Below are 56,032 nucleotides of genomic sequence, written 5' to 3' on the forward strand. Positions count from 1 at the left end.
TTCGAAGGGTACGTTCCCGGGACGATCGTCTCCCCGCGCGGCGAGGGTGGATTCGGATACGACCCGATCTTCGAACACGACGGAACGACGTTCGCCGAGATGGATACTGAACGCAAGAACGCCGTCTCACACCGCGGTCGGGCGCTCGCGAAGTTCGCCGAGTGGTTCGCGGACCGGTAGTTCCAGGCGATCGTCGATCGGCTGTCCCGCCCCGGGTTTATCACTGATGACGACTCAGCCCGCGACGTGCCAGTCACGGTGGCCTCGACGTGTCTGCGGGTGTGCGACACGCCGCGTCGGAGGTCGTCGGAACGCGGCCGCGAGAATCCTCGATCGATCCGCCGATGAGTGATCCTCGTTCACGCCGTCGACCGGAACGGGCCGCGCGTGTCGCCTGCACGCTATCGATCCCGAAACACCGGTTCGATCGTGCCGTCGTTCACGATCGAGGATCGCGATCCGGACCCGGATACGTTTCTCCGATGACTGTCTGATAGAGCCGTTCGGCGTCGAACACGCTCGTAAACGCACGGGGTTCGCGGACGCTCACCGGCACTCGATCGCGGAGCGCGGCACCGGCAGCGGCGCTCGTGAGTCGGGGATCGAACGAGAGCACGTGCATCGCCCCGCCGCGATATGCTGACGCCAGAGCGGGATGATCCCCGGCTGGGTGTCTCACCTGTTCGGACCGGTCGCGGATGAGTTCCCCCCAGGCGTCCGCCAGTTCATCCCCTGCCAGTTCCGCGATCACCCACTCTGCATCCTCCAGCAGCGGTTCGCTCGCGATGAGGGTTAGCCACGAGTGGCCACGGATCACATCGAGTGCCTCGCGTGCCTCCCCTCCACACAGGAGATCGGCCGCGAGCACATCGGCGTCCGCGACCACTCGAGACGGCGTTGGATCGGGGGTCGACAATTCCGAAGAGGCGGCTCCCGAGTCGAAGCGGTCGCGACGATCGTCGTCTCGAGACCGACGTCGTTCGAGCGCGTCTCTCACCATCGAACGGTCGACGTTCGCCGACCGGCCGCACTCGAACAGGGTTCCCCAGTTCACGTTCGACCGAAGACGCCCGACCTACATCCGATTTGTGGACTCGTCGTTCGTCCTGCCACTGGGATCACTCGCCGGTGATCCTCGATCGCACCTCATCGATCGAGTCCGTCGAGGCGAGGAGGGCGATGCGGTCGTGTGCCTCGATTCTCGTTCCCGGAAGGGGGATCGTTAATGCCTCGCCCTCGTGACCGTGTGCATAGATCCGTCCCTTGTCCTCGAGATCGATCCCGTTGACGCGTTCGCCGACCGTGGGCGCCGTCTCGGGGATCGTGAGGACGAATAGCTGGAGATCCTCGGTTAGTTCATCGAGAACGTTAAAATCACCCTCCAGAAGCGCCGTCTTCGCACCGGCGGCACCGAATCGCTCCGGATATATCACCGCGTCGGCGTCCGCCTTGTAGCGATCGTACACCTCGGGATCGAGGTCCTCGCTCAGGCGCATCACGGTTCGACAGCCGTGTGCGGCGCCGATTCGACAGATGGTGTGGTTCGTCTCGATGGATCCGGTGAATCCACCGACGGCGTCGGTGGAGGCGATCCTCGCCTCCTCGAGTACCGACTGGCTGCCTCCATCCCCTTTGATCACGGTGAATCCTCGATTTCGGGCTTTATGAACCTTCTCGGAGTCGTTGTCGACGACGATGACGTCGTGGCCCTCCGCCGCGAGTATCCGTGCGGTTCGTGATCCGACGCGACCGAATCCCACGACAATAATCCTCATAAACCTGCATACGCCGACGGTGTTCAAAAATCTATGTGAAGATGTACCACGATGGTGCCCCGAAAGCACGACGGGATGCCGTTCCCGTTGCTGGATCGTCAGCGCCTGCGTCGGACGATCTCAGCCCGAACTGCGTTCCGTTTAACGAGCAGAAATCCGGAAAAGATGAGCAGAAAGCCCGCTACCGTCGTCGACGTGATCGTCTCCGAGAGAAACGCCCAGCCCGAAAGTGCGGCGAAGACCGGTGCGACATACGAGACCAGATTGATCTCGATCGGTCCGAGTCGATCGAGGAGATCGAAGTAGATGAGAAATCCGAGCGCACTGGCGACGATCGAGAGGTACGACAGCGCGAGGATTCCCTCCAGGACCCATGCGACGTCCGCGAGTGACTCACCCCGTGCGATCGCGACGGTGTGCATGATTCCTGCACCGAGGATCATCGACCACGACTCCATCGTCTCGATCGGCAGATCGGCGTCGATCGTTCGCGTCAGGACGGTCCCCAACGCGAAGGAAGCGGCCGCGAGGAACACGAGCAGTTTTGCACCGGTCCCCTCACCCATGAGGTTGTTCGGCTCCGGACGTGTGAGGACCACGACGCCGAAGAGACCGACCAACAGTCCGACGGTTCCAAGCGGCGTGAGTCGCTCGTTCGGAAGGAAGGCCCGAGCGAAGACGGTCGTCAACACGGGCGAGAGGCTGACGAGAACGGCGGCGATCGCGCTCGTCACGTGTGGGTCCGACTCGCCCATGAACAGAAACACGTGGTACGCCGAGATGAGCAACACGGCGCCGATCACCACGAGCGACCATTCGCCGCGCGTCCGCGGTATCGGATCCTCGACGGCGAAGACGCCGTATCCAAACATCACGACCGCCGCGACGTCGTACCGCAAGGCGGCGAAAAGCACCGGCGGAAAGTACGCGAGACCGGCGTTGATCGCCATGAATGCCGATCCCCAGACGGCAGCGAGGACGAGGAACGAAAGGAGGTCTCGGTGACGGCTCACACCGGTTCTCACCACCGGGTGAGCCTTACCCTTTCGACACACGACGTGGGATCGGGAGGGGCCGCCATACTTCTCCACTCCCGATCGCGTGCACGGTGATCGAGTCGTTCACACGGTTACGAAATCACGCCAGCTCCTGATCCCGGAAGGCGCGAATCACGTCCTGGCGAGCGATGATTCCCACGACCTTGCCGTCGTCGTCGACGACCGGGATCCGGTTGACGTCCGGATCGCCGACCAGATGATCGAGGACCTCCTCGACGTCCGTCTCCGGCGTTACGGTGAGGACGTCCCTCGTCATCACCTCCGAGATCGACCGTCCCGATTCCCGAACGAAATCGATTCCCGTCTCGATCTCGCTCCACGGGACGTCGATCTGGTAGGTCAGCGTGTCGACGAACGGCGGGAGACCGATCGGGATCCACAGCGTCTCCTCTTCGGGCTCGAACAGATCGACGAGGTCGGATTCGGTGACTATCCCGAGGATGACCCCATCCTCGTCGACGACCGGAAATCCCGAGAAGTCGACGCGGGCGAACCGTTTGAGGACGTGGGAGACGTCGTCGTCCGGCGAGACGGTTTTGACATCTTCGACCATCAGATCGCGAGCCTGCATGCCGTATCGATCGGTCGCAGGGGAAGTAAGTCTTCGGCGGATCCCACCGCTCAAGCGCCTCGAGACGCTACTTCGATCCATGTCCGACGACTACGTGAGTCAACTCGCGAGCAGCCGGGCGGAAAAAGACGAGTTTTTCGCCGAGCATCCCCAGTCGCCGATCCCGCCGGAGGACCGCGACTCGTTCGACGGACTCCGGTATTTCGATCCCGATCCGGAGTATCGCGTCGAGGCAACGGTTACGGTCCACGACGACCCCGAGCCAGTCGAAATGGAGACGACCGCTGGGCCGAACGTTCGCTACCTCCGTGTGATGAGTTTCGATTTCGAATTGGACGGCGAGACGCAGACGCTGTGTGCCTATCGTCAGGAGACCGAAGAGGATGCGGCGCTTTTCGTTCCATTTCGAGATAAGACGACCGGACAGGAGAGTTACCGTCACGGCCGATATATCGAACTGGAACCCGAAACGGAACTCTCCGACGGCGATCAGGTAGGTATCGACTTCAATCTCGCGTACAATCCGTTCTGTGCCTACAGCGAGACCTTCTCGTGTCCGCTCCCACCCGAGGAGAACTGGCTCGATACCACCATTCGTGCCGGGGAGCGCTCGCTCGACGGCTGAGCCATCCCCGGTGGGATGTCGAGTCCGCTTTCGGTTGCACTCTTTGCTCGATCAACTCTCCGACCGCGGTTTGGCACACTCGTCTCTGTTGTGACCGTGTCCGGCGTATTGGTGATGACGACCGGCGTAGAAGGATCGTGTCCGGCGTAGAGGGATCGCGACTGGCGTATTAGTCGTGATCGTGATCGTGATCGTGATCGTGATCGTGATCGTGGTCGTGGTCGTGGTCGTGGTCGTGGTCGTGATCGTGTCCGGCGTCCTGCCCGCTCGACTCGCCGCCGTCGCCAGCAACGGCGGCCCCCTTGCCGTCGATCATGTCCATGTTTTTGAGGTTGTCCCGCTCCTCGAAGTCGTCGACGGCGTCCATCACGTCGGTCTGCGTCAACGTCGTCCGTTCCTCGGTGAGCGCTTGCAGAACCGCTTCCCGGAGGACCATCCGGAGATCGGATCCGGTGAGTCCGGCCGTTCGCTCGGCGACCTCCTTGGGGTCGAAATCGGCGATGTCCATCTCCCGGGTGACGATCCGGAGGATGTCCGCCCGCATCCCGCGATCGGGTTTCGGGAAGTTGATGATCTCATCGAACCGCCGCCAGGCGGCGGCGTCGAGCTGGTCCGGATGGTTCGTCGCGCCGATAAGGAGCACCTCGTCGCGGATCAGCGAGATGTCGTCGATCGACTTCAGAAGCGTGTTGACCGCCCGTTTGAGCGCGGCGTGTTCGTCCGACCGACGCGTCTTGGCGACCGAGTCGAACTCGTCGATAAAGAGGATACACGGCGAAAGCCGCTTTGCGACCTCGAAGGTCTTCTCGACGTTCTTGGCGGTCTCGCCGAGGTACTGGCTCGTGATCATCGACAGCTTCACTTCGACGAAGGGCAGCCCGAGTTCGTGTGCAAGCGCCCGTGAAATAGTCGTCTTACCGGTTCCCGGCGGTCCAACGAACAGGAGCTTTCCGATCTCCCGGAGACCAATGCTGGCGAGATACTCGCGGTGTTCGATCGCCTTGACGATCTTCTGTACTTCGCCTTCCTGATCGGCGGTCAACACGAGGTCGTGGAGCGTTGTCTCGATCTCCTCGGGGGCTCGAACGCTGACGAGATCGAGCATCTCGGCGTCCTCCTCCTCGTCGAAGTACTCCTCCAACAGCGCGTCGATCCAGACGCGGTCCGCGTGTATTGGGCGCGTGTTCTCCCGTGCCTCCTCGTGGGTGACTGACGTTTCGAGGTCATTGCGGTCCTCGATGGCTGCCGCCAGGGTCGGGTTCGTCTCCATGCGGTCCGTCTCCGCCCGCTCGTGGATCCACTCGATCGCCATCTCCGGTTGGGTAAGTGATATCTCTCCGGAGAAGTCAGTTCGCTGGGTAAACAGGAGGTCCGAGACCGCCTCCCAGGGACGCTCGACGCCCGTGGCGGTCCGAACGTTCTCGTCGGTCGCCTTGATCGGGCGTTCGATACCGCCCGGGCTGTCTTCGCCCGGACGATCACTCCAGAAGACCTCGCGGAATCGCGGCGGCAGATCGTTCTCCTCGAGGTCCCGGTCTTCCGTGTACAGGTGCGTCGTCAACACGAATTCGACCACGTCGAGGGCCGGGTCACTCATCCCGAACGAGTTGGAGTGGACGGCGTTTAAGCGCATCGAACCACGCCGACGCCGGGGCGCAGATTCGGCGATCGCTATCCCGAGAGGTCGCGTTTCGCTTGCCGTGCCCGTTCGGACGTCTCCGTGTCACCGTCGACGTTCGCGAGCGTCTCTATCGCCTCCATCGTTCGGATCGAGTCGTCGAGGAACGACCGGATGTCGCCGGTGTATGCGTAGACCATGTAGTCGTCGGTCATCACGTCGACGATCTCGTTTGGTCCGAGTCCCTCCGCGCGAAGTTCCAGGAGATACTGCGTAAACTTCCGTTCGGGACAGCCACAGTAGGGATTCTGATCGCAACTACAGCCGAGGAAATCCTCGGCGAAATCGAGTACTCGATCACGGGTCGCCGAGTCGAGATCGGCGATCCCATCGCCGGTGAAGACGAGATCGAGGGTCGCCCCGGAGAAGGCACCTCTCGGGACGTTCGCCTCCAGTTGTGAGGCGATCTGCCGGTGGTTCTTCAGGTAGATCTTGTCGGTGATGGCCACGGTTGATTGTGATAGGCGCCGATCGAGTAAAAGGGCCGTGGTGACCTTCCTTCGTGTGCGGAAACAGCACATGGTGCCACGGAGTCGTAACGTATATCCGTAACACCGGGATAGATATCACCGCGTGTCCGGGTTAGGGTAGTGGACTATCCTTCAGCCTTGTGGAGGCTGAGACGCGGGTTCAATTCTCGCACCCGGACCTCCAACCCTCCTCACAACGATGGGGTTCGACGATGGAGGCACTTCTACCGAGAGACAAGCCGAGTTCCCCGAGGTCGAGTGGGCCGGTTGCGCCGCTTCAATGCCACGGGTTTTCCGTGTGGCGCTCGTCGTTGACATATGGCGATAGCTACTGGCGATTCTGTTACGCTCGAGTACACGGGCCGACTGGACGACGAAGAGACAGTCTTTGATACCTCGCGGGCATCCGTCGCCGAAGAGGCGGGACTGGCTGACGCACAACCCGACAGGGAATACGACCCACTCACGGTCGAGGTCGGTGCAGAACAGGTCATCGAAGGAATGGATGACGGACTGGTCGGCTTGGAACCCGGAGAGACGACGACACTCACCATCCCGCCCGAGAAGGCGTACGGTGAGTGGACCGAAGAGCGCATCCAGGAGTTCGAGACTGAGGAACTTCGAGGCATGCTCGGCGGTCAGACTCCGGAGGAGGGCGCATACCTCGAGGCTCAGAATGGCCAACAGGGCGAAGTCATTCACGTCGACGAAGACGTCATTCGGGTGGACTTCAACCCCGAGCTCGCGGGAGAAACGCTGGTGTTCGATATCGAGATCGTCGACGTCAACTAAACTCGGCGAGGAGTGCCGTCGCTGGTGATTCTTGGATGAGGGGGTCGCATCGAGATGGCGAGTGACGAGAAGCCGATTCGGGGCATTCTGCGACCCATTCCGGTCTCGTTTCACGTCGGAGAAGTGTTCGATTAGCAGTGTCGCCCCGATCGACGATGGAGTGGCATCGTGAGGGGGATTCGAGCCGGAACTTCTGTTAGTCGACATAAATCCTGCCAGTAGGACTATATGTTCTCCACGCTAATTGGTAGCATATGGCTGATTCAGCATCGCAAATGCTCACTGACTGGTACAGAGAGCGGATCGGAACCCCCAGGACCGACGACGAGGTCCGCGGATATTGGCTGTTCGCTCTCGGCGTGATCCTCACGCTTTTGGGCGTGATCGTGTACACCTACAGCAACTCGGTCGACTCGGCGACGATGACGTACACGTATCGACAGTACGGAGTCGTACTCAGCGGAATCGGTGCCCCGCTCATCATGCTCGGATCCATCATTCGGTTCCCGATCCGGCGGACCGCGACGAGGATCGCGTCCGTCGGCGTGGTGTTGTGTGTGGTCGCCGTGGTGTGGTTCGTCGCGGTCTATCCCGACGGTTGGCAGCCGGGCGTCGGCCGGGTTGACGTGATGGGGTTCTATGCGCTCGGAGTCGTGCTCATCGGGGTGGCGGGAGCGATCGTTCCGATGGTCACCGATCCGATCTACGAGGAGCACGCGATGCTTCAGGAATCCGCCGACGCGACGTCCGCGGAACTGGAGGACACCCAAACGCGCGTTCGGGAACTCCAGGAGGAACTCACTGCAACCGAGGCGAATCTGGAAACACTACAGGCGAGTCAGGCGCGATTCGAACTCTATGAGGACGCGGCCGACGAGTGGCGCTGGCGACTCCGCCATCGAAACGGCAACGTCATCGCTGACTCCGGGCAAGGATACGCCTCCCGTCAGAAGTGTCACCAGGGCATGCACAGCGTCATGCGAAATGCCCTCGGTGCGGGTGTATTGCGGATCGAATCGGAGCGCGAAGCGGACACGGAACCGGAGCCGGAGGATGCCGACGATCCGGATCTCGCCGTTCCATCCGTGTCCGTCGAAAGCCAGGCGACCTTCGAACTGTATGCGGATTCGGCCGACGAGTGGCGCTGGCGACTCCGCCACGACAACGGGAACGTGATCGGGGATTCGGGTGAAGGATACGCCTCCCGCCCGAATGCGGTTCGAGCGATGAATCGCGTGCGATCTCATGTCGCCACTGCCGACTATCTGCAAATCGATCCTGCGGCCTTCGAGTTGTACCGGGATACGGCGGGCAAGTACCGCTGGAGACTGCTCCACGAGAACGGGTCCATCCTGGCCGATTCGGGGCAGGGGTACGCCTCCCGAGCGAAGGCGAGCCAGGGTGTCGAAAGCGTGCGTTCGAACATTGCCGATGCTGAAACGGAGGTGGTCGAGGAGTGAGCACAACCCGACCCCAAACCCTTCGAACGTCTCAAACGCCTCGAACACCTCCAACTCCTCGGCTCCTTCGAACACCTCCCTCGGCGAGAACAGTTATGTCACTCGACGTTGATTTTCCGGGTGAATCATGAGCGCAACCTTTGAGATCTACGAGGATGCGGCGGGCGAATGGCGCTGGCGGCTCGTTCACGACAACGGCAACATCATCGCTGACTCCGGTGAAGGATACGCCTCGAAAGGTGGCGTCGAGGACGCGATCGAACGTGCCCAGGAGTACGCTCCGGATGCGGACGTCCTCGATATCGGGGACGCTGCCTTCGAGATCTACGAGGATGCGGCGGGCGACTGGCGCTGGCGATTGCGCCATCGAAACGGCAATATTCTCGCCGACTCCGGACAGGGGTACACCTCGCGGTCGAACGCTCTCGACGCGGTCAACGGCGTCAAACGCAACGCGCCCGACGCCGACGAGACGGAGATGGAGGGGTAGTTTCCACGTCGGAACGGTCGACGACCCGCGCGCGTCGACCGCCGGTTCGGAGTCTTGAACCGTCTCCGGAATCGATCCCCGATGATGGATCGTTCAGCCGACCCGTCGGAGGATCCGCGGATCCTTCTTGCCGGAACCGCGGACTGGCTCGATGAGTTCGCGGAGACGGCCGAAACGCGCATCGATGCACAGACGCAGGTCGTCTCGACGGTTTCGGAGATACGTGCGGCTTGCGGGGACCGATCGATCGACTGCCTGCTCACGACGAACCGGCTCTCGAACGCGACCGGGATGGAACTGCTTCGAGCGATTCGCGCGGACGATTCGACGCTTCCCGTCGTTTTTGCTCCCGCGGATGGGTCCGAGGCGCTCGCGAGCGAGGCCGTCGCGGCGGGCATCTCCGAGTACGTTCCCATTTCGGATCCTCACGAGGATGCCTTTCAGGAGCTTCTGGATCGAGTCGAAGCGAGCGTCCATTCGGCCCGTTCCGCCCGGAAAATCCGGGATCGGGCCGAACAGTTCGACGCGATCTTCGAGGACGAACGGACCGCGACGTGGGTTCTCGATCCGGACGGGACGCTTCTCCGAGCGAATCGAACCGCCCGCGAACTGGCCGCTTCGGACGAGACCGACGTCTCTCCAGGACGGCCGTTCCGATCGCTTCCCCCGTGGTCACACGACGAGCAGCTTCGCTCGGACGTCCGGCGTATCGTCGAGCGCGCACGGGATGGTAGTTTCGCTACTGCGGTCCTTACGGGCGTCCCCGGTGGGGACGATACGCACGTGGTTGAACTCTCGGCACGGCCCGTCGAGACCGACCACGGAACGACCGCCTCGATCCTCATCGAGGGGGTCGACGTCACCGAGCGCGTCGAACTCGAACGGGATCTCCGTCGCTCCGAGCGGCTCCACAGGGTCACACTCAACAACATGACCGATACCGTCCTCATCACCGATGAGGCCGGCGAGTACACGTACGTCTGTCCGAACGTCCACTTCATCTTCGGGTACACCGCCGCGGAGATCCGGGAGCTCGGAACGATCGACGAACTCCTCGGCGAGGATCTCTTCGACCGCGAAGAGCTCGCCGAGACGGGCATGTTGAAGAACATCGAGTGTACCGCGACGGACAGGGCGGGACGTGAACACACCCTCCTGGTCAACGTTCGGGAGGTGTCGATTCAGGGCGGGACGCTGTTGTACAGCTGTCGTGACGTGACCAAACGCAAACAGCGCGAGGAGGCGCTTGCGACGCTTCAGGGGACGGCTCGTGAGTTCCTGTATGCGGAGTCCCATCCGGAGATCGCGACCCACGTCGTCGACGACGTTCCGGCAGTTCTCGATCTCGATGCGAGCGCTGTTTATCTGTTCGGTCGGGACGACAACCGGCTTCGGCCGGTAGCCGTCTCCCCCGGAATGGAACGGGTAACCGGTACCCTTCCGGAGATACCCGTCGATGCCGATGGTCCCGTCACACACAGCTTCCTCGAGGACGAATCGCTCTTTTTCGAGGACGTTCACGCCGCCGACATCGCCACCGACCCGACGACGGAGCTGGGAAGTGCTGCCTACATCCCGCTTGGCGACCACGGCGTCTTCGTCGTCGGGTCGACTGACGTCAATTCCTTCGACGACGCTCGTCGGGAACTCGCCGATCTGCTCGCTGCGACCGCCGAGGCGGCCCTCGATCGCGTGAGTCGGGAGAGTCAGCTTCGCGAGCAGGACCGCTCCCTCCAGCGGCGAAACGAGGATCTCCGGGCAGTAAATCGGATCAACGAGACGATCCGAAGCATCGATCGGGCGCTCGTACAGGCCGAAACTCGGGAGGAGATCGATCATACGGTTTGTGAGTTGCTCACCGCCGAGGATCGCTTCCGATTCGCCTGGATCGGCGACGTCGATCCGGCCACGGAGACGGTCGTTCCACGTGCGTGGGCCGGCCATGAGCGCGGGTATCTCGACGATCGACGGATCGACGTCCGCGTCGACGACACCGAACCGGCCGGCCGAACCGCGGCGACGCGGGAAGTGACGACCGTCGCGAACGTGGCGGAGCGCCTTCGCGAGGAGGAGTGGCGTACGGGCGCGCTCGCGTGTGATTTCCTCTCGGTGGTGAGCGTCCCGCTGGTCTACAATGACGTCTCCTACGGCGTCTTGACCGTCTACGCCGACGCGCGCAACGCTTTCGATGAAACCTCCCGTGAGGTGCTTGCGGAACTCGCCGAGACGATCGCCTCCGCTACGAGCGCGATCGAACGGCGGAACGCCCTCGTCACGTCCTCTGTAGTCCGTCTCGAATTCGAACTGACGGACTCGACGTTCGTGCTCTCCCGACTCGCCGAGGAGTCTTCGTGTACGATAGCCTACCACGGCGGCGTTCAACAGACTGCGGAGGGGAGCGACGTCTTCATCACGGTCGAGGATGTCCCCGTCGATCGGGTTGAGACGGCCGCGATGGATCTACTCGCAGTCGAGTCCGTCGACCGAATAACCGTCGACGGCGTCGGTGGTGTTCTCCGGCTTCGGCTTTCTCGACCATTTCCGGCGCTCGAACTCGCGGATCACGGCGCCGTCCTGCATGCGGTGTCGGCGACGCCGGAATCGACCACGATATCCATCGAGATCGCGGGGAACGCCGACGTACGACACGTCTCCGATCTCGTCGCTGACCTCTTTGGCGAGAGTACACTCCGGTCGAAACGGACGATCGATCGATCTCCTGGGCACCTCCGATCCCGGGTATTCGACCGGTTGACCGACCGCCAACTCGAGGTCGTTCGGACGGCCTACTATAGCGGATTCTTCGAATCGCCGCGTGAAAACACCGGGGAGGACGTCGCCGAGATGCTCGACATATCCGCGACCGCGTTCTACCGGCACGTTCGCGCCGCCGATCGAACGTTGTTCGGGGTTCTCTTCGATGAGATCGATCCCACGCTCGTGTCGCGATCGTAAGGTGATTCAAGCGCAGTTGTAACGCGGGCGGCGACGAATCGCCCCAATGTTCACTATTCAACCCCCAAATCCCGATGGGGTTGAAAGAGTAACCACCTGGTATTTCCTTATACACTTTGTATCCCTTGGTAGATCGTCACCGCCGCGGCAACGGGGTGGCGACTACCAGCCCATGATCGACGTTGATCACCACGACGAGCAGGATCGAACCTACGAGTGCTTCGAGTGTGGCGAGGTGGTCGTCGCCGAGGAACCACCCTCGAACTGTCCGAATTGTGGCGGATCGCTTCGCAACCGACGCATTCCCATGGAATAATTAGCGGTTCGGCTCCACCTTTGCTGCTCGGCTGCCAAGCGACCGTTGAACGACCGCATCCGGCGGTCCGCTCGATTGAATGACGTTGAACGCCGTCATCAGGTCGGTTCGTGAGATCAGTCCCACGAGCTCATCCGACTCATCGATTACCGGCAGTCGACCGATGTCGTTTCGCTGCATCTCTTGCATCGCTTCCATTGCGTCCGTGTCCGGGGTTACTGTCACGAGATCGCGTTCCATCACGTCCTCGACGAGGTAGGCGTCGCGTTCGACCTCCTCGATCCCGCGAGCGTCCGAGAGCGTCACCATTCCCACGAGCGACCCGTTCTGTATCACGGGATAGCCCGTGTGTCGCTCGTGGAACATCCGATCGATGAGTTCCGCGATCGTCGTATCCTTCGTGACGACCTCGAGTTCCGAACGCGGCGTCATCACGTCCGCGACCGTAACGTCCTGGAAGGCGGCCGCGAGCGTGGTCTGTTGGGCCTCCCCGGAGGCCGCGATGTAGATGAAAAGCGCCAGGAAGATGAGAAACCAGTTCGCGAACAGTCCCACGACCGCGAGCATGAACGCGAACACCTTGCCGATCGAAGCGGCTCGCTGGGTCGCAGTGGCGTGCGGCATGTTTCGTGCCAGGAGCGCACGCAGCACCCGGCCGCCGTCCATCGGGAACGCCGGAAGCATGTTGAACACTGCGAGTATGATGTTTAACAGGGCGAGATAGCCGAACACGAACCGGACGGCTGAGACGCCACCCGCGATCCCGAATGCGCCCTGTGTTAGCCCTCCCGTCGCCACCACGACGAGATAACAGCTGGCGCCGACGATCACGGAGACGATCGGTCCCGCGATCGCGATCCAGAATTCGTGTCGCCAGTCCTCCGGGATCTCCGTGAAGTTGGCGAGGCCGCCGAGCAGCCAGAGCGTGATCGAATCGATCTCGTAGCCGTACCGCATCGCTACGAGCGAGTGACCGAACTCGTGCAGGAGTACGCCCACGAACAGGCCAATGGCGGACGCAAATCCGAGGATCCACGGTAGATATCCACCTTCCAGTTGCGTTGCGTCGATCGTCGCGGGTAGCGCTTCGCCTATCACTTCGGCGATCACGGCGACGTCTCGCCCGATCAGGAAGGCGAAAAGCGGTAGAATCAACAGAAACGTCCAATTGAGTCGGATCGGTATTCCGAACGCACTCCCGATCTTGATCCCTCGCATACGCCATTGTTCGACGCCATCACTTAAAAGCATGGAGGCCACACCGATCCGCATGAGCGATCGATCCCCCACGATCAAACGCGCCGACGAGATCGACTACGAGATCGTCGAGGCTGCCGATGGCCTCGGCCGAGGCGTCTTGATCGACGAAACCGACGGTGCGCCGAACTTCGCGATGCGCCGATTCATTCTCGAACCGGATGCGACGGTCCCCCTCCACACCAACGCGGTTGAGCACGTCCAGTACGTGCTGGCCGGCGAGTACACGGTCACGATCGACGGAGAGGACCGACCCGTCTCCCACGGCGACTCGCTTTTCATTCCTGCGGGGACCGAACACGCCTACCACAACGACGGCCCCGAACGCGGCGCGTTCATCTGCGTCGTTCCCCACGGCGACGACGAGATCCAACTCGTCGAGTGAGCGGCCGCTCCTCCCGGTCGAACGGCTTCACGGAGTCGAAGAGATAGAACGGTCGGACGGTCGAACGATCGGATGGTGGAACGATCGGACGGCCGACCGATCACGTATCCGATCGAGCCAAACCCGCAGTCCGGGCGGATCGCCCCGAATCAGTCGTCTGCAGGGGCCGCGCCGCTACCGGATTGGTGCTGCCGTTTGGTCCACGAGAGCTTGCCGCCGGCCGCGAGGATCTCGAGTTCGCGGTCGGAGGCATCAAGCGTCGCGGTGAACTCCCAGTCGTCGTTCACGCGGGCGGTGAACTCTTCCTGGCCGTCGCGCACCGCGGCGTCAACGTCATCGAGGATCTCGATATTGTCACCCTGGTCGATCCGCTCGTAGGTTTCCGCGTCGATCTCGAGCGGGACGATCCCGAAGTTGAACAGGTTCGCCTTGTGGATGCGCGCGAAGCTCTGTGCGAAGACGGTCTCGATGCCGAGATACATCGGGCAAAGCGCCGCGTGCTCGCGCGAGGAGCCCTGTCCGTAGTTTTCGCCGGCCACGAGGACGCCCTCTCCGGCTTCCTTCGCCCGGGTCGCGAACGTCTCGTCGACGCGCGAGAGAGTGAACTCCGAGAGCTTCTCGATGTTCGAGCGGAACTTCAGGATGTCCGCCGTCGCGGGGATGATGTGGTCGGTCGTGATGTTGTCCTCCATCTTGAGCAGTGCCTCGCCGCTGATGTCGGAGTCGATTCCCTCGCGGATGGGGACGTCGCCGATGTTCGGGCCCTTGATGAGTTCGTCGTCGATCGCCTCCTCGGGGTTGATGATGTCGGGGTCGTCTTTACCCATTCCCTCGGAGTAGCTGTCGCCCATCTCGAGACCGGGGGCCTCCATGTCGCCGAGATCGGCGGCCAGATCGCGCGGGTCGACGATCTCGCCGGCTATCGCGGCCGCGGTCGCGACCTCGGGCGAACAGAGGTATACCGAGTCGTCCTCGATACCCGAGCGGCCCTCGAAGTTGCGGTTGAAGGTGCGAAGCGAGACGGAATCGGAGGCGGGAACGTGGCCGATACCGATACAGGCGCCACAGGTCGACTCCGAGAAGTTTACACCGGCGGCCATCAGTTCGGCCGTCCATCCCTCACGGGCCAACATCTCGGAGGCCTGCTTGGATCCGGGTGCGACGATCATCTCGGTGTGTTTGGCGACTTCGCGGTCCTCCAGCATCTTGGCGCTGGGGAGGATGTCCTCGTAGGCGCCGTTCGTACAGGAGCCGATGATGACCTGCTCGACTTCGGTGCCGGCGACTTCGTCGACGGGCACGACCTTGTCGGGCATGGACGGACACGCGATGAGGGGCTCGAGTTCGTCGAGGTTGACGGTGATCTCCTCGGCGTACTCGGCGTCCTCGTCGGGCTGGAGATCGACGTACTCGTCCTCGCGACCCTGACGGGCGAGCCAGTCTCGCGTCTCCTCGTCGGTTGGGAAGATCGATGAGGTCGCGCCGAGTTCGGTGCCGAGGTTCGTGATCGTCGTTCGCTCGGGGATCGTGAGCGACTCGACGCCCGGACCGGTGTACTCGAAGATCTTGCCCACGCCGCCCTTGACGGTCAACTCGCCGAGCAGGTGGAGCGCGATGTCCTTCGCCGTCGCCCACTCGGGCAGTTCGCCCTCGAGGTGGACGTTGACGATCTCGGGCATCTCGACGTAGTAGGGGCCGCCGCCCATCGCGACGGCGATATCGAGCCCGCCGGCGCCGATCGCCAACTGCCCGAGCCCGCCGGGGGTCGGGGTGTGGGAGTCCGATCCCAGCAGCGTCTTGCCGGGCGCCGCGAAGTTCTCCTTGTGGACCTGGTGACAGATACCGTTCCCGGGCCGGGAGAAGTACGCGCCGTAGGTTCCTGCCGCGGAACGCAGGAAGCGGTGGTCATCGGTGTTCTTAAAGTCGAACTGATAGGTCTGGTGGTCACAGTACTGGGCGGCCAGTTCCGTCTGGACCTCCTCCATCTCCAGCGCCTCGAACTGGAGCCAGACCATCGTTCCCGTCGTATCCTGGGTAAGAACCTGGTCGATCTCGATGCCGATCTCCTCGCCGGGCGTTAGCTCCCCGTCGACGAGATGATCATCGAGGATCTTCTCTGCAATCGTTTGTCCCATATCACCAAAAACACGACTCGCCTCGGATATAAATCCCGCGAGTCTTTTTTCAACAGTATCCGTGTCGGACCGGCGTCTATCGGCAACTTTGATGGGAAATCGACCGTGTTGACAGTTCCCACGCCCGGATACGGGCGCTCTCGATTATGGTCCATCGACGCATCACTCGCCGACGCAGGACTCGTCGACGCGCCACGTCGCTCCCCGATCGGGTCCATACGATTTATCAGCGAACAAGACGAATTTTGAGGCTTAACCCCGTGGTTTATTCACCGGACGGATCCGATCAGTCCGTATGTTCGAATCCGGGGCGTACGTCGCACGGCAACTCGAGGCGGCCGGTGCCGACCTCGATGCGGAGCAGGTACAGCCGAACGGGGTCGATCTGACCGTCGGCGCGATCTACGAACAGACCGACCCGGGGCGGATCGGACGCGACGGGAAGACGATCGGCAAGCGGGAACCGGTTCCGGGAGAGGTCCGGTTTCGCCTCCAACCCGGTTACTACGTCGTCGAATACGGCGACCCGGTCCGGATTCCCGAGGAACACGTCGGATTCGTCTATCCACGCTCGTCGTTGCTTCGAAACTCCTGTATGCTCAATACGGCCGTCTGGGACGCCGGCTACGAGGGTGTCGGTGAGGGGCTCCTCCAGGTCGGCCATCCGATCACGATCGAACGCGACGCGCGGATCGCCCAACTCGTTCTCACCGAGGCCCGCCACGAAGGGACCTACGACGGTGATTACCAGGGTGAGGGACTGTAGGGCCATCCGCACGACACGGCGTCTCGTGGCGTTGTCACTGCACCTTGTCGGTCGCCGAAAAAGCGGGCCGGGAGGGATTCGAACCGAATGGTGACGTGCTCGCTCACTGCGTTCGCTGCGCGCGACTCCCTGGGTTCGAATCTCTCATCGCGCTGTCACTACACCTTGTCGGTCGCCGAAAAAGCGGGCCGGGAGGGATTCGAACCGAATGGTGACGTGCTCGCTCACTGCGTTCGCTGCGCGCGACTCCCTGGGTTCGAATCTCTTATCGCGCTGTCACTACACCTTGTCGGTCGCCGAAAAAGCGGGCCGGGAGGGATTCGAACCACGAGGACATCGCTCCGCTCGTCCTCTGGGCCGCGAATCCTCCCTCCTCGTCCGGCTCACTTCGTTCGCAAGAACACGGGCCGGGAGGGATTCGAACCCCCGACCGTCCGGTTAAAAGCCGGACGCTCTCCCTAACTGAGCTACCGGCCCGCGATGATTCCTAACGCCAGGGCACGCATAAGCGTTTACAAAGTCGCCGGCCGGCGACCGATGTTCTCGATCGCACCCGGTTTGCGGAACGCTCCGTGGGACCCCTCCTTGACTCGGACGCGACGTTTTAAGTTGGACGGTGCCTCCGTGTCAGTATGCTCGATGAGTTGCTCGGCCGGGCCGAACTGAAAGCGCGGATCGAGGAGCTGGAGGAGAAGAACCACCATCTCGAGCGGCAACTGGAGGCTGAACAGGGACGGCGAGCGGAGGCAGTCGCCGACAAACAGGACGCCGAGGAGCGTGTCAACCAGCTTGAAGACCGGATCACGGAACTCGAGGACCGGGTCGAACGGGCGACCGGCGAGGAGACGACCCGTGACTTTCGACGCGTGAGCGACGCCCGCGGCGCGCGAACCCGCGACCTGCTCGGGTGGCTGACGGCGATCGAAACCGGGGACGAAGGTGCTCTCACCGCCACGATTCCGAACGGGGATTCGGTTCCGGAGGCCGTCGCGGACCACTTCGGTGAGAACGTCCCGCTCGTCCGCCGGGCTGCTCCGGCGATCGTTCTCGCGGACGATAGCGGAATCGTCAGCGCCGCCTTGCGTCCCCCGATCGAGCCCGAGGAGGCGTCCGCTCGGTGGGACGACGCCTTCGACCTGCCGTTGGACCAGTTCCTCCCGACCGGGCGGCTCGGATTCGCGCTCGTTCGATCGGACGTCTTCGCGGTCGGGGTCTACGCGGACGTGTCGAGTGACGACGACGCGGCGGCGATCGAACGCGTCTCCTTCGAGGGATTCGAAAGCGACGTGAAGGGGGCTCATTCGAAGGGCGGATTCTCACAGGCGCGCTTTGAACGTCGTCGCGACGAGCAGATCGCAGAGCACGTCGATGCAGTCCAAGAGACCCTCGCCCCCATCGCTGAGAACGTCGATCGCCTCGTCGTCGTCGGCGAGCGGACCGTCCTCGGCGAAGTTCGTGATCTCGCGGACGTGACAGACGTCTCCGATTCGACTGGCGCTCCCGAGGCGGCCCTTGCCGACGCGTTCGATGACTTCTGGACGACGCGCGTGTACGCCCTCTGATCGTGATGTGGTCGTCCGTGAGGCGGCCTTTCCTCGCCAGGAGTACGGAGGGGCAACGAAGGCGGATGGACATGTGGTCGATCCGGACGATAACTCCTAAGTTCTGCTCCCCCGCTTCTTCGGTATGAACGTCGACATCGGCAACGCGCTCGGAACGACGCCGGGCGTGACGACGAAGATCCTCGATCGGCTTGACGATCGTGTCGCGGACGCACACGAGACGATAACCGATGGCATGGCGACCGACGAGTTCGGCTATGCGGCGCTGAACCTTCCCGAGACCGCGGATCCGGACGCGATCCGGTCCGCGATCGCCCGGTATGACGATCCGGAGGCGGTTCTCACGGTCGGGATCGGCGGCAGCGCCCTCGGAGCCGCAACGCTCGCGAATGCGCTCGAATCGGAGGTCGATGCGTACTTTCTCGACAACGTCGATCCCGACGACACGAAGCGGTTACTCGCCGATCTACCGCTCTCGGAGACCGTTCTCAACGTGGTTTCGAAGTCCGGGACGACCGCGGAGACCCTCGCGAACTTCCTCGTCGTTCGGGAGGCGATGGACCGGGCCGGCGTCGACTGGACCGACCGGACCTTCGTCACGACCGGTCCCGAGGGGAACCTCCGTCAACTCGCCGACCGACATGATCTGCCCGCGCTGGACGTGCCGGCTGGCGTTCCGGGACGATTCTCGGTGCTCTCGACGGTCGGGCTCGCCATTGCCGCGCTCCAGGGCCACGATATCGAGGCGATCCTGCGCGGCGGTGCAGACGGACGGGAGAGCCTTGCCGGATCGCTGTATGAGTCGCCAGCGTACGCACACGGGGGGATCTCGTACGCGCTCGCCGAACGCGGTGCGTCCACGAACGCGATGATGCCGTACGCGGAGTCGCTTGAGACCTTCGCCGAGTGGTTCGCCCAGTTGTGGGCCGAAAGCCTCGGCAAGGACGGGGTGGGCCAAACGCCCGTCCGCGCGCTTGGTGCGACCGATCAGCACTCCCAGTTGCAACTCTACCGGGCGGGTCCCCGGGAGAAATTCGTGACGCTCGTTCGTCCGCGCGAGCGCGCCGACGTTGGAATTCCGGAAACGGACTTGGAAGGGCTCGCGTATCTCGGCGGGTCATCGCTCGGTGAGTTGCTCGACGCCGAGTTCGAGGCGACCGAGGCGAGCCTGGCGGCCGCCGACCGGCCCAACGTCCGGATCGAGATCGACCGCGTCGATGAGCGTTCACTCGGTGAACTCCTGTACGGTATGGAGGCCGCCTGCGTTCTTTACGGCGAACTCGCGAACGTGGAGACGTTCACTCAGCCCGCCGTCGAGTGGGGGAAAAAGGCCGCACGTGGGCTGTTGGGCGGCGGCGAGTTCGAGGAGGCCGATGCCGTCTCCGACAAACGGACCCTCGTCGTCTCCGCCGACCACTGACCGACCACGATCGGCCGTTTCGGTGCGCCTTTAGGATCCCTTCGCGTACGCCCTTCCAATGGAACGGGGGTCGAGCGCCGACGAGGACGCGGGGTACGCGAAACACGTACGGGCCATCGGACAGGGGGCGTTGGTCGTCATCGGCGCACTCCTCGTCGCAAGCGCGGTCACCCAACCGTTCACGCGGGTCCTCGTCGACGCCGGTGCGGTCGCCGCCGGATCGCCGATGGAGACGGTCGTTCGAACCGTCCTCCAGTTCGTCGGCTTTCTGATGGCGGTCGGTGGATATATCGTGATCACCGACGACCGATCGTTGATCGATATCGACCGCCTCGACGGGCGGGACGCGGCCACGATCGTCGCTGGGACCGTGATCCTACTTGCGTTGCAGTTCTCGGCACTGTTCGTGTTCGGACTTCTCGGCATCTCGACGGGTGAGAATCAGGCACTGCTTCCGGGGCGCGCCGATCCCACGTACTTTCTGTATATGATCGTCGTCTCGATCGTCTTCGTCGGGCCCGGTGAGGAGCTGTTGTTCCGCGGAACCGTTCAGGGACTGTTCCGGCGCGCCTGGGGTATGTGGCCGTCGATCCTGCTCGCAAGCGCGATCTTCGGATTGATCCACGTTCCCGCCGTGGTCGGTGCACCCGGCGAGGCTCTCATGTACGCCGTCGTGGCGACCGGCCTCGGGTGCGTGCTCGGCTACCTCTATGAACGGACCGAAAACGTGATCGTTCCGTGTCTGATCCACGGATTCTACAACGGTGCCATCTACGCGATCCAGTACGTCGAGCAGGTGTTTTGATCGTCGTTTTCGATTCCGTCATCCGTCGACATCCGGCCACCGGATGTCGTCGTACGAGCGGAGCCGATCGGTATCGAACTGCTCTTCGAATTTTTCGCGAATGGACGCCTTTTCGCCGGCGTCGATCCGGGCAAGCTCGTCGGCCTTGGCGACCGCCGCGGGTGGGCCGCGTTCGGCCGCCACCTCCGAGAGGATCTGCGTCGTGAGTGCCCGGCGTGTGTCCGGATCCCGAGTGAACGCGTAGGGCGCCTCCAGTTTGTAGCTCACGTCGGTTCGTGGATCGTAGATCACGAGGAACGTGGGTTCATAGAGGGCCGGATCGAGACGTCTTTCGACTCCGAGTGCGTCGCCGTCGGCCGCGAGGTGGCGATCGGTCCCCCCGCGAGCGTGGAACCACGTCGTGGCGGTGAGTTCGGCTGTTTGGCGGCCCTCGTGGGGCGGCGTTCCGCCGCCATCCCCGGAACGTTCGAGCAGTCGCGTGAACAATGCGGCGTCGTCGGGCCAGGGAGCCTCGATCCCGTTGCTCGTGAGCGTCCGCGTGATCGCCCGTCCCGAGGGATTCTTGACGAAGCCGACGAGCGGAACGCCGGCTTCGTGAAACTCCTCGACCAACCGAACGTAGTTCTCGATGACGGCGTGGGGCTTTGCCTCGCGGGCCAGATCGCCCAGTTCCGGACCTCGATCGACCCACGTGAACAGCTCCTTTGGGTAGATCGGGCCATCGAGTACGAGCAAGTCCGTCACCGCGTTGGCGTGATCGAGCGCGTGTTTGCTCTCCGCGAGGTACAACGCGAGTGCGTGGACGACACCCTCCGCGTATCGGCTCACCCGCGGTGCGTGTAGCACACGCTGTTGGGTGTACCCTTCGTCGCGTCGGCCCCAGTCGGTGTCGTGGTCGACTGTCGTGTCGGCGGTATGGACCGTGGCGACGATCGTCCGGGAGCGATGAAGATCGAGATCGGTTGGCTCGACGGCCATCGCGGCGTGGGCGACGTCCACGACGAGACCGTTTTTGAACGTCGTCGGGTTGATCGTCCCCGAATCGAGCCCGTGGGTCGTCTCGAAGGGGCGCTCTACAAGCGCGATCTCGTCGATCGTAACGCGCCGTCTCGCGTGCTCGTCGACCGGCTCAAGGATCACCCGTCCCTCGCGGCGAAGTTCCGGGAGCCACTCCGACCACACACGCTCGGCGAGGTCGTCGTGATCCGCCGTCTCGACCGTTCCGGCGATGGTGGAGGCGAGCCGCGCGATGTTGTCCACGTGGATCGGATCGAGCGTCACGACTACCCAGGGGACGCGACCATCCAAAAATGGGTCGGTCGGAGAGGGATCGGTCGCGTTCGATTTCCGCGAGCGCACGTCGTCATGTCACGGCCTGTCAGATGCTGCGTCGACCGAAACGTGCTAAACCATCCGGGACGTTTCGGGGCGTGTATGTATCCGCTCGACCCCGCGGAGGTGATCGGCGCATGACACGCGAACTGACCGAGATCACCGTCGTCGGAGGAGACAAGACGGGACTCATCGCGCGGGTTACCACCGTGCTGTTCGAGCGGGGAATCAACATCGAGGACCTCGATCAGGCCGTTCGTGACGGCCTCTTCCGAATGACGATGCGGGTCGACGCCAGCGAGATGGAGACCTCGAGCGATGAACTCCGTCGCACGCTCGGGGATCTCGGTCGAGATCTCGGCGTCGACATCCAGGTTCGCTTCCCGAGTGACCGAACCGCCCGACGGATCGCCCTTCTCGTCACGAAGGAAACCCATGCACCCGAGACGCTACTCGAGGCGGAAGCCAACGGCGAGTTGACCGAGGGCGAAGACGACGAGGCGGAGATCCCGGTCGTCGTCGGCAATCGTGGCGATCTTCGGGGGCTGGCCGAACGCTACGACAAGCCCTTCTACGACGTTGGCGACGGGAACGGCTCGCCCGACGAGGACCGGCTACTCGACCTACTTGCCGAGTACGACGTCGATCTGGTTGCGTTGGCCCGCTACATGCGGATCCTCTCACCGGAGGTCGTCTTCCGGTATGAGGGCCGGATCGTCAACGTTCATCCCTCGCTTTTGCCTGCCTTCCCCGGCGCACAGGCGTACCGTCAGGCCAAGGAGGCCGGCGTCCGGATCGCCGGGGTTACGGCCCACTACGTGACGACCGATCTCGATCAGGGTCCGATCATCGCCCAACGCGCCTTTGACGTTCCCGACGGCGCGAGCGTGGGCGAGATCCGTCGACGCGGCCAGCCGCTGGAAGCGGACGTCCTGCTTGAGGCAGTCCGTCTACACCTGGCTGACGAGGTCGCCGTCCACAAGGGTCGCGTACACCTTCGATCCGGAACCGCCCTCGATTCCGACACCTCGAGCGATGGAGAGAGCGGTCCGGACTCGTCGTCGCTCGACCCGCAGCTCGGCTTACCCGATGTGGCCGGCAAGGCGAACCCCGATGCCCCGATCGACGGCGAGCCGGTTTCACGACCGGTCCGGAGCGACGACTGATACCAAGGAGTGGCGCATGCTCTGACGTTAGAGATCGCGAACCGCGTCGACGGCTTCCTCGATCGAGGGGGAATCGAACAGGTCGGTTCCGGTATAGGCGTTTGCTCCCGCCGCGTACATTCCCGAGACAGCCTCGATCACGCCGGTTGGGAGCGGATCGGGATCGACGGCGCAGATGGTTCGCCAATCGGCGACCTCGCGATCCGCGACCTCGGCTTTCGCGACCGAGACCGCCTCGACCCACTCGGGGTCGTTGCGTTTGTACCATTGTCTTATGACCTCCTTTGAGACCTCCTGGCCATCGTAGGCGAATCGGTTCTCGTCGAAGGTTCCAACGACGTCGGCGACGCGAAGCTCGCCGTCAAAGTAGAGACATTCGATCTTGCCGTCCTCGTGGGTGAATCCGGTCGCTTCGGCTCGCTCCGTCACCACGCGATTCACCTTGCGTGCGAGTGTCTCGAGATCGTCGATTTCGGCTGTCCCGGCGATTCGGTCAGCCTCCTCGCGGGTGAGATAGAGGTCCTGTTCCTCGTATTTCGTCGAGAACTCGACGATCGGCTCCGGCAGTTCGACGACGTCCTCGGGCCACTCGTCCGCGGAGAGTCCTACCGCTGCGGGGTCCTTCCTCTTACGCAGGCTGGAACCGATCGGAACCGTGTTCCGAAAGACGACCTCGAGGGGAACGAGGTAGTTCTCGCCGGCGCGGTCGTGGTAGGTCCCGTAGTCGTACCCATCGCCGTCACCCAGATACGGGAGATCGGGGACCTGTGTCAACTCGATCGCCATCTCGACCGGCGGCTCGGAGACGTCCTCAAGGTCGACGACCGCCCCCTCCGTCGTCTGGTCCTCCGCTGATTCGGCGGCGGGATCGACCACGCCGCGGTAGTGGGTCGGCACTCCCTCCGCCTCGAGCTGCTCGAAGTTGAACGCGCCCATCGTACAGAGGCTCGCGCCCTTTTTCGGGATCGGATCGGGCATTCGCCCCCAGTCGAACACGGAGTAGGCGTCGGTGAAGACGAATTGCCCGCGACCGAGGCGTTCGTCGGCCGCCGCCTCGAGGACGCGGAACTCCTTGACACTCGTCATACTTGAGAACGCGGGACGCCCGCCAAAGAATCTTTCAGTTGTGCGTCCTCATCGGCGGCGTTCGGCCGATCGATCGGGTACCCTGATTACGCTTCGGGCTGAACGGGGCATATGAGCGTGGAACGGACCGTCGAACTCGAGGGGCACATCATCGACTCCGGACGGATGCAGGCGTGTTTCACCGCCGTGATGGATCTCGGCGGCTCCTTCGAGGTCGAGGCGTTCGAGGTCGGCAAACACGAGACGGACGAGTCCTACTGCCGGTTGCGCGTCACCGCCGATGACGACGTGACGCTTCGCGAAATCCTCCATGAACTCCACCAGAACGGCGCCGTTCTCGAGGATCCACCAAACGTCACGCTGGAGCCCGCCCCTGCCGACAGGGTCGTTCCCTCGGGATTCTATTCGACGACCAACCACCCGACCGAGATCCGATACGGCGACGAATGGATCCCGGTCGAACATATCGAGATGGACTGCGCGCTCGTCGTGGAACCCCACGGCGATGCGGACGGTGGTCCTCGTGCGTACACGAAGGTGCTCAATGCCATCGAGGCGGGCGATCTGGTCGCGACCGACGAGTCGGGAATCCGGGTCAACCCACCCGAGCGTCCCCGCGGACCGGAGGGCCCCTTCGGATTCATGCAGGGGGGTATCTCTCCGGAACGCCCCTCGGAGTCGACGATCCGTCAGGTCGCGGACGAACTGGTTGCCACGGCGGAGGCGGGCGGGAAAATCGTCGTCGTCGTCGGACCTGCGGTCATCCACTCGGGTGCGGGCGAGGCTCTCGCTCGCCTCGTTCGGGAAGGATACGTCGACGCGATCTCGGCCGGAAACGGCTTCGCGACCCACGATCTGGAGCGATCGATCTATGGAACCTCCCTCGGGATGGACGTCGACACTCTCGAGCATCCGCGAAAGGGACACAAACACCATATCTGGACGATCTCGGAGATAATCCGGGTCGGCGGGATCGAGAAGGCCGTCGAGACCGGCGTGATCACGGAGGGCGTGATGTACGAGTGCGTCAAACACGACGTGCCGTTCGTACTTGCCGGTTCCATCCGCGACGACGGTCCCCTTCCGGACACGATCACGGATGCCGTGGAGGCACAGAACGCGATCCGAGAACAGGCCCGGGACGCCGATCTCGTCTTGATGCTCGCGACGCTACTTCACTCCGTGGCAGTCGGGAACTGTCTGCCGTCGACGACCAAGACGGTCTGTGTCGATATCAACCCTGCAACGGTCACCCAGCTTCTCGATCGAGGGTCCGCACAGGCAGTCGGGATGGTGACCGACATCGGCACCTTCGTGCCGACACTGGCCGACTTCGTACTCGGTGATCGTTCCGAATAGATGGCGGCGGCTATTCCGGATCCACCTCGTCCCTATTTTCCGTCCTTCAATTTCGCACTCCCTCTCTCCGCTCCGTTCCACCCAACTCCCTTCCACTTCCTGATTTCGTCCGCCTCGATCCTCCTCCAGTCCGACGGTTTATCACCGATACCGCCACACTCCGCCGCGTGATCTAGCCCGATTTCCGCGGCGGTTCAGGCGGGCGTCCGGCACGCCGCCGCGGGAGGGATGCGTGTGCCGGCTGTTCGCCAGCGTTGCACCCGGATACGCTTGCGTTTCGGATTCCGATCTTCGCTCCGACTCTCGCTTCGCTCCGGCGATCGTCGTGGTCTCCGCTCTCACTGACCGACATCGAGCCGGATCGGGTTCCGACTTTCGCGGATCGAGACTCTCACGTCCGTTCCGATCTCGAAGTGCCTATCGGGACAGACGAGCTTAACGCCGAGTGACGACCCTCGCGCCACGAAAAGCGACATTCCGGTGATTCGCTCGCCGTTCGCAAGGACGTCGACGTCCGTCCAGGAGACGTTTCGTCCGGAGGCGGTTCCGATCCGTCGCCCGAGAAGCGACAGATCCTGACCGACATCGCCGTCACTACGCGACGATCCGTCACGAACGTCCCTCGAGAGCGCTCCGCCACCGGCGTAATGTGTGAGGCCGCCGTCGATCGGCATTCCCTCGTCACTCGCGACCGCGGCGTATTCCCGATCCGGAACTGACTCCGCTGGCGCGTCCAACAGCGCGTGAGCGGGCCCCGTCTCGATGACTGTTCCGCGTCCGTTCCACGGAACTGGCTCGACGTCGATGTCGGCAGCCACGCGTATCGATCCGCTCGCCCGAAATGGGTTGGCCTCCCGTTCGCGGAATTCGAGATGGACGTGGTCGTCAACCCAGCGTCCGAAAAAACCCGATCGAACCGTCGATCCCAGAGGATCGCCGACGGAGATTCGATCGCCGGAGCGAACCGCGGGATCGACGTGGAGTATCCTGGCGGTCAGCGGTCGATCGACGCCGGCGGCCCCGCTCCAACCGGCATCCACATCGACCACGATCACGTGATCGTGATCGCTAGCGTATTGGCGATCCGGACAGCCGACGGTTCGCGTCTCGCGTACGACGCCGTCGACGGGGGAGATACCGATCCCCGTCCCGGGATAGAGATCGATAGCGTACCCGCGGTCGTGTGCCGGGTACGGGGAGTTGTATAGCGAGAACCGGGGATATCGCTCGATGACTTCCCGAGGGACCGTTACCGTCTCCGTTTCCCGCTCCGTCATCATCCGCTCGTGGCACGCCGGGGGTATATCGCCACCGAAACGTGGTCGACACGGCGACCACCTTATCCGTCTCCGGGGTCGACGACCAAGCATGCGTGTGGTCCGTGGCCGTGCTTCGACCCGCGAGGCCGATCGCAGGTGGACGGCCGATCTGCTCGAACGGACTGCAGACACCGGCGAAGCGGCCGTACGCGTCTGGACTCCACACCGTCAGATCGCGTTCGGTCGCAGAGACGTTCGTTCCGACGGTTTCGAGGAGGCCTCACGGATCGCCCGTTCGTACGGCTTTCTTCCCGTGGAGCGACGGGTCGGCGGACGGGCGGTCGCCTACACCGGAAGAACCGTCGCGTTCGCGGTCGCGATCCCGATCGCGGACATGCGTTCGGGAATGACGCACCGGTATACTGTGGTCTCGGAGGCGATCATGGACGCCCTCGATGTGCTCGGAGCCGACGTCGAGGAGGGAGAACCGGACGGCTCCTACTGTCCGGGGAGCCACTCGATCCGTGCAGTCGATGGCGGCAAGGTCGGGGGAATTGCCCAGCGCGTTCGGCGCGATGCGTCGCTCGTTGCCGGCTGTCTCACGGTAGTTCGATCCGACGTTGACGAACTCGTCGAGGTACTCGAACCACTCTATGACGCTCTCGAGGTTCCGTTCGAACGGGACTCCGTCGGATGCGTTTTCGACGTCGGGGGTCCCGACGATCCCGGGCGGGTGACACAGGCGCTTGAGTCCGCACTCGCCGCTGGACCGTGGACCGACGGATCGACGACGGTCGAGTCGGTTCGATGAGCATCCGCGAGGAAGTGGTTTCGACGTACTTTTACTCGGCGGGGAAGTGAATGGCCGTATGGCAGAATTCAAGATCGTCGTCGCTGACCCGGAGGTCGGTGAGACGTATCAGCTCGAAGTGGACGGACAGGACGCGAACCGGTTCCTCGGTCGAAACCTCGACGAGGAAGTCGACGGATCCGCAGTGGGCCTCGATGGCTCCACGCTGGAGATCACGGGCGGGTCCGACGAGACGGGCCGACCGATGCGTTCGGACGTTCCCGGCACGAGCCTGAAGGAACTCCTCCTCGATGGCGGCGTCGGGTACAAACCGACCAAGGAGGGCGAGCGAAAGCGTGTTACCGTCCGTGGGTCCGAGATCGCCGACGACATCGCACAGATAAACGTCTCCGTCGTCGACAGCGAGGGTGACGTCGCTGCGACTCTCGGCGAGGCCGACGACGCGGACGATGCGGACGACGCGGACGACGAGTAACGGATCCGCAGGTACATGGCGCGTTTCACCTCCGGGGACGAAGACGTTCCCTCCGTTCGAGTTCATCTCGCTCGCAGCGGCGGAACGCGTCGTCCGTGCGTTCGTCTCCCCGACGATTCGGCGCTCGATCGGCACCTCGAGTCCGGTTCTCTCGATCGACTCGATCTCGAGCGGGAGGACGTGTTTCGGCTGATCATCGATCGCGAGACGCGTTACGCCCGGATCGATGTCGACTCCCGCGGTCGAGTGCTTCGCGGTGCGTTCGAGAACCGACGACTCGCTCGCTCGCCGCGAGAGGGAGAAAACCGATTGGTCGAGTGGCTCCGGGAGTGTGACGGTGAGGAGGGTGATCCGCTGTTGCTCGACGTGCTCGTTCCCGGCGACGCCTACGGGCTTCGAATTCCGGGTGGACGAGCGATCTACGACGTGGATTCGGGCCCACGAAGCTCGCTTGCCGACATCGCAAACGACCTCGTGGAGTGAGTGTGCGACGTTTCGGTCCCGATCGGTGTCGGCTTCGTCCTCGCGCCGCGCTCCGAACGGCTTAATCCCGACGCGCCCCCACGTGTGGGCATGAAACGGGTCGATGCGGAGCTTTCGACGCTCGACCGAGCGATCATCAACGGCTTTCAGGGCGGATTTCCGGTCGTCTCGCATCCGTTCGATGCGGCGGCGGCCGCGCTCTCGGATCGAGGAATCGAGGTGACTGGTCCGGAGTTGTGCGCACGTGTTCGGACGCTCGATTCGGATGGCGTCCTCTCGCGGTTCGGCGCGCTCGTCAACGCCGAGGAGATCGGCGGCGCGGCCTCGCTCGTCGCCATGCACGCTCCCGAGGACCGTTACGACGAGATCACCGAGATAGTCAACGACTTTCCGGAGGTCGCCCATAACTACGAGCGCGAGCACCCGCACCTCAACATGTGGTTCGTGGTAAGCGTCGCCGATCATCCCGATCCGGACAAGGACGGCCGCGACCGGATCGCGGAGGTGCTCTCTCGGATCGAGACGGCGACCGGCCAGGAGACCTACGACCTCCCGAAACGCCGGGAGTTCCACGTCGGCGCCACGTTTCTGGTGGATGGGCCGATTCCTGATGGCGATCTCGATTGCTCCCACCTCGGCCCCTCGGTGACGCCCAGCGACCGTGACACGCTCACCCCGGCCGAACGCGATCTCGTCGTCGAGATCCAAGGGGGACTCCCGATCACGGAGACCCCGTATGCCGACGTCGCCGAGACGATCGACGCCGATCCGGAGTGGGTCATCGAGACGATCTCGCGGTTCAACGAGGAGGGCAAGGTGCGCCGGATCGGCGTCATACCGAACCACTACGCGCTCGGCTACACCGAGAACGGAATGACGGTCTGGGACGTCCCCGAGGAGGTGCTCCCCGACGTCGGGCCCGCGGTGGCTGACCTCGGGTTCGTCACACACTGTTATCAGCGACCCCGTCACGAGGGGGTCTGGGAGTACAACTTCTTCGCGATGACACACGGCCGGACGGAGGCCGAAAGCGAACGTCGCATCCAGGAGGTCAAACGGACGATGGAGGACTTCTGGGAGGTGGACCCCGACGATTGGGATACGCTCTTTTCGACCCGCATACTCAAGAAAACGGGTATCCGACTCGACGAGCGAGCCGAAAGCAATACGGACTCGTCATCCGAGCCCTCGTCCACGCGTGAATGATCCCGCTCGTCCACGATCTCGCGGATGAAACCGTCCTCGTCGTCGGCGGCGGGACCGTCGCAACGCGGAAGGTCCGGCGGTTTGCCGCCGAGGCACGGGTGATCGTCGTGAGCCCGACGTTTGCCGATGCGCTACGATCGCTCGCGGACGACCGTTCCGCCCACCGATCCGGAGATGAGGACCGATCCAATGATGCCGATGGGTTCGACGATACCGATCGATCCACGGCTGTCGCTTCATCGATCGAACTCGTCCGTCACTCCCTCGATCCGTCGGACCTACGGCAGTGGGTCGACCGAACATCCCCCGCTCTCGTCATCGCCGCAACCGACGATCCGGCGGTGAACGCGGCGGCTGAGGCCGCAGCCCGCGAGCACGGGGCGCTCGTTAACCGGACGGACGAATCCGGGAGTCGAGACGCCGGGAGCGTCGTGGTTCCGGCGACGATCGAGGACGGACCGGTGACGGTGGCGATCACGACCGGCGCGAACAGTCCGGCGTTGGCCCGTCACCTCCGGGAACGGATCGAAACGGAGATCGAGGGTGCCGGTGAGCTGGCACGGATAACCGCCGAGTTGCGAACGGAACTTGCCGACCGGGACGTGGATCCCGACACGCGCCGAGAGGCGATCCGATCCGTGGTCCGATCGCCTGACGTTTGGAAGGCTTTACATGTTGGGGGGACAAATCCCCGTCAAACGGCGAGACGGATCGTCGAACGGACGTGTAACGAGGACGGAATGCGGACCAATCGAGAGGAAGGCACATAGGCCATGACCGAGACGGGAGTGATCACCGGAGTCAGTGTTGCCCATGCGCGGGCGAGCATCGACGAGATCGACGCGGCCGGCGGCGAATCCGACCGGGGGATCGTCTCCGATCTGCTCGCACGGCCACACGTCGAGGAGGCGTTCGCCATTCGGACGTGTAACCGGGCGGAGGCGTACGTCGTAACGAACCATGCGGCCGACGGGCGCGAGGTGCTCTCGTCGTTCGCACCCGAGGTCCGGGAGGGTGCCATCTCTCATCTCGACCACGAGGAAGCGATTCGCCATCTGATGCGGGTCGCCGCGGGCCTCGAGTCGATCGTACTCGGCGAGGACCAGATCATCGGGCAGGTGCGACAGGCGTTCGAGTCGGCCCGTGCGGCCGGCGGGATCGGTCCGATCCTTGAGGACGCGGTGACGAAGGCCATCCACGTCGGAGAACGGGCTCGAACGGAGACGGCAATCAACGAGGGCGTCGTCTCGCTGGGATCCGCGGCGGTCGATCTCGCCGCCGACGAGATCGACCTCACGGACGCGAAGGCGCTCGTGATCGGCGCGGGCGAGATGAGTACGCTTGCGGCACGGGCGCTCGATGACACCGACGTCTCACGGATCCACGTCGCGAATCGAACGGTGTCTCGAGCACACGAGATCGTTGCCGATCTCGACGTTGACGCCGAGGCATCGTCGATCGACGCTCTCGAGGAGGCGGTTTCGACCGTCGATCTGGTCGTCTCAGCGACCGGGAGTCCGGAGCCGATCGTCGACCCAAATGCGCTGTCCGAGACGGACGAGATCGTCTGTGTCGACATCGCCAGGCCCCGAGACGTCGATCCTGCGGTAGCCGAACTCGATGGGGTCGAACTCTACGACATCGACGCACTGGAGTCGGTTACCCAGCGAACCCGAAAGCGACGACAGACCGAGGCACGCGAGGTCGAGGCGATGATCGACGAGGAGTTCGATCGGTTGATGGAGTCGTTCAAACGCAAGCGGGCCGACGACGCCATCGCCGCGATGTACGAGTCGGCGGATCGGGTGAAAGCCCGAGAACTGGACCGAGCCGTCTCGAAACTCGAGGCACAGGGCGGATTAACCGACGACCAGCGCGAGACGCTTGAGGCGCTTGCGGACTCGCTTGTTGGCCAGTTGCTCGCTGCACCAACGAAGTCGCTTCGGGAGGCCGCCGGCGAGGACGACTGGACCACGATCCATACTGCCCTCGAGCTGTTCGATCCCGAGTTTGATGCACCCCCCAGTCGCCCCGGAGACGATGCAACGCGTTCACCCCGAAGTCCGGAGGGATCGGACGACAGCGCCGACGATACCGTTTCCGAGACCGCGTCCGAATAACTCGTCTTCTACTGGACTGGTGCTGACTCGACGGTCCCGCTCGCGGTCGCCGTTTTTACGTCGATTCGCGTGAAATCGCTCTCCATGCATCTTTCGACGCTCGTCGAGCGCCTGGATGGGACGCTTTCGACTGCAGACTACGCCGACGTCGACGCGAGTGCGAACGGTCTCCAGGTCGGACCCGATTCGGGCTCCATCGATCGGGTCGCGGTTGCGGTCGACGCCGCGGAGGCGACGATCGAGGCGGCTGCGGACGCCGATGCGGACGTACTCATCACCCATCACGGCATTTCCTGGGACGGGATCGAACGCGTAACCGACAGGCAGTACGATCGAATCGCCGCACTCGTCGAGAACGACCTCGCCTTATACGTCTCACACCTTCCGCTCGACGGTCACCAGGAGCTAGGGAACGCCGCTGGCGTCGCCGACGAACTCGGAGTCGTCGACCGTGAGCCGTTCGGCGAACTGGGACCGGTCAACATCGGGACGATCGGAACGACCTCTGACCCGCTTTCGGCGGCGGAACTGGCGCGATCACTCGACGCCTTCGAGGGAAGCGAACGTCCGACGCGAGCGATGGAGTTTGGCCCCGATCGGATCGAGCGCATCGCGGTCCTCACCGGCTCCGGCGCCGACTGGCTCGACGAGGCGGTCGAGGCGGGTGCGGATGCGCTCGTCACCGGCGAGGGGAAACAGAAGGTGTATCACGAGGCGCGGGAGGCTGGGCTCTCGGTGTTCCTGGCGGGCCACTACGCGACTGAGACGTTCGGGGTTCGGTCGATTCAGACACTCCTCGAGGAGTGGGGGCTTGAGACGACGTTCATCGATCATCCGACCGGGCTGTGAGTGTTCACCCGGCGTTTTCGTCCCCGTTCCCGTCGCCGTCCTCCGTTGCGATCCGATCCGCCACCTCGCGTCCGGCGACGATGCCACCGTTCAGCGACCGCTCGGGATACTGTGCTCGGCTCGCCATGCCGGCGTAGTAGACGCCCGCGAGCCCCTCTGAGGCCAGATCGTAGGGAATCACCATGTCGAGGTAGCCTCGTTCGTAGACGGGCGCCGCACGCGGGTTTCGAGCGATCTCGATGTCACGGACGCGGTCACGCGAGAAGTCCGGAAAGAGGTCGGCGATCCCCGAGAGCCATCGATCCGCGAGCGCGTCGTCGTCCGCCTGCCAATTTTGCTCCTCGGGCGACTGGACGTAGCTTGCGACGTACAGCAGGTGATCGTCGCCGTATCGCTCCGGAGGGACGAAGTTGGTGTGTTCGATCAGGGCACCAAAGGGAGCTTCGTCGGCGACGTTGAGCCAGTAGGTGTTCGTCAATGGCTCGTCCATCGTGAGGACCGCACATACCGCACCCTGAAAGTCGATCGCACACTGATGGCCCGTGAGTTCCGCAAGCACGTTCGGCATCGTCGCAACGACGACGCCCTCGATCTCGCGAGTAGTGGTACCGGTCGGCGTCTCGACGGTGATCGTCTCCGCGGTCTTCGTCTCCCCGCTCGACCTCGCGGTCGCCTCCGTGTTTGAGAATCCGATGTCCGTAACTCGGGCGTTCGTCGTCACGTTCTCACGATCCACCGAGTCGACGAGCGCGTCGAGGAGGACGCCAAAAGAGCCCTCCAAATACCCGAGCACTTCGCCGCGGAGGAGATCGCGTTCCCCGCGGAACTTGATGCGTCCGAGCAGCCAGGCCGCCGAGACGTCCGTCTTTCTGTCGCCGAACTTCGCATCGAGGAGCGGCTCGAAGAAACGGTCGTAGACGCCGCGGGTAGTGTGTTCGATCAGGAACTCGCGGACGGGCACGTCCTCGAAGTCGCTCAGGTCATCGTAGGTGTCGAAGGCGGGGATCCCCCCGCGAAGATCGACCTCCTTCGTCAGGGCCGCGAGCCGAAACGTATCGTAGAGACTCAAGTGGGGATACGCGAGGATCTGCCAGGGCGTATCGAGGGGATGGACGACACCGTCGACGTAGTAGGCGTTTTTCCCGATCCGCCATTCGATGCGGTCGTCGATACCGAGTTCCTCGGCCAGTTCGAGTATCGTCTCCTCGGACCGTGAGAGGTGATGGTAGAATCGTTCTATCGGATCGCCTCCGGTCTCGTAGACGCCGGCCAGGCCGCCGATATCGCCGGAGGCCTCATAGACGTGGGCGTCGAGTCCGTGGTCCTGGAGGCGGTGCGCGGCCGCGAGCCCGGCGATCCCGCCCCCCACGACTGCGTACATACCGAATCGTGGGAGTGAGTCCCGTAAGTGCGTTGTGGAGTCCGGCCTGCGGTCGATCGCGAGACGCCGACCCTGCGACGCTCGTGGCCTCGTTTGGCCGTCGCTTCAATCAGCCGGCAGGGTGAACCGGGAGACCTCCTCGTCGGTGACGTGTTCGGTAAGAAGTGAGACGCCGACGACGAGCACGGCGGCAAGCACCATCAACCCGAGCGCGACGTCCCAACCGGCGTAGGTGCGTGGCAGGGGAACGCGCGCGTCGGTGAACGGGAGCGGGAGCGACTCGAGGAGGACGTGTGCGAGATACACGATCTGGGGAACCACGACGGAGACGATCATCCCGGTTCGAGTCGTCCCCTCCCAGTAGAGCGCAACGATCACCGCCGGCGACAACAGGGCGAATCCGGAGAATGCGGTGTCGCCGACCTCGATCAGCGTCCCCGGTCGTGTGAGGCTCGCGAGGAACGCGAGCGTCGCGAAGACGGCGACGCCGATCCGGGCGATCCACGCCTCGCGCCGGTCGGTCGCGTCCGGTCGAACGAAGGGGCGATAGAGGTCGCGGGTGAAATACGACGACCCCGAAAGCAGCATCGAATCCGAGGAGGACATCATCGCGGCCATCGCGCCGGCGATCACGAGAGCCGCGAACCAGACCGGGGTGTACTCGGTCAAAAGCACCGGGAGGACGTTTGCACCCTCGGGGACGTCGAGGGGAAGACCGGCCGCCCACGATCCGAGCAGGAACGCGGGAACGAAAAGCAAGAGCACGAGCACCGGCCACAGAGCGAACGATCGCTTAAGCACGCGGGACGACTCGGCGACGAAGAACCGCTGGTTGATCTGCGGGAACATGGTCACGCCGAAAGCGATGGTGACCGCCGAGGAGATGATGAACTGCGGCGTGTAGATTCCCCCACCGAGAGCGGCGAAGTCGGGATTCACCTCGACCATCGCGCCCGTGGCGGCATCGAGTCCGCCCACTGCGGCGAGCACCCAGCCGACCGCGATCCAGGTGATAGAAAGCATGAACAGTCCCTGGATCGTGTCGGTCCAGGCGACCCCGCGCATTCCCGCAAGCATCACGTACATGATCATGAACGCGGTGATAAGCGCCGCCCCGCCCCAGTAGGGAATCGTCCCGTCGGTCAACCCGGTGATCGCCTCGCCGGCGCCCATCTGCTGGAGCATCACGTACGGGAACAGCCACATGAGACTGATGCCGGCCACGAGCGCACGCAGGCCGGACGACCCGAATCGGTCGCCGAGCATCTCCCCGAGGGTCATATATCCGTGACGCCGACCGATGATCCACTGTTTGTAGCCGATGACGTACCAGAGGATCGCGAAGATGATCCCGTCCATCACGCCCATCACGAGGATCCATTCCGGACCCGTGGCGTACGCGATGTTCGGACCGGCAAAGAAGGTGAACGCCGAAAGCAGCGTCGCAAACGTGGTGAACAACAACACGAGCGTCCCGATCGATCGCCCCGCAAGGTAGTAATCCTCAGCTCCCGCCCCGGAGACGCGGTAGGCGAGAAGTCCGATCGCCAGCGCGATGAACAGGTAGACGACGATGATTCCGATCTCCAAGACCGCGCTCATCGTGGTTCACCCTCCGATTCAGTTGAGGCCCCCTCTCGACGCTCGATGACGCCGGCGTCCTCTTCCGGATCGATTCCCATTGCCCGGTCCCACGCGCCGGACGCGAACCAGTAGAAACACGCCGCAGAAAGTATCATCCATCCGATGTGCCACCACAGCCAGATCGGGAGTCCGGCGACGATCGTGTCCATTCCCCACATGAACCATGGCACTGCGAACGCGACGAGCAGCGCGAAGACGGGGATCCAAAGCAGATCTCGTGACACCATTTACTGTAACGCTCGTCGTGATCGTCCTAAAGGTATCCCTCCCGGAATCGTTTGCGTCCGTGTGGTTTGAGAACCGAACGCCGAAAACGCCTCTGATGGAGCCTCTTCCGTCGTCTCGACCGTTCTTCGATGCAACATCGTCGTCGCCTCGACCTCTCCTTGAGCCGAAATGATCGTCGGTACGACAGCTATTTCCGAGCCACGACCGTATATAAGTGCGATGACGGGTCAGTCCGTCAGTTCACGATCGCCGCCAGGATCGCGGATCGCCGCATCCCGTCGGCGACCATCACGATCATCATCAATCACGAGGATTCGAAGCCATGGAAGACACTGCAAAATATCTCATTCACGCGACCATCGCCGCCGACGGCGTCGTCGAACGGTCCGACGTCGTCGGGGCGGTCTTCGGCCAAACGGAGGGCCTTCTCGGGGAGGAACTCGACCTCCGGGACCTCCAGCAGGCATCGAAGGTCGGTCGCATCGACGTCGCGATCGAATCGGAAAACGGACAATCGTTCGGGGAGGTGACCGTCGCCTCGAGCCTCGATAAAGTCGAGACGGCGATCCTTGCCGCCGCGCTCGAGACGATCACCCGCGTTGGCCCCTGTCGGGCCTCCGTCGAGGTCACGCGGATCGAGGACGTCCGTGCGACCAAACGCCGGGAAGTCGTCGATCGCGCGAAGGAACTACTCGCCGGCAGCTTCGAGGAGACCGTCCTCTCGAGCGACGAAGTGTTAGAGGAGGTCCGCGATGCCGCCCGGATCGAGGGAATCGACGAGTACGAGGGATTGCCGGCCGGACCCCGCGTGGCCGACTCCGATGCGGTCATCGTCGTCGAGGGACGCGCGGACGTGTTGACGCTACTTGAGGCCGGCATCAAGAATGCCGTCGCCGTCGAGGGGACGAACGTTCCCGACGCCGTCGCCGAACTCACTCGCGATCGAACCGTCACGGCGTTTCTCGATGGCGACCGGGGAGGCGAATTGATCCTCCGCGAGTTGGGTCAGGTCGGCGAGGTCGATTACGTCGCGTTCGCCCCGGCCGGCCAGTCCGTCGAGGACCTCGACCGCGGCGAGGTCCTCGAGGCCCTTCGCGGAAAGGTCCCACGAGAGACGTTGACCGAGGAATCGGACGTCAGCGAGGCGATCGGAAACCCTCGGGCGGGGTCGCCGACGACTGAGGCCGACTCGGTGACCCCTGCGGAATCGGACACTGAGTCCGAATCCGACGACGCGAACGTGACTGCGAACGATGCTGTCGGGGAGGAATCGACCGATCCAAACGAGGCCGACGAACCGAGCGTTTCCGATGCCGACGGTGCGTCGGCCGATGTGGACGCTCGCGCCGACGACGCGTCCGACGGCTCGGATGTCCAACCCGATTCCGGAGCCGTCGAGTCCGCCTCGGAATCCGGGACGGACGGGGAGGACTCGACCGAGGACACGACGATCGACACCGCCGAGAAGGGGCGTCCTCGGACGATCGAAGAGCACGCACGCGATATCGTCGCGGCCGACAGCGGTCGTGCTCGACTTCTCGATAGGGATGCCGGCGTCATCTCGGAGGTCGACTCGGCGGAGGCCTTTGACGCGCTCGAGGCAGCCGACGACCCCCCACATGCGCTCGTCGTCGACGCCGAGATCTCCCAGCGACTGCTCGATATCGCCGCTCAACGCGGCGTCTCACAGCTCTTTGGCCGTAGCGAGGGCTCGTTCGTGAAACGGCCGGTCGGGACCCGTATCCGCACGGTCGATGATCTCCGCGTCGAGGCGTAGTCGGACGCAGAACGGTCGTCGTCCTTCTATCGATCGCGTCGATACAGGAGACCGTCCCGTTCGCCGTACTCGTTCGGTCTCCGCTCTCTCGCCTCGAAACCACACGATGCGTACAGCGACCGAGCGGCATCGTTGTCGGCCGCCACGAGCACCGTGATGGGTCCCGGACTTCCCGCGATCGCCGTTTCAAGTAGTTCGCGCCCGCGTCCCGATCGGCGATGTTCGGGAGCGACGACTAGCTCGGCGACGTGTCGATCGTCGGCCCCGTCAGCGAAAAGCAGGTAGCCAACGATGGTCGAAGCCTCTCTTTCATTGTTCTCCTGGGCCGTCGAGACGAGGACGCCGATCCCGGTTGCCCTCTCCGCTCGTAGTCCCAACTCGAGCAGTTCTGGTGAGGGGTTGTCGAGCCATCGCTGGAGCCGGGACACGGCGGCAGAATCGGACTCGCGGACGGGTCGAACGCGCGAGTTTTCCTTACGATGATCGGTCATCCGACGACCAACGGGGTACATCCCGCGGCGACGATCGCTCCGGCGAGCGTCGCGAGTAGGTTCACCGTCTGGTTGCCGATCCGGTCGCCCTCGACGAGCGCGCCCAGCAGACTGTCGACGGTCATGCCGAGGAAGCCGGCTACCGTGACGACCGCACCGCCGAGGAACGCCGGACCGATCGGCATCCCCATCGCCGCGAGCGCGCCGATGAGCATGGCTCCCGCGAGTCCCGCGAGTTCCCCTTGAACCGTGATCGCGCCGTCGGTCCCGGACGGGACGGGCTCGAGGGTCGTCACCAGTCGCGGTCGCTCGTAGAGGCCGCCGATCTCCGAGGCCAGCGTGTCGGCCATCGCGGTCGAGACCGCCCCGGCGAACGCGAGCGCGAAGACGACGCCCGAGATCGACAGATGAACCGTCGCTGCGTATCCGACGACTGCCGCGAGGGCGATCGCGGAGTTGGCGAGGACGTTTCCGGTCCCGCGGGCACCCTCGTTCTCCTGAGCGACGCCGCGTTCGGCCTTCTGCTCGAACCGGAACTTCGAGGCGAGCCCGCCGATCGCATAAAACGAGATGAGAACGAGGAACCACCCGACGTCGCCGAGAATGATCGTGAGCAGTCCGAGCAGTACGCCGGTCAACATGCCCGGTACCGACGCGGTTCCGAGCGCGTAGGAGACGTACCCGAGCGCGATCGTGACCCCGAGCGCCAGGACGATCCCCTCGACGGTCACTCCAACGACGAGCGTGTCGAACAGCCAGAGCAGGAATCCGATCGAGATCATCACGATCGGGTCGTCCCGTGCCAGTAGCATCGCACGCAGAAGCGCCGCGGCGAGCGCACCGACGGCGGCCAGGAATACGAATCGGGGGACGTCGATCGTTGCTCCCGTCTGGAGGACGATCGCCATCTGCGCGAGGGTCCCCGCGAGGGCTCCCGCTGCGACGAAGGCAGACGCCTGAAGGAACTCCTCGTCGGTCGCAGAACGCGCGATCTGCCGGCCGAGGTTGCCGACCGCAAGGAGGATGATCGCGGCCGCATAGACGCGAACCGGCATCGCGACCCGGGGGATCGTCGCGAACAGTCCGAGTCCCGCCGCTGCCAGCGCGAACCCGGCGAGGCCGTTCAACCGCCCATCCCGTCTGTCGCCCGGCCGCGCGAACAGCTCGAAGGCGGGTCCCTCCCGGATGAGAAAGGCAGCCGCCCCGGCGACGGCGAGAAACGGGATCGCCGCCGCCACGCCAAGTGTTGGAGCGAGGAGCGAGAGCAACGCCACGGCGGCGAATCCTCCCGCGCGTCGGATCCTCGAGTGCACGTTCGCGGATACCTTCGACGCTCACTTAACCCTCCCGACATCGCCCCTCGTCGACTGAGGCGGATTCGAACGCGTTCGTCGTTCCGGTCGGACCCGCGTGCTTTTGCCGATCGACGGCCTGGTGGCTTACGTGGGGCTCTACGACACCTATCTCGCGGTTCGCTATCGGCTTCGGGACGTCGATGGTCCCCGCCACGTCGCGGTCGTCATCACCGAACGCGACCTGCTCGAACAGGGGGCCTATGAGACCCTCGAGCGGTTCCTCCGGTGGGCGTTTCGCTACGACGCGGAACGCGTGACCGTGCTCGTCTCCGTTCTCGATGAGGCGGTCGTGTCGACGCTCGAGCGTGAGCTCCGTGAACTCGATACCCCTCGGAAGATGGCGATCCGGGGTCCGACCGACACCGAACGGGCCGACACTCCGATACGGGTGAGCATCGGACTCGGCGGCAAACGGGAGTTCGCGGAGGCCGTCCGCGAGATCGCTGCGGACGTGGCGGCCGGCGAACTCGCTCCCGACGCCATCGACGAGTCGACGATCTCGGATCGACTCGTGTTTCCCGCCGAGCCCGACCTCCTCATCAAGACCGGCGCCGAGCGGCTCTCGGATTTCGCCATCTGGCAGTCGGTCTACTCGGAGCTGTATTTCACCGACGTCAACTGGCGTGATTTCCGCGAGCGGGAGTATCTTCGCGCACTCATCGACTTCCGGAATCGAAAGCGACGTTTCGGAACGTAGCCTGTCGACTATCCGAACCGTCGATCGTCGGTGGCCGTCGATCTTATCGGGATTCGGTCCCAACCGCCGCCGTGTCCCGCACCGACGAGGTGACCGTGAGGAAATCCACCCGCGCCGATCTGCTTTCGGTCTACCGGATAGAGCGGGCAGTCTTTTCGGATCCATGGCCCTACGACGCCTTCGAGCGGATGCTCTCCAAGCCGGCGTTCCTCGTCGCCGAGCGGAACTCCGCGGTCGTCGGATACGTCGTCGCCGATGTGACGCCGAATTTCGGCCGCGACATCGGTCACATCAAGGACATCGCGGTTCGCCCCGACGAGCAAGGACGTGGGATCGGCGGACGACTCCTTCGGACTGCACTGTCCCGTCTCCGGATGCAGAACGCATCGATCGTGAAACTGGAGGTCCGTGAAAGCAACGAGCGGGCCCGCTCGCTGTATCGATCGCACGGATTCGAGACGATTCGACAGGTCGCCCGATACTACCACGACGGCGAGGACGCGATCGTGATGGTGCTCGATCTGGAGGCATGGCAGTCGGGGTGAGCCCCCGCCGGAATCGCTGCACCGTCACGCACCCACCGAGCCTGCTTGGGAACCTTTAGGGCCGACGACGCCGTTTCGGGCGATATGAGTTCCGTCCCCGAACGCAGCGAGATCGATCCCGAGTATCGATGGGATATCGCGGACGTCTACGACTCCGACGAGGAATGGGAAACGGCCTACGAGTCGGTCTCCGACCGTCTCGACGAGCTTCGCGAGTACGAGGGACACGCCACCGACGACCCCGAAACCCTCCTCGAACTGCTCGAGCGCCGCGAGGAGATCATGCGCGAGGTCGCCATGGTCGCGGTTTACGCGCGACTGCGCAGCGCCGAGGACACCACGAATCAGACCTATCAGGCGATGGCCGCCAGGGGCTCTTCGTTGCGATCTACCGCCTCAAGTGCAATCTCGTATCTCGAACCCGAACTCCAGGAGCTGACCGCATCCGAGATCGACGCGTTCGTCGAGGCCGAACCGGAACTCGACACCTACGATCACTACTTCGAGGACGTCCTCCGGATGAAACCCCACACCCGATCGGCCGAGGTCGAGGAGGTGCTCGCCGATCTCTCCGAGGTCACGAGTGCACCCTCCGAGATCTACTCGATGCTCACGAACGCCGACATGTCCTTTGGAACCGTCGACGATCCCGACGGCGAGCCGATCGAGATCACCCAGGCCAACTTCACCAAACTCCAGACGAAGCCCGATCGGGATTTCCGACGCGACGTTCACGAGACCTTCTACGAGCGGTGGGCGGACGTGCGGAACGCCGTCGGGACGTCGCTGGAGAAGTCCGTCCGCGAGCACGTCACAAGCGCTGAGATCCGGGATTACGGGTCGGCACGGGCGGCCGCACTCGACGAGTCGAACGTTCCCACTGGCGTCTACGACACGCTCGTCGACACGGTTCATGACAACCTCAATGCGCTTCATCGCCACGCGAGGTTGAAACGTTCCGCACTTGGTGTCGAGGAACTCCAGAGTCACGACCTCTATATGTCGTTGACCGGTGATGAGGGGCCGGACGTCGAGTACGAACAGGCGGTCGAATGGGTGATCGACTCCGTCGAACCGCTCGGAGAACCCTATCAGGACCGACTGGCCGAGGGGCTCGAGAGCCGGTGGGTCGACGTCTACGAGAACCAGGGGAAGCGACCGGGGGCGTTCTCCTCGGGGAGCTACGACACACAGCCGTTCATCCTGATGAACTACCAGGACGACATCGCCTCGATGTTCACGCTTGCCCACGAACTCGGCCACTCGATGCATTCGGAGTTAGCCGCCGACGCCCAACCGTGGCACGACGCGAGCTACGACATCTTCGTCGCGGAGATCGCCTCGACGGTCAACGAGACGCTTCTGACACAGCACCTCCTCGAGACACTCGAGGACGACGAATTGCGGACCCACGTCCTCGACGAGTATCTCGAGCGCTTCCGAAGCACGCTGTTTCGACAGACGATGTTCGCCGACTTCGAACACCGCATCCACGCGCGCATCGAGGACGACGAGGCGCTCACCCCGGACGTCCTTGATGGGCTGTACGGTGGCCTGAAACGGGAGTTCTACGAGCCTGCAACGCTTGAGGGCGGGATCGAACGCGAGTGGGAACGCATTCCGCACTTCTACTATAACTTCTACGTCTACCAGTACTCGACGGGGATCGCGGCCGCCGCCGCGATCGTCGATCGCATTCTCGAGGAGGGCGAATCGGCCGCCGCCGACTACCGCGGAATGCTCGCCGCTGGCGGCTCCGGGTATCCCCTCGAAATCGTGCGATTATCCGGGATCGACATGGCCGAGCCGGAGCCGATCGACGCCGCCATCGACGTCTATCGTGGATACCTCGACGAGATCGAGTCGCTGCTGGAGTTGTAGTTCCCCCACCCGCGGACGGACCGACGACCGCGATCACGACGCACCGGACGGTTTTTCTCTCGTCCGATGAATGATCCGACATGGCAAAACGGCCGCATCTGCTGATCGAGGAGGGTGACGTCGCCGAGATCGCGATCGTCCCCGGCGACCCGGGGCGCGTCGATCGCATTGCTGACCGATGTGACGACGCGGAGACGATCTCCCGGAACCGGGAGTACAAACTCGTAAACGCCAGCTACCAGGGCGTCCCGGTGACGATCTGCTCGACGGGAATCGGTGGCCCCTCCGCGGCGATCGCGGTGGAGGAACTGGCTGCCGTCGGCGTCGAGACGTTCCTGCGGTGTGGGACCTGCGGCGCGCTGCAGTCGGGTATCGAGATCGGTGACATGGTCGTCGCGACCGGCGCGGCCAAAGAGGAGGGGACCTCGAAGCGGTATGAGTCGCCGGTGTATCCTGCGGTGCCGGATTATGACGTCCTCACCGCGCTCGTCAACGCCGCCGAGGCGAACGACGAGGACGTCCACGTCGGGCCGATCGTCTCCGATGACGCCTTCTATAACGAGGGGCAGGACTTCGTCGACGATTGGGAGGACGCGAACCTACAGGCGATCGAGATGGAGGCCGCGACCCTCTTCGCGCTCGCGCGCCGCAAGGGACTCCGTGCCGGCGCGATCTGCACCGTCGACGGCAATCTCGTCGAGGGGACCCAGAAGGGGGCCGACTCCGACGGCGAACTGCCGGAGAAAGCCAGAAACAACGTCGAACGCGCGATCAAGCTGACGCTTGAGGCAATCACGGCACTTTAACCGACCAGTCCGTGCTTACTTCGAGTTCCGCTCGTCGGAATCGTTGCTCCCGGCATCCTCCTCCAGGATTTCCTCGGCAACCGCTTCCGAGTCCATACCGAACGCGGAATCGACGAGTAGGTGGCCCCCGATCGTCGCCGGCGAGATGACGTCGTCGGCCCCCGCTCGGCGGAGCTTTTCGACGTTCTCACGTTGGGTTGCGCCGGCGACGATCCGGATGTCTGGGTTGAGTTGCCGGGAAGTGAGGATCGCCAGCGCGTCGGCGGCGTCGTCGTTCGTTGCGACGACGATCGCACGCGCATAGGCGATCCGAACGGTTTCGAGCGGCTCGACGTCGCTTGGATCCGCCGACAGGACGGGGACGTCGTGATCGGCGAGCCGACTTGCATGTCGCTCATCGTCGGTCACGACGACGTGAGTGACCTCGCGGTCGATGAGTTCTTCGAGTATCGGTTCCGTCAGGTCCCCGTAACCGAGCACGAGGACGTGGTTTTCGAGCAGATCGAACTGTCGTTGTGTCATCTTTCCGAGTGCCTTCGAGAGTTGTGCTTCGATCGCAGGCGTCAACAGAACTCCGAGCGCGACCGCGAAGGCGGCCACGTTGATCACGAGTACTGAGAGACCGAACATCCGGCCGATCGCGGTCGTCGGCGCCACGTCGCCGTAGCCGACGGTGGAGGCGGTCACGATGGTGTAGTAGAACGCATCGACGATGGTGTCGATCCCGACGAACTCCTCGCGGAGCGCGAACGACCCGAACGTCCCATAGGCCAGCGCGGTCGCGAGCGCCGTCCCTGCGGCCAGTTGCGTGGGTGAGGGGTGGTAAGTCCGCGTGAACCGTTCGCGGTTGATGATAAGCGCCGGGATCGACACCATCGACAACACGACGAGCGGCAACGAGACCACCGACACCTGAAGCAGTCCCTGTATCCCGGTCAACGGGAGTAGAACCGCCGTCGAATACAGCCCGATTCGGTACCCCCGCCTGAGCGCGTAACCGCTCGCGAGCATCGCGAAGCCGGTGAGCGTTCCGGTGAATCCGACCGTCTGTCTGATGACGTCGGGGATGTACGGGGAAAGCGGGCCATCGACCCCGACGCCGGAGATGTGGAGCAGTCCAACCACGATCGACAACACCGCGACTGAGAACGTCAACGCGATCGACGCTCGGACGCTCACCCACTCGCGGCTCCACTCCATGTCGGTGGGAGAACCACCGTGAACTTAAAAGGGTCGTGCGACCTCCTCGTTTCTCATCGGGACGTGACGACGACCCATCCCGCCGCCATCGATATCCCCGAGGTCACCGATCGAGTGCCGAGAGGGCTTCGGCGGCCTCGCGGACGGCCTCGAGGTGCTCACGTGCCCGGTGTGGGTCGTCCGCCTGCTCTGCGGCCTCCGCGAAGCGTCGAACCGTTCGTGTCAATGATCCATGGGCGGCCTGCAGGTCCTCGGACGGGGTCGATCCGGGTCGATCGGATCCGGTTCGCACCTCGCTCCCGTTTGCGCCGGCGTCCTCGCCGCTGATCGCGATCTCGGTCGAGGCGTTCGGCGAGGGACCCGCGCTCTCGGTCGGACTCCGATCGGCCTCCGCAGGTGCCGGATTCGTCGCTTGGCTCGATCCTTCCATGGCCCGGGGCGGTTCTCCCGTGACTCCAGCCGGACCTCCAGTGGCCTGGGTCGGTTCTCGCGTAGCTCCGGTCGGTGCTTCAGTCGGCCCGTTTGAGGATCCGTCCGCTGACTCGGTGTGTGAGCCTCCTGCCGATTCTGCCGATTGGGTCGGCGTCCCGTCCTCGGCTCCGGTCGCCGCGCTCTCGGCTCCCGTCGCCGCATCCTCGCGGGCACACGTCGGACAGAACTCCTGGCCGTCGTGACGGAAGATCGGATCGCCACAGGTGTCACAGTGGCTGTTCGTCATCGTCGCGCCCTTCAACAGCAGCTCGGACATATGCTGGGTGTGTTCGCGCTTTTCCTGGTCGCGCTCGTACTTCTCGCGAAGCTTCTCGCGTTCGGCTTCCTTGTCGAAGTCGTTGCTCATGGCTGAAGTCACGGCGTCGACGCGCAAAAGGTCGGCGGGCTCGACCGGTCGAAGTGGCGATCGTTCGTGACCGACTTCGATCTCCGTTACTCCTCGGTTTTGGTCCGGTCCACGTCGAGTTCTCCGAGGTGGATCTTCACGCCGTCCTGAGCGACCTGCCGTCCCAGCACCGCACATTTTACGCGCATCGGCGAGATATCGACGCCGAGCATCTCGGTGACGTCGTCGGTGTCGAGCGCGTCCAGTTCATCGAGGGTCATTCCCGCCAGGCGCTCGGAGAGCATGCTCGCGGAGGCCATCGAGATCGCACATCCATCGCCGGTGAAGCTGACGTACTCGATCGTCTCGCCGTCGTCCTCGAGTCGAATGTCCATCCGGATCGTGTCCCCACAGGAGGGGTTCTCGCCGACGTGGGTGATGTCCGGATCCTCCATCTCCCCGTAGTTTCGGGGGTTCTTGTAGTGATCGAGGATCTGCTGTCGATACATGTCCGAGCCCAATCCCATACTACTCACTGATAGCCGACTCCGCGGGAAAAGCGTTCCGCAGCGGGGGAGGGGTGTGGGGGGAGATCGGGGGACAGGCGGGGTCCCCTCGAACGACAGACGGGGCCTCATCGGGAGACGATCCACGACCCGCCGTGGTCGGGAATCGCCTCACCCGAACAGTTCGCGCGCCTCGTCGATCGCCTCGATGAGCATGTCGATCTCCTCGAGGGTGTTGTAGACGTAAAACGAGGCGCGTGCGGTCGACGAAACGCCGAGTTTGTCGTGGAGCGGCTGGGTGCAGTGGTCACCGGCCCGGACCGCGACGCCGAAGTCGTTGAGAATGCTCGAGAGGTCGTGGGCGTGGACGCCGTCCACGTTGAACGAGACGAGCCCGCCGCGTTGATCGCCCGGCGGACCGTAGATCGTCACGTCGTCGAACTGGCTGAGACGATCGTGGGCGTAGGATGCGAGCAGGTCCTCGTGAGCCTGGACGTTTTCCATCCCGATGTCGTCGACGAAGTCGATCGCGGCCGAGAAGGCGATTCCCTGGGCGATACTCGGGGTGCCGGCCTCGAACTTCCAGGGAAGATCCTCCCAGGTGGAGTCCTCGTAGGTCACCCGGCGGATCATGTCGCCGCCGTAGAGATACGGCTGCATCGAATCGAGGATCTCCTCGCGACCGTAGAGCACGCCGATCCCGGTGGGACCACACATCTTGTGGCCCGAAAACGCGAGGAAGTCGGCGTCGAGGTCCTGGACGTCGACCGGTCGCGTCGGGACCGACTGAGCCCCGTCGACGAAGACGTACGCATCGTGATCGTGGGCGAGATCCGCCAGTTCACGGATCGGGTTGATCGTCCCGAGCGCGTTCGAGACGTGGACCACGGAGACCATCGCGGTCGAATCGTCGATGCACTCGGCGGCGTGGTCCATATCGAGCGTCCCGTCCTCCTCGACCGCGATGTATCGGACGTCCGCGCCGGTTCGCTTGCCGATCTGCTGCCAGGTGACGAGGGAGGCATGGTGTTCCATCTCGGTGAGGACGATGCTGTCCTCGGGCCCGAGTTCGGTTAGCCCCCACGCGTACGCGACGAGGTTCTCGGCCTCGGTGGTGTTTTTTGTGAAGACGATCTCCTCGCGTCCGTCGGCGCCGATGAACTCCGCGACGCGGTCGTGGGCCTCCTCATAGGCGACGGAGGCCTCCTGGCTCAACTGGTGGATGCCGCGATGGACGTTCGCATTGTACCCGCGGTAGTAGTTCGCGATCGTCTCCACCACGGACTCCGGGGTATGGGTCGTCGCCGCGTTATCGAGATACACGAGCGGCGTGTCGTCGCCCGGCCCTTCCCCTGGCGTCGTGACGTCCCCGCCGACGTGCCGCTCCAGGATCGGAAACTCGGCGCGGATCGACTCGACGTCGAACGGATACTGTTCCTGCTGTTCCATTGGATCTCGGTTGGTGCTCCAGCATCAACACGCCTTCGGTCCTCCATCAGGGTGGACCGTCGCGTCGAGAGGAATTCGACGCTGATCCGTGTACGTAACTGCAGGTGGTTACGATACTCTGGAAAAAACTAAGTACGTTGCTGAATAGCGTTGTATCATACACGATGCAACGACGGAGCTTTCTCACCACGGCTGCGAGTGGACTGTCGATCGGGCTCGCCGGCTGTATGGGCAGTGCCGCCCAGGACGAGGAGTCGGAACCGGGCGTCGTCGGCGAGACGTTGACTCTGACGACGACGACGAGCACGTACGATACGGGCCTGTTGAGCGAACTCAATGCGCCCTTCGAGGAACGGTACGGCGTGACGATTGATGCGATCGCCCAGGGGACCGGGGCGGCCCTGGAAACGGCACGAAACGGCGATTCGGACGTCGTCATGGTTCACGCCCGTTCACTCGAGGACGACTTCATGCGCGAAGGATACGGCGTGAACCGGCGGGACCTGATGTTCAACGACTTCGTGATCGTCGGCCCCGACGATGATCCGGCCGGGATCGAAGGCAGAGAGTCGGCCGCCGACGCGTTCGCCGCGATTGCCGAGGCGAAAGCACCGTTCGTCTCACGCGGCGATAATTCCGGGACGCACACGAAGGAACTGGCAGTCTGGGCGGCAGCCGGCGTCGAACCGGGCGGCAACTGGTACCGAGAGACCGGACAGGGGATGGGTGAGGTGCTCAACGTCGCCACCGAACAAGGCGGCTACACGCTTTCCGATCGCGGAACGTACCTCTCACAGCGCTCGGAGATCGACCTCGGCATTCTCGTCCAGGGACCGATCGAGGGCGGTCCGGAGTTGCTTGCGAACCCCTACGGAATCATCGCGGTGAATCCGGACGTCCACGAGAACGTCAACTACGACCTCGCGATGGCCTACATCGGATACGTCACGAGCCCGGAAGCACAGGCGTTGATCGCGAACTACGAGTCGAACGGCGAACAACTGTTCTACCCGCGGGCGCTCTCCTCTGACCCGAACTTCGAGCAGTACGTTCCGGAAGGATGGAGTGCGACCGCATCTGATGGCTGATCGTGCCGATCGAACCGACCGGATCGCTCGTGCTGTCGCCGATGGGGCCTCTGCTCGTCGAATTCCCCTTCGAGCCGGTCTACGTCCGGAGTATCATCGCGGTCTCGCTGTACGTGAGCGTGTTCGCGGTCCTCGCGAGCACCCTGGTGAGCCTGCCGATCGCGCTTCTCGTCGGGTTCAACGAGTTTCCCGGCAAGCGCCTCCTGACCGCGGTGATCAACACGGGGATGGGCTTTCCGAGCGTCGTCGTCGGACTGCTGGTGTTGTTTCTCGTCTCGAATAAGGGACCGCTCGGGGAGTTCGAACTCGTCTTCACTAGGGAGGCGATGGTGTTGTCGCAGTTCGTGCTTGCCACGCCACCGATCACGGCGATCAGCCTCGCGGCGATCGACGGTGTCGACGGCGGCGTTCGGGACGCCGCACGCGCGCTCGGCGGGACCCGCCTCGACGTCGCGCTCGTCACGATCAAGGAGGCCCGGTATGGCATCGCAACCGCAGTGCTCGCCGGGTTTGGACGAGCGATAAGCGAGGTCGGCTCGGTCCTCATCGTCGGCGGCAACATCGCCGGCTCGGACGGCGTCTCGAAGACTCGCACGCTCACCACCGCGATCCAGCTTGAAGCCCGCCAGGGACGCTACGAGACTGCCATGGTCCTCGGTGTCGTACTGGTCGTCCTCGTGTTGATCGTAAACGGGATCGTCGTCCGTCTCGGCGAGGGGGAGGCGAAGCCATGACCCTTCGTGCCGTCGGTGTCTCCCGGTGCTACGGTGAGGAGATAGTCTTTCAAGACCTCTCCGTCGGCGTCGATCCGGGTTCGGTCCTCGCCGTTATCGGGCCTTCCGGCGTCGGGAAGACGACCCTGCTTCGCCTACTCTCGCTGGCGGAGGAGCCGGACGAGGGAACGATCGAACTCGATGGGACGGACGTGTGGAATCACGATAACAGTGACCGGCTTCGGCTCCGCCGACGAATCGGAATGGTGTTTCAGGAGGCGAACCTCTTCGATGCCTCCGTCACCCGAAACGTGGCGTATGGGCTTCGAATACGGCGGTCCTGGCGTCAGCGACTCCGCGAGGAACTCCGGTCGATCGTTGCTCCGACGGGGACGGCCGACGCGGTCGAGGAGGCGCTCGACATCGTCGGAATGGCTGCTAACGCCGACCAATCGGCCGCCTCGCTGTCGGGCGGAGAGGCGCAGCGTGTCTCGTTCGCGCGGGCGCTGGCCTACGATCCGGACGTCCTCCTGCTCGATGAACCGACGTCCGATCTGGATCCGCGGAACACGGCCGTCATCGAGGAGGCGATCGCTGAGGCTCGCGACCGCGGGATCGGCGTCGTCCTCGCCACTCACGACATGCACCAGGCCGAACGAGTGGCGGACCGGGTCGCCGTACTGCTCGATGCCGAGATCGCGGAGGTCGGACCGACCGACCGGCTGTTCAAGAACCCCGTCGACGAGCGGACTCGGAAGTTCATCTCCGGCGAACTGGTGTACTGACGGTTCCCTCGTCGCGTCGCCATTTCGCGATCGACGTCGCGGACCGGCGTCTCACGCTCGATCAACTGGGACGAAACGGGCTCGCGAGGCTGGTGGAACACGAGATCGCGAACGGAAAAACGGACGGTTCTTCTCGGTCGAATCGAGGCAGGGCGTTCTCAGAACGGAGCCTGCGGTCCCTCGTCGTCCTCTCCGTCGTCGCTCGTCTCGCCGGGGAAGGAGGGGGACGTCCCGCCGCTGCTCGTTCCGCCGAGGTCGCCATCGGCGCCGGATCCCATGCCGGTATCCGCATGAACCGTGTCGATCTCGGGGATCTCCTTTACCATCCGCGACTTGATCGCCTGGATCGTCATCGGCGAGATGCCACAGCCGGAACAGGCGCCACCAAGCTGGATGTGGACCTCACCGCTCTCCCGGTCGAGGTGGCTGATCGCGGCGTCCCCGCCGTGCATCTGGATCTGGGGGAAGTTCCGTCGCAGGAAGTTCGTGATCCGGTCTCGCAGGTCGTCGTCCGTCTCCGCCGTGTCCGTGCTCATGGTCCGGGGTTGGCGGCGAACCGGCTTATGCCTTTGGTTCAGGGTGGAACTCGGCCCCCGATCGGCCGGCGCGTCCATCACGATCGCGAGACGTGACGGCCATCGATCGAGAGCCGGTCACTGATCGTGAGGCGGGCTGATCACCGATCGAAAGCCGGTCACTCCTCGGGGCGGTCGACGCCGAAGACGCGGTGGAGTTCCGACTCGATCCGCGAGACGTAGACCGCTAGCGTCTCCTCGAACTTCTCGTCGTCGACGAGCACGCCCTGCAGCCGGTCGCGTGGGTTCTCCGGAAGCTCCACGACGAATTCGCCGTCCTCGTAGAACGGTTCCGACTCGTTGAGCACCGTCTGGTCGATCCCGTGGATCAGCTCGGAGTCGTACCGTTCGTTCATGTGCTCGAACGCGTTCTTGTAGGCGCGCTGTAGCTCGGTGAAGTAGTTGGCGTACTTGTCCTCGAATTTCTCAGGGTCGAACTCCGTGGCCATGTCTGCCGGTCGGAGTCGATCGGGGAAAAATCGGCCGGTCGCGGCCGCGAGGACGACCTGATCGACTTATATGCTCGGATCCGGTAGCAACACTCGTGTCGGAACTGGTGTTATTGGCGGTCGGGATCGTGGTTGCCGCCTTCGTCGGCGTCAACATCGGCGGATCGGGAACGGGCGTCGCGTTCGGCCCGGCCGTCGGAAGCGAACTCGTCTCGAAGATGGTCGCCGGTGGGTTGATGTCCATCTTCGTGTTGGTCGGCGGCTGGACGATCGGCCGCCGCGTCGTCGACACCCTCGGAGTCGGCCTTTTGCGCGGGGATCCCTTCACCCTGCGAACGTCCATCGTCATTCTCTTTTTTATCGGCGGTGCACTCTTCGTCTCGAACGTCCTCGGCGTTCCAGCCTCGACGTCGATGACTGCCGTCGGGTCGATCGCCGGCCTCGGGATCGCGCGCGGAACGTTGAACGTGGAGATCGCGCTGGAGATCGTCGCCTGGTGGCTCGTCGCCCCGATCGCCGGCTTCTGGGTGAGCGCGGTCGTCGGCCGCTACTGGTACGATCGGCTCGCCTCGTGGCTGGCGATCGATCGCTCGGGCGGGTCCCTGGTACACGTCGACCGTTCGGGACGTATTCCGACGATCCGCGTTGCGCCCGGTGCGACTCGACGGGAGGTCACCGGCGCGGGGGTCGTGATCGCGATCGCCTGTCTCAATGCCTTCTCAGCGGGCGCCTCGAACGTGGCGAACGCGGTCGCGCCGCTGGTCGGAAGTGGCGACCTCTCGATGAACGCCGGCGTGTTGGTGGCTGCACTCGCGATGGGAATCGGGGCGTTCACACTCGGCCGGCGAACGCTCGAAACGATGGGCAATGATCTGACCGAGCTCCCGCTTACCGCCGCACTCGTCGTCTCGCTCGTCACGTCGATCCTGGTCGTCGGGCTCTCCGGGATCGGGATCCCTGCATCGTTCGTCGTGATCGCGACCATGAGCATCGTCGGACTCGGGTGGGGTCGGGCCACCCGCCTCGATCACTTCCCCGAAACGCCGACGGAGCGACCGGCGGAGATCGGAGCGCCCGTCGAAAGCGGGGGTGCACCCGGCGCGATCGAGGAGTCGGACGGATCGCTCAACGTCGCTGACCTCTACGAGCCGGAGACGACCGCGCGCGTGATATTGCTACAGAACGCCGTTCCCGTCGTGGCGACCATCGGATCCTACACGGTCTTTTTCACGGTCCCCTCGCTGTAGCGACCGACTCGTCGATCGGTGGCGAACGTCTGGAGGCAGTTTGCCGACAGTACCGGTCGTTCGAACACGCCCTCCCATGATGGATCGGGACCGGAACACGCGCTCCGTATCCACGGGGTGATCGTATCGAACAGCAAAGCCTAATGATGTGGGTGCTAAATCGAACGGTGATGCCCACTGTAGAATACCTCAATTACGAGACGCTCGATGACCAGGGCTGGTCGATCGACGACGACGACCTCTTCGAGAAGGCCGCCGACGCCGGATTCGACGACGAGGACTACGGTTCCCTCGAGGTCAACCAGGGCGAGTACATCCTGGAGGCGGCAGAGGCGCAGGGATATGACTGGCCGTTCTCCTGCCGCGCTGGCGCGTGTGCGAACTGTGCGTCCATTCTCAAGGAGGGCGAGATCGACATGGACATGCAGCAGATCCTCTCGGACGAGGAAGTCGAGGAGAAGAACGTCCGTCTGACCTGCATCGGCAGCCCCGCCGCCGACGAGGTCAAGATCGTCTACAACGCGAAACACCTCGATTACCTGCAAAACCGCGTCATCTAATCCGGTCCGTCGACGTCGCCGCCATGCGGCATTCGTCGCGGAGCGGGTCCGTTCCGTTTTTTTTTTGATCCACGTTTCGACCCCCCTCTCCACGTCCCATGTCATTCCTATCGGTTATCTTTGGCACCACCAGTATACTTTATAGTAATGGTCCCGAACCGAAGATCGATGAGTGAGACGGAGCATCTACACAAGTTCGCGGTCGAAGCACGAAGCGAGAGTTCGACGAAAGCCGTCGTCGAGACCCGGGATTTCGAGTTCGTCGTCGACGAACCGGAGCCGCTCGGCGGAACCGACGAGGGGCCGAATCCGGTCGAGTATCTGCTCGGCTCGTGGGCGGGCTGTCTCAACGTCGTCGCTAACCTGGTTGCACAGGAACGCGACATCACGATCGACTCCCTCGAGATATCGATCGAGGGTGATCTCGATCCCCGCGCGTTCCAGGGCGTCTCCGACGAGGAACGTGCCGGGTACCAGGAGATCCGCGTGCGGATCGATGCGGAGACCGATGCCGACGAGGAGGAACTTCAGGAGTGGATCGAGGCGGTCGAGAGGCGCTGTCCGGTCGGTGACAACATCCAGAACGCAACGCCCACCGAGATCGAACTCGTCGGCGGGGCGACGCTAGAAACGACTCCGTAGACGACACGGCGGATCGTCCGGTCCGAGCCGTCAGTAGACGACGAGCGCCAGATACAGCTGTCCGATCCCTGCAAGAACCATCACCACGCCGGCGAGTTGTTTCAACCGACCCGAGTACGCCATGATCCGCCCGGCGTTCGAGAGCAGGCCGACCCCGGTCGCGACGGTGGTAGCGACCATCAACGCCGCGACGACCCCTGCGTAGGTAGCCACGAGGAGGATCGCGACGTCGGTCGGCAAGGCGATCGCCCGGGCGATCACGGCGAGGAATATCGGGGCCACACAGCCCGCCCCGGCAAGCGCGTAGCCCGCGCCGAAGAGGCCGAACCCGAGTACGCTTGACCGCCGCTTCGGCAGGGGAATCGACAGGGACGGCGCGCGCCCGGTCACGACGAGCAGCCCGAAGACGACGAGCAGGCCGCCCACGAGCGACTCGAAGATCGTGATGTTCGAGAGCGTCGAGTTCCCGATCCGCACGGTCGCGCCGGCAAGGGCGCCGAACATAGCTAACACTCCACCCCCGGCCGCAATGCCGCGGATCCCCGCGCCGCTGATCGAGGCCTCGTCCGTCTCGACCTGGTTCACGTAGAAGCCGACGTATCCCGGCAACAGCGGATAAGCACACGGCGAGAAGAACGTCGCCACGCCGGCAGTGAGTGCAAACGGCAGGTTCGTCACGAGCGTGGCGTCGGTCATTGGTCCCGAACGTTCTCGATGGCGGTAACGAGTTCGTCGGCCGTGTGGACGCCCGACTCCGACCAGCGAACCCGGCCGGTGGCGTCGATCGCGACGGCCGTCGGGTACGCTCCGACGTCGAGTTTCGAGGCGAGTTCCGCGGTCGGATCCGCGCCGACCAACCAGTCGCCGTCGTGCTCGCGCCACCAGTCGGCGATCTCCCCTTCGGTCACCGATCGACCGACGGCCTCCGTCGTGACGGAGACGAATCGGACGTCGTCGCCGATCCGATCGTTCGCTTCGCCGAGCGCTGGCATCTGCTCGATACAGGGTGGACACCACGTCCCGAAGAAGTCGACGAACGTCGCCCGATCGGGCGCGGGGATCGTGACCTCTCCGTCCCGGCTCCCCGGTGCCTCGATCGTGTCGATCGTGACCGGATCGACGGGTTCGATCCCGGGACCGAGCACTGCCGGTGCGTTCCCGGTCGCGAGCAGTCCGGCTCCACCGAGCGCGCCCGCACTCGCGATCCCGGCGAGGAGGTTGCGGCGTCGCATCCTATCCGTTCACCACCCGTTCAAAGTCGCTCACGACGGTGTCGACATCCACGCTCGATCCGTTCGGGTACGCCCGTTCGACGATCCCCCGCTCGTTGGCGAGCAGGATGAGTCCGTAGTGGGGAAACCGGTATTCCAGGTTTTCGTAGTCGTCGGCGGGGGCCTTTTTGATCTTCAGGCCGAACTCATCCTCGATGAGCGTTTGGCCCGCCTCGTAGCTTTCCGGCCGCAGGAAGTGCCAGTTACCGGTCTCGAGGTTCACGCCCTGCTGGCCGGCGTACTCGCGGAGGACGGCTGCCGTGTCCCGCTCGGGGTCGAAGGTGATCGGGAGGAAGGCGGCTTCGTCGCTGTATCCGTCCTCCGCGGCGACGGCCTGCGCGCGTCGGAGTCGGAGGATGAGCGCGGGACAGACGCCGTCGGGGCAGCTCGTATAAAAGAAGGTCAGCAGGACGGCCCGCTCGCCCTCGAACGATTCGGTCGAGATTTCCTCACTGGCGATCGGATCGGGCAGACTGACCGCCGGGAGCTCGTCGCCGTAGCTCGGGTGGACGGACTCGCTCAGGTCCTGTTCTGGCGGCCCGAGGACGGTGTCGTCGTTGCCCGTCCCCGGAACCATGCCGAGACAGCCCGCGGTGGCAACGGCGCCGGAGGTCGCAAGCGAACGTAAATAGTGACGACGGTCCATAGTTGTGGATACGTCGCAGTACATAAATGCGCCTCGTTGATCTCTGGTGTGCACAAAGCGCGCCAGAACACCCATTACAATGGGCCGAGTACCTCGATGCGTCATGTCCAAAGAGCGCGTGATCGAGTTGCTACGCAAGGCGTACGGCGACGAAATCGAGACGGTGATGAACTATCAGACGAACGCGATCGTCCTCGATGGCGTTCGCGCCGAGGAGATCAAACAGAGCCTGGAGGTCGATATTCAGGAGGAACTCGGCCACGCCGAACAGCTCGGACAGCGGCTCAAACAGCTCGATGCGCGACCGCCGGGATCGGCGGAGTTCACCGCCCGACAGGACTCGCTTCAGCCGCCGGCGGATTCCACGGACGTGCTCGCGGTCATCCAGGGTGTCCTTGACGCCGAGGAGGATGCGATCGATACCTATCGAGATCTGATCGACGCCGCGCAGGCGGCGAACGACCCCGTCACCGAGGATCTGGCCATAACGGTCCTTGCCGACGAGGAGGCCCATCGAACCGAGTTCCGCGGGTTCGAGAAGGAATATCGGAGCGAATGAGGTACTCGCGAAGCGGCTGAGGTACTCTCGGAGCGGATGACGTGGGGGCCGCGA

56 protein-coding genes, 2 tRNA genes and 1 pseudogene are annotated in these 56,032 nt (G+C 63.8%); 33 read left to right on the top strand and 26 right to left on the bottom strand.

The features are described from left to right. The coding region (locus ACERIT_RS03175; RefSeq protein ID WP_373673370.1) for a non-canonical purine NTP pyrophosphatase at positions 1–180 on the top strand (180 nt) is incomplete at its 5' end. A gap of 259 nt (positions 181–439) precedes the next feature. Here ACERIT_RS03175 and ACERIT_RS03180 read toward each other — a convergent pair. The 4 genes from ACERIT_RS03180 to ACERIT_RS03195 form a co-directional block, all read right to left on the bottom strand. Beyond that, positions 440–1,054: a hypothetical protein gene (locus tag ACERIT_RS03180; protein ID WP_373673371.1), complete on the bottom strand. Its 615-nt coding sequence runs from the start codon at positions 1,052–1,054 to the stop codon at positions 440–442. A gap of 64 nt (positions 1,055–1,118) precedes the next feature. Continuing rightward, positions 1,119–1,775: a TrkA family potassium uptake protein gene (locus ACERIT_RS03185; RefSeq protein WP_373673372.1), complete on the bottom strand. Its 657-nt coding sequence runs from the start codon at positions 1,773–1,775 to the stop codon at positions 1,119–1,121. Between the two features lie 98 nt (positions 1,776–1,873). Beyond that, positions 1,874–2,788: a DMT family transporter gene (locus ACERIT_RS03190; RefSeq protein WP_373673373.1), complete on the bottom strand. Its 915-nt coding sequence runs from the start codon at positions 2,786–2,788 to the stop codon at positions 1,874–1,876. 124 nt (positions 2,789–2,912) lie between these two features. Further along, positions 2,913–3,404 carry an HPP family protein gene (locus ACERIT_RS03195; RefSeq protein ID WP_373673374.1) on the bottom strand — a complete coding sequence of 164 codons (492 nt, stop codon included), beginning with the start codon at positions 3,402–3,404 and terminating at the stop codon, positions 2,913–2,915. 79 nt (positions 3,405–3,483) lie between these two features. Between ACERIT_RS03195 and ACERIT_RS03200 the strand changes: the two genes are divergently transcribed. Beyond that, on the top strand, positions 3,484–4,029 hold the full coding sequence (locus tag ACERIT_RS03200) for a DUF1684 domain-containing protein (RefSeq protein ID WP_373673375.1): 546 nt from the start codon (positions 3,484–3,486) through the stop codon (positions 4,027–4,029). Positions 4,030–4,198: 169 nt separating this feature from the next. On the opposite strand, the gene ACERIT_RS03205 is transcribed toward ACERIT_RS03200, so the two are convergent. Together ACERIT_RS03205 and ACERIT_RS03210 are read right to left on the bottom strand one after the other, a co-directional pair. Further along, positions 4,199–5,626 (bottom strand): ATP-binding protein, encoded by a 1,428-nt coding sequence (locus tag ACERIT_RS03205; RefSeq protein WP_373673376.1) that lies wholly within the window; start codon positions 5,624–5,626, stop codon positions 4,199–4,201. A 74-nt stretch (positions 5,627–5,700) separates the two neighbouring features. After that, entirely contained in the window at positions 5,701–6,156 is a 456-nt protein-coding gene (locus ACERIT_RS03210) for a DUF5814 domain-containing protein (RefSeq protein WP_373673377.1), read from the bottom strand. 127 nt (positions 6,157–6,283) lie between these two features. Here ACERIT_RS03210 and ACERIT_RS03215 point away from each other — a divergent pair. The 5 genes and pseudogenes from ACERIT_RS03215 (at position 6,284) to ACERIT_RS03235 (ending at position 12,190) form a co-directional block, all read left to right on the top strand. Further along, a tRNA-His gene (locus tag ACERIT_RS03215) sits at positions 6,284–6,356 on the top strand. Positions 6,357–6,495: 139 nt separating this feature from the next. Continuing rightward, on the top strand, positions 6,496–6,969 hold the full coding sequence (locus tag ACERIT_RS03220; RefSeq protein ID WP_373673378.1) for a peptidylprolyl isomerase: 474 nt from the start codon (positions 6,496–6,498) through the stop codon (positions 6,967–6,969). Positions 6,970–7,223: 254 nt separating this feature from the next. Beyond that, positions 7,224–8,919, top strand: a pseudogene (locus ACERIT_RS03225) (HVO_2922 family protein). A gap of 84 nt (positions 8,920–9,003) precedes the next feature. Beyond that, complete coding sequence (locus tag ACERIT_RS03230; RefSeq protein WP_373673379.1) at positions 9,004–11,874, top strand: bacterio-opsin activator domain-containing protein; 2,871 nt, start codon at positions 9,004–9,006, stop codon at positions 11,872–11,874. 172 nt (positions 11,875–12,046) lie between these two features. Beyond that, entirely contained in the window at positions 12,047–12,190 is a 144-nt protein-coding gene (locus ACERIT_RS03235) for a rubrerythrin-like domain-containing protein (protein ID WP_373673380.1), read from the top strand. Here the strand turns inward: ACERIT_RS03235 and ACERIT_RS03240 are convergent, their stop codons facing one another. Continuing rightward, positions 12,191–13,408 carry a CBS domain-containing protein gene (locus ACERIT_RS03240; RefSeq protein ID WP_373673381.1) on the bottom strand — a complete coding sequence of 406 codons (1,218 nt, stop codon included), beginning with the start codon at positions 13,406–13,408 and terminating at the stop codon, positions 12,191–12,193. It lies immediately after the preceding gene. A gap of 52 nt (positions 13,409–13,460) precedes the next feature. Here ACERIT_RS03240 and ACERIT_RS03245 point away from each other — a divergent pair, with 52 nt between their 5' ends. After that, positions 13,461–13,832, top strand: coding sequence for a cupin domain-containing protein (locus ACERIT_RS03245; protein WP_373673382.1), 372 nt, complete (start codon positions 13,461–13,463; stop codon positions 13,830–13,832). 149 nt (positions 13,833–13,981) lie between these two features. Here ACERIT_RS03245 and ACERIT_RS03250 read toward each other — a convergent pair whose 3' ends face one another. Continuing rightward, complete coding sequence (locus tag ACERIT_RS03250) at positions 13,982–15,967, bottom strand: aconitate hydratase (RefSeq protein ID WP_373673383.1); 1,986 nt, start codon at positions 15,965–15,967, stop codon at positions 13,982–13,984. Between the two features lie 295 nt (positions 15,968–16,262). Between ACERIT_RS03250 and ACERIT_RS03255 the strand changes: the two genes are divergently transcribed. Then, positions 16,263–16,733 carry a deoxyuridine 5'-triphosphate nucleotidohydrolase gene (locus tag ACERIT_RS03255; RefSeq protein ID WP_373673384.1) on the top strand — a complete coding sequence of 157 codons (471 nt, stop codon included), beginning with the start codon at positions 16,263–16,265 and terminating at the stop codon, positions 16,731–16,733. Between the two features lie 403 nt (positions 16,734–17,136). Here the strand turns inward: ACERIT_RS03255 and ACERIT_RS03260 are convergent. After that, positions 17,137–17,210: transfer RNA gene (locus ACERIT_RS03260), tRNA-Lys, on the bottom strand. A gap of 155 nt (positions 17,211–17,365) precedes the next feature. Here ACERIT_RS03260 and ACERIT_RS03265 point away from each other — a divergent pair. The 3 genes from ACERIT_RS03265 (at position 17,366) to ACERIT_RS03275 (ending at position 20,520) form a co-directional block, all read left to right on the top strand. Next, positions 17,366–18,295 carry a Vms1/Ankzf1 family peptidyl-tRNA hydrolase gene (locus ACERIT_RS03265; RefSeq protein ID WP_373673385.1) on the top strand — a complete coding sequence of 310 codons (930 nt, stop codon included), beginning with the start codon at positions 17,366–17,368 and terminating at the stop codon, positions 18,293–18,295. A 124-nt stretch (positions 18,296–18,419) separates the two neighbouring features. Then, positions 18,420–19,715, top strand: coding sequence for a glucose-6-phosphate isomerase (locus ACERIT_RS03270; RefSeq protein WP_373673386.1), 1,296 nt, complete (start codon positions 18,420–18,422; stop codon positions 19,713–19,715). A 58-nt stretch (positions 19,716–19,773) separates the two neighbouring features. Beyond that, on the top strand, positions 19,774–20,520 hold the full coding sequence (locus ACERIT_RS03275) for a lysostaphin resistance A-like protein (protein ID WP_373673387.1): 747 nt from the start codon (positions 19,774–19,776) through the stop codon (positions 20,518–20,520). An 18-nt stretch (positions 20,521–20,538) separates the two neighbouring features. On the opposite strand, the gene ACERIT_RS03280 is transcribed toward ACERIT_RS03275, so the two are convergent. Further along, the gene (locus ACERIT_RS03280) at positions 20,539–21,801 is read right to left on the bottom strand and encodes a DNA double-strand break repair nuclease NurA (RefSeq protein ID WP_373673388.1); all 1,263 of its coding nucleotides are present in this window, start codon (positions 21,799–21,801) and stop codon (positions 20,539–20,541) included. A 188-nt stretch (positions 21,802–21,989) separates the two neighbouring features. On the opposite strand from ACERIT_RS03280, the gene ACERIT_RS03285 reads away from it, so the two are divergent. Further along, a complete protein-coding gene (locus ACERIT_RS03285) occupies positions 21,990–23,018 on the top strand; it encodes a formyltransferase family protein (protein WP_373673390.1) in 1,029 nt (342 codons plus the stop codon). A gap of 27 nt (positions 23,019–23,045) precedes the next feature. Here the strand turns inward: ACERIT_RS03285 and ACERIT_RS03290 are convergent, their stop codons facing one another. Further along, complete coding sequence (locus tag ACERIT_RS03290; protein ID WP_373673391.1) at positions 23,046–24,104, bottom strand: phosphoribosylaminoimidazolesuccinocarboxamide synthase; 1,059 nt, start codon at positions 24,102–24,104, stop codon at positions 23,046–23,048. A gap of 111 nt (positions 24,105–24,215) precedes the next feature. On the opposite strand from ACERIT_RS03290, the gene ACERIT_RS03295 reads away from it, so the two are divergent. Then, a complete protein-coding gene (locus tag ACERIT_RS03295) occupies positions 24,216–25,463 on the top strand; it encodes a TIGR00300 family protein (RefSeq protein WP_373673392.1) in 1,248 nt (415 codons plus the stop codon). Positions 25,464–25,801: 338 nt separating this feature from the next. On the opposite strand, the gene ACERIT_RS03300 is transcribed toward ACERIT_RS03295, so the two are convergent. Next, on the bottom strand, positions 25,802–26,740 hold the full coding sequence (locus ACERIT_RS03300; protein ID WP_373673393.1) for a hypothetical protein: 939 nt from the start codon (positions 26,738–26,740) through the stop codon (positions 25,802–25,804). Between the two features lie 91 nt (positions 26,741–26,831). Between ACERIT_RS03300 and ACERIT_RS03305 the strand changes: the two genes are divergently transcribed. From ACERIT_RS03305 to ACERIT_RS03335, 7 genes are all read left to right on the top strand, one after another. Continuing rightward, entirely contained in the window at positions 26,832–27,533 is a 702-nt protein-coding gene (locus ACERIT_RS03305; RefSeq protein WP_373673394.1) for a biotin/lipoate A/B protein ligase family protein, read from the top strand. A gap of 58 nt (positions 27,534–27,591) precedes the next feature. Further along, a complete protein-coding gene (locus ACERIT_RS03310; RefSeq protein WP_373673395.1) occupies positions 27,592–28,008 on the top strand; it encodes a 30S ribosomal protein S6e in 417 nt (138 codons plus the stop codon). A 15-nt stretch (positions 28,009–28,023) separates the two neighbouring features. Then, positions 28,024–28,491 carry a hypothetical protein gene (locus ACERIT_RS03315; protein ID WP_373673396.1) on the top strand — a complete coding sequence of 156 codons (468 nt, stop codon included), beginning with the start codon at positions 28,024–28,026 and terminating at the stop codon, positions 28,489–28,491. Positions 28,492–28,581: 90 nt separating this feature from the next. After that, entirely contained in the window at positions 28,582–29,697 is a 1,116-nt protein-coding gene (locus tag ACERIT_RS03320; RefSeq protein ID WP_373673397.1) for an Lrp/AsnC family transcriptional regulator, read from the top strand. Further along, positions 29,694–30,467 carry a bifunctional precorrin-2 dehydrogenase/sirohydrochlorin ferrochelatase gene (locus ACERIT_RS03325; protein WP_373673398.1) on the top strand — a complete coding sequence of 258 codons (774 nt, stop codon included), beginning with the start codon at positions 29,694–29,696 and terminating at the stop codon, positions 30,465–30,467. The genes ACERIT_RS03320 and ACERIT_RS03325 overlap by 4 nt, the downstream gene beginning before the upstream one ends. Before the next feature lie 3 nt (positions 30,468–30,470). After that, complete coding sequence (hemA, locus tag ACERIT_RS03330) at positions 30,471–31,817, top strand: glutamyl-tRNA reductase (protein ID WP_373673399.1); 1,347 nt, start codon at positions 30,471–30,473, stop codon at positions 31,815–31,817. Positions 31,818–31,901: 84 nt separating this feature from the next. Further along, complete coding sequence (locus tag ACERIT_RS03335) at positions 31,902–32,666, top strand: Nif3-like dinuclear metal center hexameric protein (protein WP_373673400.1); 765 nt, start codon at positions 31,902–31,904, stop codon at positions 32,664–32,666. A 4-nt stretch (positions 32,667–32,670) separates the two neighbouring features. On the opposite strand, the gene ACERIT_RS03340 is transcribed toward ACERIT_RS03335, so the two are convergent. The 3 genes from ACERIT_RS03340 to ACERIT_RS03350 all read right to left on the bottom strand — a co-directional run bounded on the left by ACERIT_RS03340 (position 32,671) and on the right by ACERIT_RS03350 (position 35,918). Further along, positions 32,671–34,047, bottom strand: a complete 1,377-nt coding sequence (locus ACERIT_RS03340; RefSeq protein WP_373673401.1) for an NAD(P)/FAD-dependent oxidoreductase — start codon at positions 34,045–34,047, stop codon at positions 32,671–32,673. A 105-nt stretch (positions 34,048–34,152) separates the two neighbouring features. Beyond that, positions 34,153–35,649 (bottom strand): sodium:solute symporter, encoded by a 1,497-nt coding sequence (locus tag ACERIT_RS03345; protein WP_373673402.1) that lies wholly within the window; start codon positions 35,647–35,649, stop codon positions 34,153–34,155. Continuing rightward, a complete protein-coding gene (locus ACERIT_RS03350) occupies positions 35,646–35,918 on the bottom strand; it encodes a DUF3311 domain-containing protein (protein ID WP_373673403.1) in 273 nt (90 codons plus the stop codon). The genes ACERIT_RS03345 and ACERIT_RS03350 overlap by 4 nt, the downstream gene beginning before the upstream one ends. 323 nt (positions 35,919–36,241) lie before the next feature. On the opposite strand from ACERIT_RS03350, the gene dnaG reads away from it, so the two are divergent. Then, positions 36,242–37,696, top strand: coding sequence for a DNA primase DnaG (gene dnaG / locus ACERIT_RS03355; RefSeq protein WP_373673404.1), 1,455 nt, complete (start codon positions 36,242–36,244; stop codon positions 37,694–37,696). 26 nt (positions 37,697–37,722) lie between these two features. On the opposite strand, the gene ACERIT_RS03360 is transcribed toward dnaG, so the two are convergent. Both ACERIT_RS03360 and ACERIT_RS03365 read right to left on the bottom strand, forming a co-directional pair. Further along, a complete protein-coding gene (locus tag ACERIT_RS03360) occupies positions 37,723–38,187 on the bottom strand; it encodes a GNAT family N-acetyltransferase (RefSeq protein WP_373673405.1) in 465 nt (154 codons plus the stop codon). After that, complete coding sequence (locus tag ACERIT_RS03365; protein ID WP_373673406.1) at positions 38,184–39,500, bottom strand: TIGR00297 family protein; 1,317 nt, start codon at positions 39,498–39,500, stop codon at positions 38,184–38,186. Before ACERIT_RS03365 ends, ACERIT_RS03360 begins: the two co-directional genes overlap by 4 nt. Before the next feature lie 130 nt (positions 39,501–39,630). Between ACERIT_RS03365 and ACERIT_RS03370 the strand changes: the two genes are divergently transcribed. The 4 genes from ACERIT_RS03370 to ACERIT_RS03385 all read left to right on the top strand — a co-directional run bounded on the left by ACERIT_RS03370 (position 39,631) and on the right by ACERIT_RS03385 (position 43,471). Further along, a complete protein-coding gene (locus tag ACERIT_RS03370; RefSeq protein ID WP_373673407.1) occupies positions 39,631–40,239 on the top strand; it encodes an undecaprenyl diphosphate synthase family protein in 609 nt (202 codons plus the stop codon). Positions 40,240–40,310: 71 nt separating this feature from the next. Beyond that, positions 40,311–40,784, top strand: coding sequence for a ribosomal protein S18-alanine N-acetyltransferase (gene rimI, locus ACERIT_RS03375; RefSeq protein ID WP_373673408.1), 474 nt, complete (start codon positions 40,311–40,313; stop codon positions 40,782–40,784). An 84-nt stretch (positions 40,785–40,868) separates the two neighbouring features. Continuing rightward, positions 40,869–42,665, top strand: coding sequence for an oligoendopeptidase F (gene pepF, locus ACERIT_RS03380; protein WP_373673409.1), 1,797 nt, complete (start codon positions 40,869–40,871; stop codon positions 42,663–42,665). An 80-nt stretch (positions 42,666–42,745) separates the two neighbouring features. Beyond that, the gene (locus tag ACERIT_RS03385; RefSeq protein ID WP_373673410.1) at positions 42,746–43,471 is read left to right on the top strand and encodes a nucleoside phosphorylase; all 726 of its coding nucleotides are present in this window, start codon (positions 42,746–42,748) and stop codon (positions 43,469–43,471) included. A 15-nt stretch (positions 43,472–43,486) separates the two neighbouring features. Here ACERIT_RS03385 and ACERIT_RS03390 read toward each other — a convergent pair whose 3' ends face one another. From ACERIT_RS03390 to ACERIT_RS03405, 4 genes are all read right to left on the bottom strand, one after another. Beyond that, positions 43,487–44,671 (bottom strand): NAD-binding protein, encoded by a 1,185-nt coding sequence (locus ACERIT_RS03390; protein ID WP_373673411.1) that lies wholly within the window; start codon positions 44,669–44,671, stop codon positions 43,487–43,489. 103 nt (positions 44,672–44,774) lie between these two features. Beyond that, positions 44,775–45,509, bottom strand: a complete 735-nt coding sequence (locus ACERIT_RS03395) for an Sjogren's syndrome/scleroderma autoantigen 1 family protein (RefSeq protein WP_373673412.1) — start codon at positions 45,507–45,509, stop codon at positions 44,775–44,777. A gap of 86 nt (positions 45,510–45,595) precedes the next feature. Next, positions 45,596–46,015 (bottom strand): Fe-S cluster assembly sulfur transfer protein SufU, encoded by a 420-nt coding sequence (sufU, locus tag ACERIT_RS03400; RefSeq protein ID WP_373673413.1) that lies wholly within the window; start codon positions 46,013–46,015, stop codon positions 45,596–45,598. Between the two features lie 150 nt (positions 46,016–46,165). Next, positions 46,166–47,443, bottom strand: a complete 1,278-nt coding sequence (locus ACERIT_RS03405) for an aminotransferase class V-fold PLP-dependent enzyme (protein WP_373673415.1) — start codon at positions 47,441–47,443, stop codon at positions 46,166–46,168. Positions 47,444–47,607: 164 nt separating this feature from the next. On the opposite strand from ACERIT_RS03405, the gene ACERIT_RS03410 reads away from it, so the two are divergent. From ACERIT_RS03410 to ACERIT_RS03420, 3 genes are read left to right on the top strand one after another with little or no spacing between them, the layout of a single operon-like run. Continuing rightward, positions 47,608–48,531, top strand: coding sequence for a substrate-binding domain-containing protein (locus ACERIT_RS03410; protein WP_373673416.1), 924 nt, complete (start codon positions 47,608–47,610; stop codon positions 48,529–48,531). Positions 48,532–48,572: 41 nt separating this feature from the next. Beyond that, positions 48,573–49,265 (top strand): ABC transporter permease, encoded by a 693-nt coding sequence (locus ACERIT_RS03415; RefSeq protein ID WP_373673563.1) that lies wholly within the window; start codon positions 48,573–48,575, stop codon positions 49,263–49,265. Beyond that, positions 49,262–50,029, top strand: coding sequence for a phosphate ABC transporter ATP-binding protein (locus ACERIT_RS03420; RefSeq protein ID WP_373673418.1), 768 nt, complete (start codon positions 49,262–49,264; stop codon positions 50,027–50,029). Before ACERIT_RS03415 ends, ACERIT_RS03420 begins: the two co-directional genes overlap by 4 nt. Positions 50,030–50,187: 158 nt before the next feature. On the opposite strand, the gene ACERIT_RS03425 is transcribed toward ACERIT_RS03420, so the two are convergent. Then, entirely contained in the window at positions 50,188–50,565 is a 378-nt protein-coding gene (locus ACERIT_RS03425; RefSeq protein ID WP_373673419.1) for a NifU family protein, read from the bottom strand. 158 nt (positions 50,566–50,723) lie between these two features. After that, on the bottom strand, positions 50,724–51,053 hold the full coding sequence (locus tag ACERIT_RS03430; protein WP_373673420.1) for a DUF5783 family protein: 330 nt from the start codon (positions 51,051–51,053) through the stop codon (positions 50,724–50,726). Positions 51,054–51,148: 95 nt separating this feature from the next. Between ACERIT_RS03430 and ACERIT_RS03435 the strand changes: the two genes are divergently transcribed. The 3 genes from ACERIT_RS03435 to ACERIT_RS03445 all read left to right on the top strand — a co-directional run bounded on the left by ACERIT_RS03435 (position 51,149) and on the right by ACERIT_RS03445 (position 53,502). Beyond that, positions 51,149–52,300, top strand: coding sequence for an anion permease (locus tag ACERIT_RS03435; protein ID WP_373673421.1), 1,152 nt, complete (start codon positions 51,149–51,151; stop codon positions 52,298–52,300). 170 nt (positions 52,301–52,470) lie between these two features. Further along, a complete protein-coding gene (gene fer, locus ACERIT_RS03440; protein ID WP_373673422.1) occupies positions 52,471–52,860 on the top strand; it encodes a ferredoxin Fer in 390 nt (129 codons plus the stop codon). 168 nt (positions 52,861–53,028) lie between these two features. Next, positions 53,029–53,502 (top strand): OsmC family protein, encoded by a 474-nt coding sequence (locus ACERIT_RS03445; protein ID WP_373673423.1) that lies wholly within the window; start codon positions 53,029–53,031, stop codon positions 53,500–53,502. A 30-nt stretch (positions 53,503–53,532) separates the two neighbouring features. Here the strand turns inward: ACERIT_RS03445 and ACERIT_RS03450 are convergent, their stop codons facing one another. The 3 genes from ACERIT_RS03450 to ACERIT_RS03460 are packed head-to-tail and all read right to left on the bottom strand — an operon-like array spanning position 53,533 to position 55,419. Next, positions 53,533–54,198, bottom strand: coding sequence for a cytochrome c biogenesis protein CcdA (locus tag ACERIT_RS03450; RefSeq protein WP_373673424.1), 666 nt, complete (start codon positions 54,196–54,198; stop codon positions 53,533–53,535). Then, a complete protein-coding gene (locus ACERIT_RS03455; RefSeq protein ID WP_373673425.1) occupies positions 54,195–54,734 on the bottom strand; it encodes a TlpA family protein disulfide reductase in 540 nt (179 codons plus the stop codon). Before ACERIT_RS03455 ends, ACERIT_RS03450 begins: the two co-directional genes overlap by 4 nt. Before the next feature lies 1 nt (position 54,735). Then, a complete protein-coding gene (locus tag ACERIT_RS03460) occupies positions 54,736–55,419 on the bottom strand; it encodes an SCO family protein (protein ID WP_373673426.1) in 684 nt (227 codons plus the stop codon). Positions 55,420–55,522: 103 nt separating this feature from the next. Between ACERIT_RS03460 and ACERIT_RS03465 the strand changes: the two genes are divergently transcribed. Next, positions 55,523–55,978 carry a ferritin-like domain-containing protein gene (locus tag ACERIT_RS03465; RefSeq protein WP_373673427.1) on the top strand — a complete coding sequence of 152 codons (456 nt, stop codon included), beginning with the start codon at positions 55,523–55,525 and terminating at the stop codon, positions 55,976–55,978. Positions 55,979–56,032 lie beyond the last annotated feature (54 nt).

Origin of the sequence: Halopenitus sp. H-Gu1 (assembly GCF_041821145.1) — an archaeon.
Taxonomy (GTDB): Archaea; Halobacteriota; Halobacteria; order Halobacteriales; family Haloferacaceae; genus Halopenitus.

Excerpts from the sequence above, each read along its gene's own strand:
- ACERIT_RS03390 (WP_373673411.1), bottom strand. The coding sequence starts at position 44,671 with ATGGAGTGGAGCCGCGAGTGGGTGAGCGTCCGAGCGTCGATCGCGTTG.
- ACERIT_RS03450 (WP_373673424.1), bottom strand. The coding sequence starts at position 54,198 with ATGACCGACGCCACGCTCGTGACGAACCTGCCGTTTGCACTCACTGCC.
- ACERIT_RS03200 (WP_373673375.1), top strand. The coding sequence starts at position 3,484 with ATGTCCGACGACTACGTGAGTCAACTCGCGAGCAGCCGGGCGGAAAAA.
- ACERIT_RS03240 (WP_373673381.1), bottom strand. The coding sequence starts at position 13,408 with ATGCGAGGGATCAAGATCGGGAGTGCGTTCGGAATACCGATCCGACTC.
- ACERIT_RS03430 (WP_373673420.1), bottom strand. The coding sequence starts at position 51,053 with ATGGCCACGGAGTTCGACCCTGAGAAATTCGAGGACAAGTACGCCAAC.
- ACERIT_RS03335 (WP_373673400.1), top strand. The coding sequence starts at position 31,902 with ATGCATCTTTCGACGCTCGTCGAGCGCCTGGATGGGACGCTTTCGACT.
- sufU (WP_373673413.1), bottom strand. The coding sequence starts at position 46,015 with ATGGGATTGGGCTCGGACATGTATCGACAGCAGATCCTCGATCACTAC.
- ACERIT_RS03340 (WP_373673401.1), bottom strand. The coding sequence starts at position 34,047 with ATGTACGCAGTCGTGGGGGGCGGGATCGCCGGGCTCGCGGCCGCGCAC.
- ACERIT_RS03460 (WP_373673426.1), bottom strand. The coding sequence starts at position 55,419 with ATGGACCGTCGTCACTATTTACGTTCGCTTGCGACCTCCGGCGCCGTT.
- ACERIT_RS03245 (WP_373673382.1), top strand. The coding sequence starts at position 13,461 with ATGAGCGATCGATCCCCCACGATCAAACGCGCCGACGAGATCGACTAC.
- ACERIT_RS03320 (WP_373673397.1), top strand. The coding sequence starts at position 28,582 with ATGAAACGGGTCGATGCGGAGCTTTCGACGCTCGACCGAGCGATCATC.
- ACERIT_RS03195 (WP_373673374.1), bottom strand. The coding sequence starts at position 3,404 with ATGCAGGCTCGCGATCTGATGGTCGAAGATGTCAAAACCGTCTCGCCG.
- ACERIT_RS03185 (WP_373673372.1), bottom strand. The coding sequence starts at position 1,775 with ATGAGGATTATTGTCGTGGGATTCGGTCGCGTCGGATCACGAACCGCA.
- ACERIT_RS03345 (WP_373673402.1), bottom strand. The coding sequence starts at position 35,649 with ATGAGCGCGGTCTTGGAGATCGGAATCATCGTCGTCTACCTGTTCATC.
- ACERIT_RS03405 (WP_373673415.1), bottom strand. The coding sequence starts at position 47,443 with ATGGAACAGCAGGAACAGTATCCGTTCGACGTCGAGTCGATCCGCGCC.
- ACERIT_RS03325 (WP_373673398.1), top strand. The coding sequence starts at position 29,694 with ATGATCCCGCTCGTCCACGATCTCGCGGATGAAACCGTCCTCGTCGTC.
- ACERIT_RS03275 (WP_373673387.1), top strand. The coding sequence starts at position 19,774 with ATGGAACGGGGGTCGAGCGCCGACGAGGACGCGGGGTACGCGAAACAC.
- ACERIT_RS03445 (WP_373673423.1), top strand. The coding sequence starts at position 53,029 with ATGAGTGAGACGGAGCATCTACACAAGTTCGCGGTCGAAGCACGAAGC.
- ACERIT_RS03290 (WP_373673391.1), bottom strand. The coding sequence starts at position 24,104 with ATGACGAGTGTCAAGGAGTTCCGCGTCCTCGAGGCGGCGGCCGACGAA.
- ACERIT_RS03455 (WP_373673425.1), bottom strand. The coding sequence starts at position 54,734 with ATGCGACGCCGCAACCTCCTCGCCGGGATCGCGAGTGCGGGCGCGCTC.
- ACERIT_RS03350 (WP_373673403.1), bottom strand. The coding sequence starts at position 35,918 with ATGGTGTCACGAGATCTGCTTTGGATCCCCGTCTTCGCGCTGCTCGTC.
- ACERIT_RS03310 (WP_373673395.1), top strand. The coding sequence starts at position 27,592 with ATGGCAGAATTCAAGATCGTCGTCGCTGACCCGGAGGTCGGTGAGACG.
- ACERIT_RS03420 (WP_373673418.1), top strand. The coding sequence starts at position 49,262 with ATGACCCTTCGTGCCGTCGGTGTCTCCCGGTGCTACGGTGAGGAGATA.
- ACERIT_RS03300 (WP_373673393.1), bottom strand. The coding sequence starts at position 26,740 with ATGACGGAGCGGGAAACGGAGACGGTAACGGTCCCTCGGGAAGTCATC.
- ACERIT_RS03250 (WP_373673383.1), bottom strand. The coding sequence starts at position 15,967 with ATGGGACAAACGATTGCAGAGAAGATCCTCGATGATCATCTCGTCGAC.
- dnaG (WP_373673404.1), top strand. The coding sequence starts at position 36,242 with ATGGAAGACACTGCAAAATATCTCATTCACGCGACCATCGCCGCCGAC.
- ACERIT_RS03465 (WP_373673427.1), top strand. The coding sequence starts at position 55,523 with ATGTCCAAAGAGCGCGTGATCGAGTTGCTACGCAAGGCGTACGGCGAC.
- ACERIT_RS03235 (WP_373673380.1), top strand. The coding sequence starts at position 12,047 with ATGATCGACGTTGATCACCACGACGAGCAGGATCGAACCTACGAGTGC.
- ACERIT_RS03220 (WP_373673378.1), top strand. The coding sequence starts at position 6,496 with ATGGCGATAGCTACTGGCGATTCTGTTACGCTCGAGTACACGGGCCGA.
- ACERIT_RS03205 (WP_373673376.1), bottom strand. The coding sequence starts at position 5,626 with ATGAGTGACCCGGCCCTCGACGTGGTCGAATTCGTGTTGACGACGCAC.
- ACERIT_RS03265 (WP_373673385.1), top strand. The coding sequence starts at position 17,366 with ATGCTCGATGAGTTGCTCGGCCGGGCCGAACTGAAAGCGCGGATCGAG.
- ACERIT_RS03315 (WP_373673396.1), top strand. The coding sequence starts at position 28,024 with ATGGCGCGTTTCACCTCCGGGGACGAAGACGTTCCCTCCGTTCGAGTT.
- ACERIT_RS03415 (WP_373673563.1), top strand. The coding sequence starts at position 48,573 with ATGGGGCCTCTGCTCGTCGAATTCCCCTTCGAGCCGGTCTACGTCCGG.
- ACERIT_RS03385 (WP_373673410.1), top strand. The coding sequence starts at position 42,746 with ATGGCAAAACGGCCGCATCTGCTGATCGAGGAGGGTGACGTCGCCGAG.
- pepF (WP_373673409.1), top strand. The coding sequence starts at position 40,869 with ATGAGTTCCGTCCCCGAACGCAGCGAGATCGATCCCGAGTATCGATGG.
- hemA (WP_373673399.1), top strand. The coding sequence starts at position 30,471 with ATGACCGAGACGGGAGTGATCACCGGAGTCAGTGTTGCCCATGCGCGG.
- ACERIT_RS03285 (WP_373673390.1), top strand. The coding sequence starts at position 21,990 with ATGACACGCGAACTGACCGAGATCACCGTCGTCGGAGGAGACAAGACG.
- ACERIT_RS03295 (WP_373673392.1), top strand. The coding sequence starts at position 24,216 with ATGAGCGTGGAACGGACCGTCGAACTCGAGGGGCACATCATCGACTCC.
- ACERIT_RS03230 (WP_373673379.1), top strand. The coding sequence starts at position 9,004 with ATGGATCGTTCAGCCGACCCGTCGGAGGATCCGCGGATCCTTCTTGCC.
- fer (WP_373673422.1), top strand. The coding sequence starts at position 52,471 with ATGCCCACTGTAGAATACCTCAATTACGAGACGCTCGATGACCAGGGC.
- ACERIT_RS03425 (WP_373673419.1), bottom strand. The coding sequence starts at position 50,565 with ATGAGCACGGACACGGCGGAGACGGACGACGACCTGCGAGACCGGATC.
- ACERIT_RS03395 (WP_373673412.1), bottom strand. The coding sequence starts at position 45,509 with ATGAGCAACGACTTCGACAAGGAAGCCGAACGCGAGAAGCTTCGCGAG.
- ACERIT_RS03255 (WP_373673384.1), top strand. The coding sequence starts at position 16,263 with ATGTTCGAATCCGGGGCGTACGTCGCACGGCAACTCGAGGCGGCCGGT.
- ACERIT_RS03305 (WP_373673394.1), top strand. The coding sequence starts at position 26,832 with ATGCGTGTGGTCCGTGGCCGTGCTTCGACCCGCGAGGCCGATCGCAGG.
- ACERIT_RS03360 (WP_373673405.1), bottom strand. The coding sequence starts at position 38,187 with ATGACCGATCATCGTAAGGAAAACTCGCGCGTTCGACCCGTCCGCGAG.
- ACERIT_RS03410 (WP_373673416.1), top strand. The coding sequence starts at position 47,608 with ATGCAACGACGGAGCTTTCTCACCACGGCTGCGAGTGGACTGTCGATC.
- ACERIT_RS03270 (WP_373673386.1), top strand. The coding sequence starts at position 18,420 with ATGAACGTCGACATCGGCAACGCGCTCGGAACGACGCCGGGCGTGACG.